Below are 55,490 nucleotides of genomic sequence, written 5' to 3'. Positions count from 1 at the left end.
ACGCGCGCAAGATCGCCGCGGTACTGCAGCAGGTGCGCCCGGACCTAGTGCTGCTGAACGAGTTCGACTTCGACGACGCCCATCGCGCCGCCGACCTGTTCCAGAAGCGCTACCTGGAAGTCGCCCAGCCCGGCGGCGGCAAGCCGCTGCACTTCGCCTACCGCTATCTGGCCCCGGTCAATACCGGCGTGCCCAGCGGCCTGGACCTGGACAACAACGGCGTGGTCGGCGGCGAAGGCCGCAGCCGCGGCAACGATGCGTGGGGCTACGGCCTGCACCCGGGCCAGTACGGCATGCTGGTGCTGTCGCGCTACCCGATCGATGAAGCCAAGGTGCGCAGCTTCCAGCTGTTGAAGTGGAGCGCGATGCCCGGCGCGATCCGTCCGGTTGACCCGCGCACCGGCAAGAGCTTCTACAACGACCACGTGTGGTCGCAGCTGCGGCTGTCGTCGAAGTCGCATTGGGACGTGCCGGTGAAGACCCCGGCCGGCGTGGTCCACGCGCTGGTTTCGCACCCGACCCCGCCGGTGTTCGACGGCCCGGAAAAGCGCAACGCCGCGCGCAACCACGACGAGCTGCGCCTGTGGCAGGAATACCTGTCCAAGGGTGACAAGCCGTGGCTGTGCGACGACAAGGGCCAGTGCGGCGGCCTGGCGCAGGACGCGCGCTTCGTGATCCTCGGCGACCTCAACAACGACCCGGTCGATGGCGATGGCCGCCATGAGGCGATCGTCGAGCTGATCGAGAATGCCCGCGTGCTGCGCTACCCCACCCCGCGCAGCATCGGCGGCGAGCAGACCAGCCTGGCCTATGCGGCCAAGGGCATCGAGCGCAAGGGCGCGCCGTTCCACGCCACCGGCGATTTCGGCCCGAAGTCCGGCACCATGCGCCTGGACTACGTACTGCCCTCGACCGGTTTCGAGTACATCGGCAGCGGCATCTTCTGGCCGGCCAATGAAAGCCCGGAGGCGAAGATCGCCGACGGCAGCGACCACCACCTGGTGTGGGTGGATGTGAAGTAATAAAAAGGGGACGGAGGGGATTAAGTCGTTTGTGCCACAAACGACTTAATCCCCTCCGTCCCCTTTTTTGCTTTACGGGCGCAGTTCGACGCCGATGGCGTCGGCGGCATCACGCGAGATGGCGCGTGCTTCGTCGATCGTTTCAGCGCGCGCCAGGGTCACGCCCACGCGGCGATGGCCGTGCACGCTCGGCTTGCCGAACAGGCGCACGGCGGTGTCCGGCACCTGCAGGGCGGCGGCGACGTTGTTGAAGTACGGCACGCCCTCGCCGTGCGCCAGCAGCGCGCACGAGGCCGACGGGCCGCTCTGGCGGATCACCGGAATCGGCAGGCCGAGGATGGCGCGCGCGTGCAGCGCGAACTCGCTCAGCTCCTGCGATACCAGCGTCACCAGGCCAGTGTCGTGCGGGCGCGGCGACACTTCGCTGAACCACACTTCGTCGCCCTTCACGAACAGCTCGACACCGAACAGGCCCCAGCCACCGAGGTCGTCGGTGATCGCGCGCGAGATCTCTTCCGCGCGCGCCAGTGCCGCGCTCGACATCGGCTGCGGCTGCCAGCTTTCGCGATAGTCGCCGTCCTTCTGCAGGTGGCCGATCGGTGCGCAGAACGAGGTGCCGCCGGCGTGGCGCACGGTCAGCAGGGTGATCTCGTAATCAAAATCGATGAAACCTTCGACGATGCAGCGGCCCGCACCGGCGCGGCCACCGGTCTGCGCGTAGTCCCACGCCGGGGCGATGTCCGCCTCGCTGCGCAGGGTGCTCTGGCCCTTGCCCGAGGAGGACATCACCGGCTTGACCACGCACGGCAGGCCGATGGCGGCCACGGCGGCGCGGTACTCGGCCTCGGTATCGACGAAGCGGTACGGCGAGGTCGGCAGGCCCAGGGTTTCGGCGGCCAGGCGGCGGATGCCTTCGCGGTCCATGGTCAGGCGTGCAGCACGCGCGGTCGGGATCACCCGCAGGCCCTGCTCCTGTTCCAGCTGGACCAGGGTTTCGGTGTGGATGGCCTCGATCTCCGGCACTACCAGGTGCGGCTGCTCCTGGGCGATCAGCGCGCGCAGGGCCATCGCGTCCAGCATGTCGATCACGTGCGAGCGGTGTGCGACCTGCATCGCCGGGGCGTCGGCGTAACGGTCGGCGGCGATCACCTCCACGCCCAGCCGCTGCAGCTCGATGGCCACCTCCTTGCCGAGTTCGCCCGAGCCCAGCAGCAGCACGCGGGTGGCGGAGGGGGACAACGGAGTTCCAAGCTTGGCCATGGCGGTTCCAGCAGCGATGTGAAGGCGGGTGGGCATTCTAGCTGGCCGGGCACCCGGGCCATGGCATCCGACGAACGGTAGTCGACAAGTGATATCACTTTGATATCTTCACATTGAACCCTCAAGGACGTACCGCCATGAAAGAGAAGTCGCTTGCCTCCCTCAACGGCCTCGGCACCCTGGCCGGATCCCTGCTGGCCGCGCTGGCCGGCGGCGCGCTGTTCGTGCTGGGGGTGGCGGCCAAGGCCAGCACCGGCTCGCCCAACCTGCTGCTGATGCTGGCCGGCGTGCTGGTGGTCGCTGCCGCGGTCTTCATCCTGGCCGGCCTGTACACCATCCAGCCCAATCAGGCGGCCGTGCTGAGCCTGTTCGGCAAGTACGTCGGCACCGTCAAGGACAACGGCCTGCGCTGGAACAACCCCTTCTACGCCAAGCGCCGGGTCAGCCAGCGCGTGCGCAACTTCGAGAGCGGCAAGCTGAAGGTCAACGAGCTGGACGGCAGCCCGATCGAGATCGCCGCGGTAATCGTCTGGCAGGTGATCGACGCCTCCGAAGCGGTCTACAACGTGGACGACTACGAGAGCTTCGTGCACATCCAGTCCGAATCGGCGCTGCGCGCGATGGCCACCAGTTACCCCTATGACCAGCACGAGGACGGCCAGCTGGCGCTGCGCAGCCATGCCAGCGAGATCTCCCAGCACCTGAAGAACGAGCTGGCCGAGCGCCTGGCCGATGCCGGCGTGCAGGTGATCGACGCGCGCATCAGCCACCTGGCCTACGCCGCTGAAATCGCCCAGGCGATGCTGCAGCGGCAGCAGGCCAACGCCGTGATCGCTGCACGCACGCGCATCGTGGCCGGTGCGGTCGGCATGGTCGAAATGGCCCTGGCCGAACTGCAGAAGAACGGCGTGGTTGAGCTGGACGAGGAACGCAAGGCGCACATGGTCAGCAACCTGCTGACCGTGCTGTGCTCGGACCGCGGCACCCAGCCGATCGTCAACGCCGGTTCGCTGTACTGAACCACCCTCGCAACGGGGCGCCCCACCGCCCCGCCAGGAGTTTTCATGAGTGAGAAGAAAGCCTATCCGCTGCGCATCAACGCCGAGGTCCTGGCCGCGGCGCAGCGCTGGGCCGACGACGAGCTGCGCAGCCTCAACGCGCAGATCGAATACGTGCTGCGCGACGCCCTGCGCAGGGCAGGACGCCTGCCGAAACCCACGCCATCGCCGGAGGACAAGGAATGAGCACGCGCTGGAGTTACCAGACGATCGAAGTGAAGACCACGATGATGGGCACCCTGAAGGCCGAGGACATCCAGAGTGAACTGACCCGCCAGGGCCAGCTTGGCTGGGAACTGGTCAACGTCATCATCCCGGCCCCGATGCGCCCGGCGATGCTGGTGTTCAAGAAGGAGGCCTGATCCATGGGCGGCAGCGACCCCAAACCCTTTGACGTGGCCGAGAGCTCGCCGCTGCGCGTGCTCTGGATCGTGCTGCCGCTGCTGGCTGCCTTCGTGGCCTGCCTGTACGCGCAGCTGTACAAGGCACCGGCAAGCGCACCCTGGATCGAAGTAACGCTGTCGCCGCCCTGGTTCCGGATGGGCGGCAGTGCGGCATGGAGCCTGATCGTCATCGCTGTACTCGCTGTCGGGCTGGGAGCCGCATTCTTCCGCCGCCGCGTGGCGCTGGCCGGCAACGTGCTGGACGTGCGCTCGACGATGTATCGGCGGCGCGTGCCAGTGGCGCAGCTGCGGCTGGACCAGGCCGAGGTGGTCGACCTGCAGCGTGACCGCCGCTACGGCATCCGTGTCAAAACCAATGGCTATTCAATGCCGGGCTTCTACTCGGGCCACTTCCGCCTGCAGGGCGGCGGCAAGGGCTTCGCCCTGGTCACCGACCGTGCGCGCGTCCTCGCCCTGCCGGTCAGTGATGGCAGCACGCTGCTGCTCAGCGTGGACCGGCCGCAGGCGCTGCTCGATGCACTGCGCAAGGTGGCCGCGTCGGCGCCACGGCAGTAAGCTGCGGCGATGCAACGACGCGCCCCCCTGCTGATCAATACCGAGGCCATCGAGCTGTGGCCCGCCCACCTGCTGCGTGCACGCAGCAACCTGGATGCACGCCTGCTGTCGCAGGCGCACTGGGTGCTCCGGCGCAAGCGCGATGGCCGCTACCTGGCGGCGGTACTGGCGCAGGGTGTGCACGCCATGGTGCCGCGCCTGCCACGCGAGCCCGGGGTCGAGGAAGCACTGGCGCTGCTGGATGCCGCGGCAGCGCGGCCGTTCGGCGCCGGACTGGAAGATCAATGGCTGCCGCTGGCCGGGTTGCAGCAGCGCCTGCAGCAGCTTGGCCTGGATGCACAGCGCTACGCAGACGGCAGCGGCTTGCCGCTGGAATCCGAACCGTGCCTGCTGCACTTCGCCGGTCGCGACCGCTTCGCCCGCCCGTTGTGGCTGCGCCGTGGCGCCGCGCAGGGCTGGCGGCGGATGCGACTGCACGCGGCACAGGACGGAATTGCGCTGGACGCGATCTCCGGCTTCCGCAGTCATGCCTACCAGCTGGGCATATTCGAACGGAAACTGGCGCGCGGCTTGAGCGTGGTAGAGATCCTGAAGGTGAATGCCGCACCGGGGTTCAGCGAACACCACAGCGGCCACGCGCTGGACATTGGTACGCCCGGCGATGCTCCCGCCGAAGAGACCTTCGAAACCACCGACGCGTTCGCGTGGCTGCAGGCACATGCGGGCGGGCATGGCTTCCAGCTGAGCTACCCGCGCGACAACCCGCACGGCATCGTCTACGAACCCTGGCACTGGTGCTGGAAACCGGCCAACGGCTGAGCCCCTCGTGGCGAAAGCCTGGAGCGGTCAGCGCATGGCCGCGGGCGGGATGGAATTATTCCGCGTGCGTCCGCCACGGAATGGAACAAGAGAGCAAAAGCAGGAGCGGATCGCTTCGCTCGAAGCCGAGCATGGCTCGGCTCTACAGAAGCTGACGGCGCAGCGGTGTCGTGCTTGGTCGCTCTCCGCTACCGTTACCGCCTCAACGCATTGATCGCCAGCAACACCCATCCGGCCATCATGCTGGTGCCACCAATCGGCGCCATCCGCGTCGGCCACTGCCACAACGCACCGCCCACCAGGCTGCCGGAAAACAGCAGCACTCCCAGCAGCAGCACGTACAGCGCCAGGTGCGCGATCGCTCCCTGCGCGCGCGGTCCGAGCGCCACCAGTACCGCACCATGCGCGAACGCATACAGCGCCGCCATGTTCAGATGCTGCTGCGCCAGCGGGTCGGCCACACCGTGCGAGGCATAGGCCGACAGGCCGATCGAGGCCGCGGCCAGCAGCGCACCCAGGCAGGCCAGCAGCGAAGGCTTACGTGCGCGACGTTCGAGATTGAACATGTGGGCTCCTTGCGCAGCGCCCTTGCCGGGCGCCAGATGAAAAAAAACGCGCCGCAATGAGCGGCGCGTTTTCGTATCCAACACTACATGGGTCAGCCGAGGCTTACTTGACGGCCCAGTAGATGTCGTAGGTCGCTTCCGGGGTGAACGACTTGTCCAGGCCGTCCTTCCAGGTTTCATACGGGCGATCGATCACTTCCGAACCGTTGGTCACAGCCCATGCACGCAGGCCGTTGCGGGCCACGTCCAGACCCGCCATGTGGCCGGTGTAGGCCGCATGCGCCGAACGGTGCGGAGCCACGTGCACGTACTTGACCGGAGCGCCACCGTCGATCTTGACGGTCAGCTCTTCAGCGGTGGCACCTTCAGCACCCTTCTTCTTCACCGGCTGGGCGATGTCGAAGGCGTACTTCTCCTGACCGAAATCGGTGGTGATGATGCGGAACGGACCGGCGGCTTCAAGGCCATTGGCCTCCATCACGCGCTTGATCCACTCCTGGTTGTCCTTGATGGACTTGGTGATCGTGTCCTGACCGCGGTCCACGTTACCGGCATTGACGACCAGCAGGTCTTCAGCCGGCACATCGACGATGGCCAGATCGGTCAGCGGGGCTTCCGGGGTGCGGTAGTCCACGTTCGGGACGCTGGCCAGCATGTTGGCCATACGCGACAGACCCATCTTGATGTCGTCGCCGATCTGGCGGCTGACATACAGGCCTGCGTAACGGCCGAACAGGTCGAAGCCGTACTTCACCGAGTAGTCCTGGGTGATCTTGACGTTGCGGCCACCCTTGCCGGTCGGCTCCAGCGTGAAGGTGGTGATCTTGTCGTGACCCTTGGTGGCGTCATCGATGGCGATCGCAACACGCTTGTTCTCTTCGGCTTCGGTGATCTTCCAGGAACCGGTGCCCAGGTCCTTGGAGGTGAAGTCGAGAGTGGCACCGACGCCGGAGGCCGGGCCGGACAGCTTCAGTTCAACGGCGGGATCGCGCAGTACCAGCGGGTTCCAGTCCTTGAAGCGGCGCAGGCTGCTGACCGTGTCGTACACGATCGTCATCTTGCGGTTGGTCTCGATGCTTTCGGTGATGTGACGCTCGCCCGGCAGACATACGCCAATGATGACGAACAGGCCAGCCACGATCCCCAAGGCGATCAGGAACTCGATAATACGGGTCATTCAGAGAGTCTCCGGGGCCGATCCCACGGCCGGGTTGATTGAAGCGAAGCGCCAATCCTAGCAGGCTTCGCGGGCATTGTTTATCGGGATTGGCGCACCGGTTTCCCTGCCGGCTGCGTATTTGTATGGACAAAGAATTCGAAGGGTACCGCATACCGATACCCGTGAAGTAGGGGGCAACCCCACCCGAGGGCCATGCCTGGGCCTCAAGTCATTGTCCTGAAAAGGTTTTCCTCAGACCAGCTGAAGCTCGAACGCCTTCAGTACGGCACGCGTACGGTCGCGCACGCCCAGCTTGGACAGGATGTTGGACACGTGGTTCTTGATGGTGCCTTCGGCCACACCCAGCGAATTGGCGATCTCCTTGTTGGAGAAGCCACTGGCCATCAGGCGCAGGATCTCGGTCTCGCGGTCGGTCAACGGGTCCGGCCGGTCAAGGCTGACGAACTCGTTGCGCATGTGCTCCAGGCCGGACAGCAGGCGCTGGGTCACGGCCGGCTGCACCAGCGAACCGCCTTCGGCCACGGTGCGGATGGCACCGACCAGCTGCGCCAGGGTCACGTCCTTGAGCAGGTAGCCCTTGGCACCGGCCTTGAGCCCGGCCAGCACCAGCTGGTCGTCGTCGAAGGTGGTGAGGATGATGGTCGGCGGCAGCTGCTCCTGGCGCGACAGCACCTGCAGCGCCTCCAGCCCGGACATCACCGGCATGCGCATGTCCATCAGCACCACGTCGGGACGCACCTGCGGTATCAGCTCGACCGCCTGCCGGCCATCGCCGGCCTCGGCCACCACCTCGATACCGTCGTCGAGCGCCAGCAGGGAGCGGATTCCCTGCCGCACCAGGGTTTGGTCGTCGACCAGGCAGACGCGAATCATCAACGCACTCCTTCAGGAACCTTGGTAAGGGCGGCCACCAGCACCGTTGCCGGCACCGTCGCCCGCAACCGGAAGCCTTCACCGGGCCGGGTCTCGACCTGCAGCTGGCCACCACATTGTTGCAGGCGCTCGCGCATGCCGCGCAAGCCATTGCCCACATTGAGCATTTCCGCACCGACGCCATCGTCGCGGGCCTCCACCACCACCCGATCGGGGGCTTCACGGTACACCCGTATCCACAGATGGCGTGCACCGGCGTGGCGCACCGTGTTGGTGATGATCTCCTGGGTGCAGCGCAGCAATACGTGGGCCCGCTGCGGGTCTTCCACGTTCAGCGGATCCTCGATCTCCAGCTGGATGTCCAGCGAGGGCACGTTCTCGGTCAGCGGCCGCAGTGCGGCAGCCAGGTCGATGGCGCCGGTCTCGCGCAGCTGGCTGACCACCTCGCGCACGTTGCCCAGCAGCAGCTTGGCCAGTGCGTGGGAACGCTTCACGTGCTCCAGCGCCTTGCCCTCGGCCAGGTGACCGGCCACTTCCAGGTTCAGGGTCAGCGCAGTCAGCTGATGCCCCAGGAGGTCGTGCAGCTCACGCGAAATGCGCGTGCGCTCGTTGACCCGGGCACTTTCGGCCAGCAGGGCGCGGGTCGCACGCAGCTCGGCATTCAGGCGGCGCTGCTCCTCGCGCGCCTCGGCCTGGCGGCGGGCCACCAGCGCGATCACGAACACGAAGCTGGAGAACCCCATGTATCCCACCGCCTGCAGCACAGCGATGGCCGGCGGAAAGCCCAGTGGCTGGATGTAGACCGGCAGCACGGCAAGGTTGCTGGCAACCAGCCAGACCACGCCGATACGCGGCCCCAGCAACCAGGGCAGCAGGCCGGCCACCACCATCAACAGGATGCTGCCCAGTGCGGTGCCGGAGAAATAGCTCACGCCGATCGCACAGGCAGTCAGCAGGATCAACGCGGCATGGTCGAAGATGCCGGGACGGCTCTCGCCCAGCGAACGGGTCAGTACCCAGTAGACAACGCCGAAGGCGAGGTAGGCCGAGGCCCAGGGGATGATCCGGAAACCAACGTCGCCATCCAGGTTCTCCAGGGTCAGCGAGGCCGGGTCGATCAGGTAGATCGCAAGCCATAGGCCGACGGTGCCCCAGGTGAACAACCCGGAGTAGCGCAGCATCGCATTGTGGTTCAGTCGGGCCAGCATGACCCATCGTAGCCCGTGCGCGCCCGCTCCCAAGCGCCGAAAGTCATGCCCGGGCATATCCCCTGTTCATGCCGCAGCCCACCCCGGGCATGCAATAATCGTGCGCAGGGTCCAATTTGACGGACCAACCGCGTTACCCCACGGAGTCACAATGTCGATTGTCATCCGCGACGTGCGCGAGCACGAGCTCGATTCCGTCCTGGCTTTGAACAACAACGCTGGCCTGGCCATCCTTCCCCTGGATGCGGCCCGCCTGCGCCTGTTCTACGAAACCGCTGAGTATTTCCGCGTCGCCGAGCGCGACGGCAACCTGGCCGGTTTCCTGATCGGCTTCGGCAGCGACAGCCAGCACGACAGCAGCAACTTCGCCTGGTTCAAGCAGCAGCTGGACACCCCGTTCTTCTATATCGACCGCATCGTGGTCGCCAGCCGCCGTCGTGGCGGTGGCGTCGGCCGTGCGTTCTATGCCGACGCGCAGAGCTTCGCCGAGCTGCGCTACCCGCAGATGACCTGCGAAGTCTTCCTCGACCATGGCGCCGATGCCGCCCTGCTCTTCCACGGCAGCTTCGGCTTCCGCGAGCTGGGCCAGAACACCATGCCGCAGGTCGATGTGCGCGCCAGCATGCTGGCCAAGGAACTGTGCAGCTACCCGTGGGTCCAGGAGACCTACGGCGGCAAGCTGCCGGATGTGGCATGGACACGTGCCCGGCAGCTGCCGGCGCAGGCACAGCGGCCGACGGGGACCTGAGCGTGGCGGTGAATTTCGATTACGAACAGGCCGGTGAACTGAAGATCGGCCAGGTGGGCATCGCCAACCTGCGCATCCGTACCCTTGATGTCGAACGCCTCGTGCAGGAAATGCGCGAACGCGTCACCCGTGCGCCGAAACTGTTCGGCCGCGCCGCGGTGATCCTCGACTTCGGCGGCCTGAGCCAGGTGCCGGACGTGGCCACCGCGCAGGCGCTGGTCGATGGCCTGCGCAGTGCCGGCGTGCTGCCGGTGGCGCTGGCCTATGGCACCAGCGCGGTCGACCTGCTCTCGCAACAGCTCGGGCTGCCCCTGCTGGCCAAATTCCGCGCCCAGTACGAGCGTGCCGAGGCCGAGCCGGCTCCGCCGCCGCCCGCGCCGGAACCGCGTCGCGCGGCCCGTGCCGAACCGAAGCCGGCGCCGGCCACGCCGGTGGCCAAGGTCGCCGACGCCGCCGCACCGCAGCCGGGCCGCATGCAGCTGGGCAACGTGCGTTCGGGCCAGCAGCTGTACGCTGAGAACTGCGACCTGACCGTGATGGCCACCGTCGGTGCCGGCGCCGAAGTCATCGCCGACGGCAGCATCCATATCTACGGCACCCTGCGCGGCCGCGCGCTGGCAGGGGCCCAGGGCAACACCGCGGCACGCATTTTCTGCCGTGATTTCCATGCGGAACTGGTGGCCATTGCAGGCCACTACAAGGTACTGGACGATGTCCCGGACAACCTGCGCGGCAAAGCCGTGCAGGTGTGGCTGGAACAGGACCAGATCAAGATCGCTGCGCTGGACTGACGCAGCTCCAAACTCATGCAGAACCAGGAGAAGTCCTTTGGCTGAAATCATCGTAGTCACCTCCGGCAAGGGCGGCGTCGGCAAGACCACTTCCAGCGCGAGCCTGGCCTGCGGCCTGGCACGGCGCGGCAAGAAGGTGGCGGTGATCGACTTCGACGTCGGCCTGCGCAACCTCGACCTGATCATGGGCTGCGAACGCCGCGTGGTGTACGACTTCGTCAACGTCGTGCACGGCGAAGCGACCCTCAAGCAGGCCCTGATCAAGGACAAGCGCTTCGAGAACCTGTACGTGCTGGCCGCCTCGCAGACCCGCGACAAGGACGCACTGACCCAGGAAGGCGTGGGCAAGGTCCTGAAGGACCTGGCCGCCGACGGCTTCGATTACATCATCTGCGACTCCCCGGCCGGCATCGAGAAGGGCGCCTTCCTGGCGATGTACTTCGCCGACCGCGCCGTGGTGGTGGTAAACCCGGAAGTGTCGTCGGTGCGCGACTCGGACCGCATCATCGGCCTGCTCGATTCGAAGACCCACAAGGCCGAGTCCGGCCAGGACGTGCCGGCCTTCCTGCTGCTGACCCGCTACACGCCGCTGCGCGTGGAAAGTGGCGAGATGCTCAGCATCGCCGACGTCGAGGAAGTGCTAGGCCTGAAGGCGATTGGCGTGATCCCCGAGTCGGGTGACGTGCTCAACGCCTCCAACAAGGGCGAGCCGGTCATCCTGGATGTCGAGTCCGCTGCCGGCCAGGCCTACGACGACGCCGTCGCGCGCATCCTCGGCGAAGAACGCCCGATGCGCTTCACCAACGTCGAGAAGAAGGGCTTCTTCAGCAAGCTGTTCGGAGGGTAAGCATGGGCCTGTTTGATTTCCTCAAAGCGAAGAAGACCACCGCCGAAACCGCCAAGAACCGCCTGCAGATCATCATCGCGCAGGAACGCAGCAACCGTGGCGGCCCCGATTACCTGCCGCTGCTGCAGCGTGAGCTGCTGGAAGTGATCAAGAAGTACGTGAACATCGACGTCGATGCGGTGAAGGTCGACCTGGTGAAGGATGGCCAGCACGACGTGCTGGACATCTCCGTGGCGCTGCCTGAAGGCCCGGACAAACCCTGATCCCCCGCCCCGCCCGTGCCTGCATGGGCGGGGCTGCCCGACCCGCATGACCGATACGACAACCGCCGTGGACATCACCTGCGTGGGCGACATCGCCTTCGCCGATGCGCAGCGCCTGCTCGCCGCGCATGGGCTGCGGCTGCACCACGTCGCGGCTGGTGAACCCATTCCCGGCAGCTACTGGGGCGAGCCCGAGGCCGGCATCATCGCCAGCAACGTGTACGTGCGCGACGACACGCCCGTACATTCGATGCTGCACGAAGCCTGCCACCTGATCGTGCTGCCGCCGGAGCGGCGTGCGCAGGTGCATACCGACGCCACCGACTCGGTGGCCGAGGAAGATGCCACTTGCTACCTGCAGATCGTGCTGGCCGGGCAGCTGCCGGGTGTTGGCAGTGCGCGGCTGATGGCCGACATGGATGCCTGGGGGTATACGTATCGGCTGGGGTCTACCAAGGCGTGGTTTGAACAGGACGCCGAGGATGCGCGGGCGTGGTTGATCGAACGCGGGTTGCTGCAGGCGGCGTAACCGCCATCCACGCATGGCGTGGATCTACTGTAGAGCCGAGCCCATGCTCGGCTGCTCTTCGCTGTTACGAGCGCGAATGCAAAGCCAAAAGCAGCCGAGCATGGGCTCGGCTCTACAGGATCACCCCTGCCCGGCCAGCGCGCGCAGGGTAATGCCGACGATGTAGGCCAGGTACGTGCCGGTGGCATAGCCCATCGTGCCCAGCAGCACGCCCACCGGCGCCAGCGCCGGATGGAACGCGGCCGCCACTACCGGCGCCGAGGCCGGGCCGCCGATGTTCGATTGCGAACCGATCGCGAAATAGAAGAACGGCACCTTCAGCAGCTTGCCCAGGCACCACAGCAGCACGATGTGCACGGCAATCCAGATCAGGCCGAGCAGGAACAGCCACGGGCGATCCAGCAGCGCCAGCAGATCCATCTGCATGCCGATGCAGGCGATCAGGAAATACAGCAGCAGCGAGCCCAGCCGCGAGGCGCCCGCCCCTTCCAGGGTACGTGCACGGGTGAAGCTCAGGCTCAGGCCCAGCGAGGTCGACAGCACCACCACCCAAACGAACGGCGCATCCAGGCTGAACTGCGAAGCCCAGCTGACGTTGGCCTTGAACCACGCCGCCAGCGGCGCGCCGATGGCGTGCGACAGGCCCACGCCACCGAAGGCCACCGCCACGATCAGCATCAGGTCGGTGAGGCTGGGAATGCGCTCGTGCTCGGCCTGGAAGCGCGCGATACGCTCCTTCAGTTCATCGATGGCCGACGTATCGGCGCCGCTGCGCGCATCGATCTTCGCTGCGCGCCCGGCCAGGAAGATCAGTGCCGCCATCCATACATAACCCACGCCGACATCGACCACCGCGAACTGGCCGAAGGTGGTTGCATTGACGTCGAACACTTCGCGCATCGCCAGCATGTTGGCACCGCCGCCGATCCAGCTGCCCGCCAGGGCGGCCATGCCGGCCCAGGTGTCACCGGCCACGGTTTCCGGATGCACCGCGCGCATCAACAGGAAGGCCACCACCGCACCCAGCATGATGCTGGCCGAGGCGCCCAGGTACATCAGCACCAGCTTCGGGCCCAGCCGCAGGATGCCCTTGATGTCCACCGCCAGGGTCAGCAGGATCAGCGCTGCCGGCAGCAGGATGTCGCGTGCGATCGGGTTGTAGAGCTTGGTGTTCTGGCCATCGATGAGGCCGACGGTGTTGTAGATGCCGGGAATCAGGTAGCACAGCAGCAGCGCTGGCACGAACGTGTAGAAGCGCTTCCACAGGCCCTGCTCGCGCGAGGCGGTCCAGAACACGGCGCCGAGGGTGGCGGCGATCAAACCGAAGACGACGATGTCGTTCTGGATCATGCAAGTCCTCGTGTAGAGCCGAGCCATGCTCGGCTGCTGTTGGCGAAGGTGTGCCGACCAACGGTCGGCACCCACCGGCGGGAACATCGGCACCCACCGGCGAAAACAAAAGCGCCGCCCCGGAGGGCGGCGCTGCAGCCATCAGTTGCCGATGTGCTGCTTCAGCCAGGCATTGACGGTGTCATGCCACAGGATGCTGTTGTTCGGCTTCAGCACCCAGTGGTTCTCATCCGGGAAGTACAGGAACTTCGATTCGATGCCCTGGCGCTGGGCGGCGGTGAACGCGGCCAGACCCTGCTCGACCGGAATGCGGAAGTCCTGTTGGCCGTGGATGACCAGGATCGGCTTCTTCCAGTCCGCCACGTGGTTGACAGGGTTGAACTTCTCGTAGTTCGCGGCCTTCTGATACGGCGTACCGCCCTGCTCCCACTCGGTGAACCACAGCTCTTCGGTGGCGTAGCCCATCATGCGCTGGTCGAACACGCCGTCATGGTTGACCAGGCACTTGAAGGGGCTGTTCCAGTTGCCGGCAATCCAGTTGACCATGAAGCCGCCGTAGCTGGCGCCCAGCGCACAGGCCTTGTCACCGTTGAGGAAGGAATACTTCTTCAGCGCCGCGTCCCAGCCCTTCTGCAGGTCTTCCAGCGGGCGGTCGCCCCAGTGCTGGCTGATCGCATCGGTGAAGGCCTGGCCATAGCCGGTGGAACCATGGAAATCGATCATCACCACCGCGTAGCCCTGGCCCGCGTAGGTCTGCGGGTTCCAGCGGTAGCTCCAGCCGTTGCCGAAGCTGCCCTGCGGGCCGCCGTGGATCAGGAACGCGACCGGGTAGGACTTGCCTTCCTGGTAGTTGTGCGGCTTGACCACGTAGCCGTGCACGGTGTCGTTGTTCCAGCCCTTGAACTCGAACTGCTCGTAGTCGCCGAAGGACACGTCCTTCAGCACGTCGCCAGCGGCCGGGGTCAGCGCGCGCAGTTCGCCGATGGCTTCGCCCGCGGCCGGCAGCAGGCCGACCAGCACCTGGTCGTTGCTCTTCAGGCTGTTGCGGGTGATGGCCACGCTGTTGCCGGCCACGTCGACAGCAGTAACGCTGCCATCGCCAATCAGCTTGGTGGCCTTGCCGCTGGCCACGTCGATCTGGAACAGCGGGTGTTCGCCGAGGTCATCGGCGGTGGTGTAGATGCTGGCGCCGTCGGCGGACAGGGCGATGCCGCCAGCCGAACGATCCCACTGCGGGGCGATCTCGCGCGTCTTGCCGCTGGCAACGTCCATCGCCATCAGGCCGAAGCGATCGGCTTCGAAGCCCGGGCGCTTCATCGCACGGTAGAACAGGGTCTTGCCGTCGGCGCTGAACACCGGGCCGGCATCCCAGGCCGGGTTGGACGCGGTCAGGTTGACCGGTGCCTGCTTGCCCGCAGCGTCGAAGCGGTACAGGTCGAAGTTGGTCGACCACGGCTCCTGCTTGCCGGCCACGCGGATGCTGGCCACCACGCTGGCACCATCCGGCGACCACGCGAAATCGTCATTGCCACCGAACGGCTTGGACGGCGCGTCGCCATCGATGGTCGCGCTCAGCGCCGAAGCGCCCTTGACCGCGCCGGCTTTGGCTGCCGGCAGCGGCGCCACGAACAGGGTGTTGCGGCGGCCGTCGTTCCAGGTATCCCAGTGGCGCACGAACAGCGAATCGAAGACCTTGCCGCTGGCCTTGGCGCCGGCTACATCCTTCAGCTTCTTTTCGGTGCAGGCTAGGTCCGAGGCGCAGGCCTGGAACACGCCGGCGCTGAACAGCACGCGGTCGTCCTGCGGCGACACGTGGTAGCTGTCCACGTCCACCGGGAAGTCGGTCAGCTGGCGCGGAGCACCGCCGCTGATCGGCTGCGCGTACAGCTGCTGGCTGCCGTTCTTGGCGCTGAGGAAGTACACGGTCTGGCCATCGGCCGACAGCGAAGCGGAATTGACACTCCAGCCAGCCGGGGTGATCTGCTTCGGCGGCGCCGCATCGCGGGTGCGCAGGTTGCGTGCGAACAGCGCGGTGGAGGCCTTCAGGTTGGCGTCCACGCTGCGCTTGGCGAACACCACGGTGCCGCCGTCAGCGGTCAGTACCGGCGCGGAGACGCGGTCCATGGCCACCATGTCGCGGACTTCCAGGCCACGGGCAGCGGCAACGCTGGGCAGGGCGGCCAGCAGGCTCAGTGGCAGCAGGGCATGACGCAGTTTCATCGGGGTCTCCGCAGGACGGCAAAAAACCGATGTTAGGCCCGTGCGGCCGGGGCTGCCAAGGCCATCGGTCATGCCTGCGGGCGGACAATCGCCAGAAACAGCAAACCGCGCCGTAGCGCGGTTTGCGGTAGTGCCGGCCGCGGGCCGGCAACCAGGGGTATCACGGGATTCCGGTATTGCCGGCCAGCGGCCGGCACACCCCGTCCCTTACGCCTTGGTGTACTTGCCCGTGCGGTAGATCAGCCAGCCGACCAGGAACAGCACGGCCAGGCCGATCCACTGTGCGCCCGGCAGGTGGAACGGCACGGCCAGCACGTCGGCACGGCTGCTGACCACGATCGGAATCGCGATGGCGATGCCCATCAGCGCCTCGCCGGTGATCAGGCCGGCAGCGAACAGCACGCCCGGCTTGTGCACGCGGTCGCGGCCTTCTTCGTCATCGGCGCGCACCTTGTGGAAGCGCTCCACCAGGTGGGCAATCAGGCCACCGAGGAAGATCGGCACCATCAGTTCCAGCGGCAGGTAGATACCGATGGCGGCGGCCAGCACCGGCACGCGGAAGCGTGCGTTGCGCGACTTCAACCAGCTGTCGAAGGCGATGATGGCGGCGCCGACCACGGCACCGATGCCGATGAAGGTCCACGGCAGTTCGCCACCGAACAGGCCCTTGGCCACCGAGGCCATCAGGTTGGCCTGCGGTGCAGCCAGCGCGTTCGGGTGCAGCTCGGACTTCACGCCGATGCCGTAGGCGGTAGCCAGCAGGTTCAGCACCGGGGCCATGATCAGTGCGCACGAGAACGCACCGATGCCCAGCATCAGCTGCTGCTTCCACGGGGTGGCGCCGACGATGTAGCCGGCCTTGAGGTCCTGCAGGTTGTCACCGCCGACCGCCGCAGCACAGCACACCACCGCGCCGATCATGATCGCAGCCACCGCACCCAGCGGCGCACCGCCGGCACCGACCGGCTTGAGGCCATCGGCGCCCAGCAGCACCACCAGCACGGCCGAGGCGAACAGGATGGTGGAGATGGTGATGCCCGAGACCGGGTTGTTGGACGAACCGATCAGGCCGGCCAAGTAGGCCGAGACCGACACGAACAGGAAGCCGGCGACGATCATGATGATGGTCATCGGGATCGACACGTGCCACTGGCCGACGATGGCCTGGTACAGGGCCAGCAGCGGCAGCACGAAGACCACCAGGGCCACCAGCATCCACTTCATCGGCAGGTCGCGCTCGGTGTGCGCCAGCACCGGGCCGCCGCTCTTGCGGGCGGCGGCAAAGCCGCTCTTGACGCCGTTGAGCAGCGACTTGCGCAGCGAGATCAGGGTCCAGATACCACCGATCAGCATCGCGCCGACACCCAGGTAGCGCATCTTCGCGCCCCAGATGGCAAATGCGGCTTCGGTGGACGAAGCGGTGGCGACCGACGCGGCCAGTGCCGGATCGGTGTTCATGAAGAACGCTTGGTAGATCGGAATGGCGATGTGCCAGGTCAGGATCGAGCCGGACACCACCACGATGCCGACATTGAGGCCGACGATGTAGCCCACGCCCAGCAGTGCCGGCGACAGGTTGGTGCCGATGAAGGCGGTGACCTTGGAGCTGCCGACGTAGGCCGAAGTGGCCCAGGCATCGGGAATCAGGCGCATGCCGCTTTCCGCGGCCAGCTTGACGAAGGCACCGATCACCGCCGACAGGCCGAGGATCTTCAGGCCCGGGCCCGGGTTCTCACCGGCCTTGAGCACTTCTGCCGCCGCCTTGCCTTCCGGGAACGGAAGCGGGTCTTCGACGATCATCGAACGGCGCAGCGGCACCGAGAACAGCACGCCCAGCAGGCCGCCGAGACCGGCGATGCCCAGCACCCACCAGTACTTGAAGTCCGGCCAGTAGCCCATGATCACCAGCGCCGGGATGGTGAAGATCACACCGGCGGCGATTGACGAGCCGGCCGAGGCGCCGGTCTGCACGATGTTGTTCTCGAGGATGGAGCCACCGCCCAGCAGGCGCAGCACGCCCATGGAAATCACCGCGGCGGGAATGGCGGTGGCGATGGTCAGGCCTGCGAACAGACCGAGGTAGGCGTTTGCGGCCGACAGCACCACCGCCAGCACGATGGCCAGGGCCACTGCGCGGAAGGTGAGCTGCTTGGGCGCAGCGTCGTGGTTCATGGAAGCCCCTGCTGGCAAAAAATCCCTGCCACGCTAGCGTTCAGGACAGATCAAGTCCAGCGTGCCAAAGGATGGGGGCGTGTGCTGCAGCGCAATGGGCCAGTACGTGGACCGGCAATCGACCGACCCGGCAAAGTCCGGTTGGGCACACAGCAAATGATATGTTATATCTTAATGCTACCTTGTTGTTACTGCATCGCATGCCCCCTTCCCTCTCCCCTCGCCTGGCCTCCATCGACCAGCTGCGCGGCACCGTGATGCTGTTGATGTTGCTGGACCACGTGCGCGAGACCTTCTTCCTGCAGCACCAGGTGAGCGACCCGATGGACGCGGCGACGGTCTCCCCTGCGCTGTTCGCCTGCCGTCTGCTGGCCCACCTGTGCGCGCCCGTGTTCGTCCTGTTGACCGGTCTTTCGGCCTGGCTGTACGGCCAGCGCCAGGCGGATCCGCGCCGGGCCACGTCCGCCTTCCTGCTCAAGCGCGGCCTGTTCCTGGTCGTGCTGGAACTGACCCTGGTGAACTTCGCCTGGACCTTCCAGCTGCCACCGGACACGCTGTACCTGCAGGTGATCTGGGCCATCGGCCTGAGCATGATCGCGCTGGGCGGCCTGTTGTGGCTGCCCCGTCCCGTCCTGCTGGTGGCCGCGGTCGCGGTGGTGGCCGGGCACAACGTGTTGGATGGTGTGCGGACGGAAGGCAACGGGCCGCTGCCGGTGCTGTGGAAAGTGCTGCACCAGCGCGACTGGATGGAGGCCGGTGCGCTGCGCCTGCGTACGTCCTATCCGGTGCTGCCGTGGATCGGGGTGATCGCACTGGGCTATCTGATGGGGCCCTGGTTCGCCCGCGAACGCGCGCCGGAGCAGCGCCAGCACTGGCTGCTGTGGGCAGGCGTCGGTGCGCTGGCCCTGTTCGCGCTGCTGCGGTTCGCCAACCAGTACGGGGATGCACCGTGGCAGTACCAAAGCAGCACGCTGCGCACATGGATGAGCGTGTTCAACATCACCAAGTACCCGCCGTCGCTGCAGTTCCTGCTGTTGACACTGGGCGTGGGGCTGTTGCTGCTGCGCCTGTACGAATGGCCGCCACTGGCGCGCGCACTGCGCCCGCTGGCCGATATCGGCGCCGCGCCGATGTTCTTCTACCTGCTGCATCTGTATGTGCTGAAGGGGTTGTACCTGGGCGCGCTGGCGATCTGGGGGCCGACACACGGTGACCTGTACGCCCTGGATTCGGTGGCCGGCCTGCTGCTGGTGGCCTGTGCGCTGGCGGTGGTGCTGTACCCGCCGACGCAGGCATTCGCGCGATTCAAGGCGCGAAGGCGCGATCTGGCGTGGTTGCGGTACCTGTGATCTCCCAGGCCAATCCGGCAATCCACGCATGGCGTGGATCTACTGAAAGCGGATCGGGCCACAGGCCTATAATTCCGCGATGAATTCCACTGCTATCGCTTCCGACGATTTCCTGGGCCACCCCAAGGGCGTCTACGTCTGCTTCTTCACTGAAATGTGGGAGCGCTTCTCCTTCTACGGCATGAAGGCGCTGCTGCTGCTGTACCTGACCAAATACCACCTGTTCGGCGACAAGGCCGGCCTGGACCTGCTCGGTGCCTACGGCGGCCTGGTGTACTGCATCCCGGTATTCGGCGGCATGCTGGCCGACCGCTGGCTGGGCATGCGCCGGGCGGTGCTGTTCGGCGGTATCCTGCTGGTGCTCGGCCACCTTGGCATGGCCTTCGAAGGCCACGCCGCGTACCGGGTGAACGGCGAAGTGGTGCGCGACACCTCGGCACTGGCGGTGACCTACCTGTCGCTGGCGCTGATCATCATGGGCGTCGGCTTCCTCAAGCCGAACATCTCCACCATCGTCGGCAAGCTGTACGCTAGGGACGATCCGCGCCGCGATTCGGGCTTCTCGCTGTTCTACGCCGGCATCAACCTCGGCGCGCTGTTCTCCTCGCTGGTGTGCGGCTTCCTCGGCGAGGCCTACGGCTGGAAGTACGGTTTCGGTGCAGCCGGTATCGGCATGCTGGCCGGCCTGGCGATGTTCCTGTGGGGCCAGAAATACCTGCAGGGCCACGCCGAGCCGCCGCAACCGGCGGCGCTGAAGCAGAAGGTGCTGGGCCTGCCGCGCGAATGGCTCATTTATCTGTGCGCGGTGCTCGGTGTGCTGCCGGTCGCGTGGCTGATGTGGGCCGCCGGCAATGGCGCGTTCGCGCTGGGCGGTGAAATCAGCCTGGCGCTGATGCTGATGCTGGTGGTGCTGGGCGGCGTGCTGGTCTGGTTCGCCTGGTTCACCGGCAGCAAGTGCACACCGGTGCAGCGCCAGCAGATGATCGCGCTGATGGTGCTGATCTTCATGGCGCTGGTGTTCTTCACCATGTACGAGCAGTCCTACGGCTCGTGGGTGACCTTCACCGACCGCCTGCTGACCAAGGACATCGTGCCCTCGCTGGTGATCACCGGCGGTACGCCGCTGCCATGGTCGATCATCTCGCTGCTGCTGGCACCGCTCGGCTTCGTAGTCAGCACGCGGTTGTCTGAGCGCCGTCCGGGCTCATCTGCGCCGCGCACCTTCTTTGCCGCCATCGTCGTGCTGATGCTGGTGCTGCTGGTACGCGACTGCCTGGTGATTCCGCAAACCGCCGGCTCGCTCACCTATCTGGGCGGCCTGTTCCTGGTGCTGCTGGCACCGGCCTTCGCCGCACTGTGGACGTGGATGGACCGCCGCGGCTGGGAACCGGGCAAGCCGGTCAAATCGGCCTGGGGTCTGGTGATCGGCGCGCTGTCGTTCGTGCCGCTGGCACTGGCCGCACAGCAGGTCGGCGCTACCGGCGAGATGGCCAGTGTGTGGTGGCTGGTGCTGGCCTACTTCCTGCTGGCCAGTGGCGAGATGTGCCTGTCGCCGGTCGGCCTGTCGGCGGTCACCCAGTTGGCCGTGCCGCGGGTGATGAGCCTGATGATGGGCACCTGGTTCCTGGCCACCGCCTTCTCGGAGACGCTGGCCGCGCTGTTCGGCAAGCTGGCCGCGATCGAGGTGCCAGAAGGCGAATCGCTGGACATGGTGGCCGCCGCCGGTGCCTATGCGCACCTGTTCTGGCTGCTGATGTGGATCGGCCTGGGCTGTGCGCTGGCCGCCTTCATTGCCGCGCCGCTGCTGAAGAAGATGATGCACGGGGTCAAGTAAGCCCGGTGCAGGCAAAATCCGGGGCGGCGGATCGATCATCCGCCGCCCCCAGCTTGTTCAGGGCGCGCTGCTCTTTTCCGCAGGCGCGGCCTGCGCGGCCACCTGTCCCCCCAGGCTGCGCGAGAGGAAGGCCAGCAACCTGCTGTAGTACGTGCGTTGATTGGCAGGAGAATAGAAACCATGCCCTTCGTTCTTGACGAACAGGGTTTCCACCGGCGAGCCGGCCTTCTTCAACGCAGCTTCCATGCGTTCACTGTGCACGATCGGCGCACGCTGGTCCTGGCCCCCCGCGGCCAGGAATACCGGCACCCGCACCTGCGCGGCCAGATTCACCGGGGAACGCTCTGCCAGATCCTTGGGCGACCCCAGCCAGTTGCGCAGATAGGCCAGGCCTGACTCATCACTCTGGATGTCTCCACGGGCGTACATCAACGGCAGGTCGTAGATGCCGACGTAGCCCGCCGCGCACTGGTAGAGGCCCGGTTCGCGCACCGCCCCCATCATTGCCGCATAGGCACCGTAACTGGCCCCGTAGATGCAGATGCGGTTCTTGTCGGCCACGCCCTGTTCGATCGCCCAGCGCGTGGCATCGGTGACGTCATCCTGCATCGACAGTCCCCATTGCTTGCGCGCGGCCTGCATGTGGGCCCGGCCATAACCGGAAGATCCGCGGAAATTTACCTGCAATACCGCGTAACCTGCCGCCGCCAGCATCTGCGCCTCGGTGTCATAGGCGCCGTCGTCGGCAACACCGATCGGACCTCCGTGCGGCACCACCACCATCGGCAGCGCACGGGCCTCGCGGCCGTGCGGGACGGTAAGGAAGCCATGCAGCGGACGCCCATCACGCGCCTTCAGGCTGATCGGACGCACCTCCGCCGCCAGCGCGGGGTCGATCCAGTCGCTCCGGCTGATCAGGTGCCGTGCACTCTTGCCAACCGTGTCATAGAGATAGAAATCGCCTGGATTGCTGCCTGACCAGGTTTCCACCAGCACCGTCCTGCCATCGCGCGTGCTGGAGGTGATGTAGGCCGCTCCGCCCAGGCCCGCTTCGAGGCTGCGGTAAAGGCGGGCTTCGTTCGAGGCGTCATCGAAGAATGCCGTTCGCGGCGCACTGCCAAGGAACAGTGCCCCGACCGGCACGCGGCTGCCGGGGCGCCGGATGATGCGCGCCGGGTCGGCGCTCTCATCGCGCAGCACGGTGCGTCGTTCATTGCTCTGGGGGTCCCAGCTGACAATGGCATCGGGTCCGTCTGCCTGCTCGACCTGCAGGTACGCCAGGCGACCGTCGGCCGAGAAGCCAAGGGGCAGCTCGATGTGCTTGCTCAGGGATTCATCGTTGAGCAGGATCCAGTCGCTGTTGCTGCCTGTGCGGTAGTAGAGCTTCTGCGTGCCATCGGTAACAACAGCGCGCGCGAAACGCACCTCGCCCTGCTCATCGATCGTGAAGTCCGCATCGGGGATGGGAGCCCGTGCCACCGCGTTGCGGCGACCGGTGATCACATCCATGCGCTCGACCTGGGCATGCGAACTGCCGACCAGCGGGATCACCGTCACCAGTGCGTTGCGATCGTCATCCTTGAGTTCATCGCTGAGGTACGCGGCCACCAGGCCTGCCGGTTTGACCTTGATGTTGGTGCCCAGGCTCTGGTCGGCAACCCGGTAACCCACCAGCAACTCGCCGCCCTTGCCGTTGGCATTGATACCGAACAGTTCGCCGGTCGGCGTCGGCCGGTCCAGCACGCCGAACTTCTGTGCCATGCCCACCAGCAGCCGCTCGTTGCTGACCCAGTCGAAGGTGTGGGCGTGATCGTTGCGGGGCGGGCGGAAGCTGCCGACCATCTTCATGTCGGCAATGCGATAGATCGCCAAGGCGGTTCCCGCCTCCAGCGGAACCGTCGCGGCGATGTACTCGCCCCCCGGCGAAATCTTGATGTCGGTAAACGACTCCTGACGCAGATAGCGATCCAGGTCCAGCGCTGCGGCCGATGCCCCACCCACAACCGCTCCCAACAGTACAGCCAGCACAATCCTGCGCATCCTTCCCCCATGGAAAACCGGACACCCTGTCCGGATGCACGATTCTAGGCACGTGACCGATTGCCGCGCCACATCGGCACAAAAAACGACGGCACCGTTGCCGGTGCCGTCGTTACCACTACCTTGGAGAGAGAGTCAGGACGTGGGTTCGGGGGGCGTGCGCCGGGTCAGTGGACCCCGCGCACCGCCAACGTAAGGGCCAGGATGCTGAGGATCACGGCAATGGTGCCGTCGAGCACGCGCCAGGTACTGGGCTTGGTGAACAGCGGCGCCAGCAGGCGTGCACCCAGGCCCTGCGCGGTCAGCCACAGGCAGCTGGCGGTGACCACGCCGGCGGCGAAGGCCATGCGGGCGTTGCCGAAGTTCTCGGCAATCGAACCGATCACCATCATGTCCAGCCAGAAGTGCGGGTTGATCAGCGAGAAGCCGACCGCGGCCATCAGCACCGCGCGGCGGCTGCCGTCGTCACTGTCAGCCTCGCCCATGCCACCGCCACCGGCGATCGCACGGCGTGCCGACTTCATTGCGTACCAGGCCAGGAACGCGACGCCGGCCCACAGCACGGCGGTGGTCAGCCACGGCAGTGCCGACGTGAGCGTGCGCAGGCCGGCCACGCTGGCGAAGATGAAGATCGCATCGATGGCCGCACAGGTGGCAACCACCGGCACGATGTGCTTGCGCAGGATGCCCTGGCGCAGGATGAAGGCGCTCTGGGCCCCGACCACGGCGAACAGGCCGATGCCGGTAGCTGCACCAGAGAACCAGGCACCGAGGCCGGTGCTGGCGGAGATGACCGAGAACATGGGATTCACTGCCTTTACTTGCTTGGGGGGACGGTGCCTCGCGAAGGCGGACAGCACCGGAACGGGCGCCATTGTCGCGCCGCAACATGGAAAAGACGAGCTAAACTTCCTAAACCAACATTAGCGGAACTTAATTCGATGCGTATCGACCATGCCCAGCTGCGCGCCCTGGCCGCGGTGATCCGCGAAGGCAGCTTCGACCGCGCCGCACAGTCGTTGAATGTCACGCCCTCGGCCATCTCGCAGCGGGTCAAGGCGCTGGAGGACCGGGTCGGCCGCCTGCTGGTCAAGCGCGGCACTCCGGCCACCGCCACCGCCGAGGGCCAGGTGCTGGTGCAGCTGGCCGAGCAGACCGCCCTGCTCGAACACGATGCCCTGCACCGTATGGGCCTGGCCGACGAGGACCTGCCCCAGGCAAGCATCCCGGTGGCGGTGAACCACGACAGCCTGGAGACCTGGTTCCCGCAGGCCGCCTCACAGTTCGCGCAAAGCACCGGCACCACGCTGGACCTGCGCGTGGAAGACCAGGACCACACCGTGGAGCTGCTGCGCCAGGGCACGGTGCTGGGCGCGGTGACCACGCTGGACGAGCCGGTGCAGGGCTGCCAGATCCACGCGCTGGGCAGCATCCGCTACGCAGCGACCTGTACCCCCGAGTTCCGCGAGCGCCATTTCGCCAAGGGCGTAACCGCGCAGGCGCTGGCGCAGGCCCCGGTGCTGGTATTCAACCGCAAGGACGAAATGCAGTCGCGCTTCGCCCGGCGCATGGCCGGCGACGACCTGCCCAGCACCGCGCCGACCTGGTGGATTCCGTCCACCCGCGCCTTCGTGCAGGCCAACCTGGGCGGCATGGGCTGGACCATGAACCCCCTGCCCTTGGTCAAGCGGCATCTGGACGCCGGGCGACTGGTCTACGTGCGCCAGCGCGCATGGGAAGACGTGCCGCTGTACTGGCAGCACTGGAAGGGCGACGTGCAGACCATGGCGCTGCTGACCCGCGCGGTGCTGGATGCCTCCTCGGCGCTGATCCGGCGCAAGCGCTGAAAAGGGGACGGAGGGGATTAAGTCGTTTAAGACCCAGACGACATATCGGGCAAAGACGACTTAATCCCCTCCGTCCCCTTTTTGCTCCATCCAACCTCCACGAAACCTCCACACCGGGTCCATGCGTGATGCGGATACTGGTCGGCCGATCACTGCAAGGATGCCCTGCATGCCTGTATTCGTCCGCGATGCGCGCCCCGAAGATGCCGCCGCCTGCATCGACCTGCGCGGGCGCACCCGCGAGAACGCCTTCAGTGCCACCCAGCTGGCGGAACTGGGCATCACCGAGGACAGCTGGGCGGCCGGCATCGCCCAAGGCGATTCGATCGGCCGCATCGCCTGGGAGGGCGAGCGCATGGCCGGTTACTGCTTCGCCGACCGCGACAGCGGCGAGGTGCTGGTGCTGGCCCTGCTGCCGGACTACGAAGGCCGCGGCATCGGCCGCCAGCTGCTGCAGGACGTGGTGAGCCTGACCCGCGATGCCGGTCACCAGCGGCTGTTCCTGGCCTGCTCGGCCGACCCGCGATCGCGCTCGCACGGCTTCTACCGCCGCCTGGGGTGGCGCCCGACCGGTGAGATCGACGACGCCGGAGACGAGATTCTGGAGCTGGTCTGATTGAAGGCGTCGCCAGGCAAGGCCTGGCGCTACCGGGTGAGGATGGTGCGAAGCGCCGGATGCTGCGTTGCATCAAAAAAGGATCGGATCCGGTTAGAATCGCACCTGGATGCTGCAAGGCGTTGTTTCTTCACGCCCTTTCCCTGCTCCATGCGCATCCTGACCTCCTCCCCTCCGCCAACGATCCCGCCCCCATGAAGAAATTTGGCAAGGCCCTGCTCGCCCTGCTCGTGCTGCTGTTGCTGGCCGCCGCGCTGTTCCTGTACTGGCCGCTGACCCAGCGCTCGGTGCCCGCCGCCAGCAACGACAAGCCCGTCGACGTTGTGCTGGTCGGCGCCGGCATCATGAGCATCACCCTGGCCACCTACCTGCAGGAACTGCAGCCGGACTGGAACATCCAGGTCTACGAACGCCTCGACGGCGTCGCCGGTGAAAGCTCCGACGGCTGGAACAACGCTGGCACCGGCCACTCGGCCTTCGCCGAACTGAACTACACCCCGGAACTGCCCGACGGCAGCATCGAGACCAAGCGCGCGGTCGGCATCGCCGAATCGTTCGAGGTCTCGCGCCAGTTCTGGTCGCACCAGGTCAAGGAAGGCCGGCTGAGCCAGCCCAGCGACTTCATCAACCCGACCCCGCACATGAGCTTCGTCTGGGGCGATGACAACATCGCCTACCTGCACAAGCGCCAGCAGGCCCTGGTGAAGAACCCGCTGTTCTACGGCATGCAGTACTCCGAGGATCCGGCCCAGATCAAGCAATGGGCACCGCTGCTGATGGAAGGCCGTGACCCGAAGCAGAAGGTCGCCGCGACCTGGATGCCGCTGGGCACCGACGTCAACTTCGGCGTGATCACCCGCCAGCTGACCACCGGCCTGCAGCGCAGCCCGAACTTCAGCCTGCACCTCAACCACGAAGTGAGCGCGCTGCGGCAGAACACCGACAAGAGCTGGAACGTGACGGTGAAGGACCTCAAGGCCGGCACCGAATCCACCACCCACGCCCGCTTCGTGTTCATCGGTGCCGGTGGCGCCGCGCTCAAGCTGCTGCAGATGTCGGGCATTCCGGAGTCGAAGGACTACGCCGGCTTCCCGGTCGGTGGCCAGTTCCTCGCCTTCCAGGGCCAGGACGTGACCTCGCGCCATGGCGTGAAGGCCTACGGCATGGCCGAGACCGGTTCGCCGCCAATGTCGGTGCCGCACCTGGATGCGCGCAAGCTGGACGGCAAGCCGGTGGTGCTGTTCGGGCCGTTCGCGCTGTACAGCACCAAGTTCCTCAAGCACGGCTCGTGGTGGGACCTGTATTCCTCGGTCACCCACAACAACGTCGGCCCGATGCTGGAAGTGGGCAAGGACAACCTGGACCTGGTGCAGTACCTGATGGGCCAGGCACGCCTGAACGATGCCGACCGCCAGGCCGAGCTGGTCAAGTACTTCCCCAATGCCAAGCCGGGTGACTGGAAGCTGATCACCGCCGGCCAGCGCGTGCAGATTATCAAGCGCGATCCGCTGAAGGGCCCGGTGCTGCAGTTCGGTACCGAGATCGTGACCGACAAGGACCACACCATCGCGGCCCTGCTCGGCGCCTCGCCGGGTGCGTCGACCTCGCCGCCGATCATGCTGGACCTGATGGCCAAGGCCTTCCCGGACCAGATGAAGGCCGGTTGGGAAGCGCGCCTGCGCGAGATCGTGCCGTCGTACGGGCGCAAGCTCAACGACAGCGCCGCGCTGGTCAACGAGATCCGCACGCTGACCAGCCAGACCCTGCACCTTCCCTACCTGGAAGTGCCGGTGGATGCCAACGCGGCAGCACCTGCACCGGCCGCAATTCCGGCTCCGGCTCCGGTCAAGGAAAAGCGCAACGCCAACGAGGAACTGCAGGCGCTGTAAGCCTGCGCGTTCCTTGCGATGCAGACGGACGGCCACCTTCGGGTGGCCGTTCGTTTTTGGGGCGGCTCCCTGCTGTAGAGCCGAGCCCATGCTCGGCTCCAGCAAAAAGCAGCCGAGCATGGGCTCGGCTCTACAGAAGGCGATGCCTGGTGCCGGAAAGCCGATGCACGATGACGCGAATTGTAATGTTGTTAAGAATTATTTACATTTGCGTCCTACGCAGTGACCGCGCCCCTCCCAGATGGACCTGATGTGCCCGAAGCCGCCGCCCCGGGTGCTGGACGACTGTTGCCGCCCTTCCCCGCTTCCAAGCCTCGAGCCCACCATGTCCCTGACCCTGCGTAACCGCCTGCCCCGCCGCGCGCTGCTGCCGGCTGCCCTGCTTTCGTCGCTGTCCCTGCTGGCCGCGCCCAGCGCGTTTGCTTCCGCCGATGGCGCCGCCGATGCCAAGACCCTGGACCGGGTCAGCGTGCGTGCCGAGCAGTCCGCTCCGCCATCCAGCACCACCCGCCTGCCGATCACCCTGCAGGAAACCCCGCAGTCGGCCACTGCGATCAGCCTGAAGCGCCTGCAGGACGAATCGCTGTTCAGCATCAACGACGTGATGCGCAACGTCACCGGCGTCAGCGTGTCCTTCTATGACACCCAGCGTCCGCTGTACTACGCACGCGGCTTCGCCATCACTGACTTCCAGGTCGACGGCATCCCGACCTACAGCGGTTCGACCAACCAGGAATACGACACCGCCTTCTACGACCGCATCGAAGTGATCCGCGGCGCCAACGGCCTGCTCAGTGGCGCCGGCGTGCCGTCGGCCACGGTCAACCTGCTGCGCAAGCGCCCGGGCAAGGAGTTCGATGCCTCGTTCGCGGTCAGCGCCGGCAGCTGGGACTATCGGCGCATGGAGGCGGACGTGACCGCGCCGCTGACCAATGACGGCCGTTTCCGCAGTCGCGTGGTCGCCGCCTATACCGATCGTGGCCTGTACTACGACCGCTACGACGAGAACAAGATGGCCGGCATGGCAGTGCTGGAAGGCGACGTCACCGACAGCACCACCATCACCCTCGGTTACCAGAGCCAGGACAACAACCCGACCGGCTCGACCTGGGGCACCGTGCCGTTCTTCGACAACCAGGGCAACTTCGCCCACCTGCCGCGTTCGACCAACCTGTCGCCGAAGTGGAGCTACTGGAAGCGCGAGAGCAACACCGCGTTCGCCAACCTTGAACAGCACTTCGGTGACAACTGGCTGTTGAAGATCAACACCGCCTACACCCGCGGCAACGTGCAGAACGTGCGCCTGTACGGCACCGGCAACCCGGACCCGGTGACCGGCTCGGGCATCTACCTGCGTGCCGCCGCCGGTGATTCCAAGGACACCCGCCGCAATGTCGATGCCTACCTGTCCGGCAGCTTCGACCTGTTCGGCCGCGAGCACGACCTCACCGTTGGCGCACAGTGGTCGGACCTGGAAGGCACCACCAACACCCTCGCACTGAACTACCCGACCGACTGGGCGCGCTGTGGCAGCGAGCGCTGCTACTACATCCCCAATGTGTACAGCTGGAACGGCGACATCTCCGAAGTGACCTACCGTCGCACCGGCGCACGCCGCGTGGCCAAGACCACGCAGAGTGGCGTCTACCTGGCCACCCGCCTGCGCCTGGCCGATCCGCTGTCGCTGATTGCCGGTGCGCGCCTGAGTCGCTGGGAAACCCTCAGCCGCTCGTACAATGCCGCAGGCGCCTACACCGGCACCAGCGGTGCGTACAAGGTGAGCGATGAAGTCACCCCCTACGTGGGCCTGGTCTACGACATCACGCCGAACGTGTCGGCCTATGCCAGCTACACCGAGATCTTCAACCCGCAGAACTTCAAGGACCGCAACGAGAACCTGCTGGCACCGGTGCAGGGCTCGAACCTGGAAGCAGGCATCAAGACCCAGTGGCTGGATGGCCGCCTGACCGCCAATGCCGCCGTGTTCGAGGCCAAGCAGGACAACTACGCGGTGCGCGACATGGGCGTGCCGGAGGGTTCGCTCAGCGATGGCACCTCCGCCTACGTCGGCGTCAACGGCACCAAGGCGCGCGGCTGGGAGATGGACGTCAACGGCGAGATCCTGCCGGGCTGGACGGTCAATGCCGGCTACACCCACGTCAAGGTCACCCGCGCGGCTACCGACCTGCTGTACGCCAATCCGCCGAAGGATCTGTTGCAGCTCAACACCCAGCTGCAGCTGCGCGGCGCCCTGGAACGCCTGAGCGTTGGCGGCGGCCTGCAGTGGCAGAGCAAGGTGCAGGGCTACAACATCGCCTACCCGCTGGGCGGCACGGTCACGGTGAACCAGCCGGCCTACATGCTGGTGCAGTTCAATGCCAACTACCGCATCAGCGACAGCTGGACCGCAACGCTGAGCGTGCGCAACGCACTGGACAAGACCTACTGGGCGAATCTGGACTACAACAACTACGGCGAACCGCGCTTCGTGTCGGCCAGCCTGCGCTGGAAGTTCTGAGCCACCCGCAAACCGGTGGGTGCCTGGTGGGTGCCGACCGTTGGTCGGCACGCCCTCCGCCACGACCCACCGTCGTGGCCTACCTGAATGGGCCCGCCTTCGCGCGGGCCCTTCTTTTTGCTGCACTGCAGGTTGCACCCCTCGTCGTAATTATGCCGTAATTACATCGACACCAATCGGAAGCCGGTCGATGAACCCGAGCTGGGATACGTTGGAACGCAGCCGCCAGGCCCGCCTGGAACGTGCCGCGCCGTGGGCCCGGGGACGCGAGGTCGCCGCCACCGATGTGGGCGAGCTGCTGCACGCACTGCTGGAGCCAGGCGACAAAGTCTGCCTGGAGGGCAACAACCAGAAGCAGGCCGACTTCCTCGCCCAGGCCCTGGCCGACCTCGACCCGGCACGGGTGCACGACCTGCACATGGTGCAGTCGGTGCTGTCGCTGCCCTCGCACCTGGATGTATTCGAGCGTGGTATCGCTTCGAAACTGGACTTCTCGTTCTCTGGCCCGCAGTCGGTGCGGTTGGCCAACCTGGTGGCTGAAGGGCGCATCCAGATCGGTGCCATCCACACCTACCTGGAACTGTTCGGCCGCTACTTCATCGACCTGACCCCGCGCGTGGCCCTGGTCGCCGCGCAGGCCGCAGACCGCCACGGCAACCTCTACACCGGCCCGAACACCGAAGACACGCCGGTGATCGTCGAAGCCACCGCCTTCGGTGGCGGCATCGTCATTGCCCAGGTCAACGAAATCGTCGACACCCTCCCCCGCGTCGACATTCCCGCTGACTGGGTCAACTTCGTGGTGCAGGCACCGAAGCCGAACCATATCGAACCGCTGTTCACCCGCGACCCGGCGCAGATCTCCGAGATCCAGGTGTTGATGGCGATGATGGCCATCAAGGGCATCTACGCCGAGTACGGCGTGAACCGCCTCAACCATGGCATCGGCTTCGATACGGCGGCCATCGAACTGCTGCTCCCCACCTACGCCGAATCGCTCGGCCTGAAGGGAAAGATCTGCCAGCACTGGGCACTGAACCCACACCCGGCACTGATTCCTGCCATTGAATCGGGCTTCGTGAAGTCAGTGCACTCGTTCGGTTCGGAACTGGGCATGGAGAAGTACATCGCCGCGCGAGGCGATGTGTTCTTCACCGGTGCCGATGGCTCGATGCGCTCGAATCGTGCGTTCTCGCAGACCGCCGGCCTGTATGCCTGCGACATGTTCATCGGTTCCACATTGCAGATCGACCTGCAGGGCAACAGCTCCACCGCCACCCGCGACCGCATCGCCGGCTTCGGTGGCGCACCAAACATGGGCTCGGATGCGCGCGGTCGCCGCCACGCCAGCGATGCCTGGATCAAGGCCGGCCAGCAGGCAGCACGCCCGGGCGAAATGCCGCGCGGGCGCAAGCTGGTGGTGCAGATGGTGGAAACCTTCCGCGAGCACATGGCGCCGGCCTTCGTCGAACGCCTCGATGCGTGGGAACTGGCCGAACGTGCGGACATGCCGCTGCCGCCGGTGATGATCTATGGCGACGACGTCAGCCATGTGCTGACCGAGGAAGGCATCGCCAACCTGCTGTTGTGCCGCACCCCTGAGGAGCGCGAACAGGCGATCCGTGGCGTGGCCGGCTATACCGCCGTGGGCATGGGCCGCGACCGCGCGATGGTGGAAAACCTGCGCGACCGCGGCGTGATCCGCCGTCCCGACGACCTGGGCATCTCTGTGCGCGATGCCAGCCGTGACCTGCTGGCGGCGCGTTCGGTGAAGGACCTGGTGCGCTGGTCCGGCGGACTGTACGACCCGCCCAAGCGCTTCCGCAACTGGTAAGGGGCTGAGCATGGAAACCCTCGACTATCGATTCGAAGGACACACTGCGGTGCAGTTTCCGCGCGATGCGGTGCTGGTCGGCGTGCTGGCCTCGGGCAACCTGGAAATCCTGCTGGAGCCGGCCGCACTGGACGGCGCGATGACGGTGCGCATCATTACCGCCGCGCAGGGCTTCGGCAACGTGTGGCAAGCGGTGATCAGCGACTTCGCACAGCGTCATCCGCTGCGCGATGTACGCATCTCGATCAACGATGCGGGTGCGACTCCAGCGGTGGTCAGCCTGCGACTGGACCAGGCCGTGGAAACCCTGCTTGCTGGAGATGCACGATGAACCGGACGCAGCGCCACAGTTACTACGAAGCCGATGCGCGCGAGCGCATCGCCGGGTTGATCGACGCGGGTTCGTTCCGCGAATTCCTCGGCCCGGCACGGCGGATGATGAGCCCGCATCTGGCACAGCTCGACCAGCCCGCGGCGTTCGACGACGGCATCGTTGTTGGCGAAGCCGCACTGCGCGGCCGACGCGTGCTGCTGGCCGCACAGCAGGGTGAATTCATGGGCGGCGGCGTGGGCGAAGTGCATGGCGCCAAGTTGACCGGGCTGCTGCGCCGTGCGGCGGCAACCCGCCCTGACGGGGTGCTGCTCCTGCTCGACACCGGCGGCGTGCGCCTGCACGAAGCCAATGCAGGGCTCATCGCCATTTCCGAGATCATGCGCGCCACCCTGGACGCGCGTGCAGCGGGCGTGCCGGTGATCGCGCTGATCGGCAGCGGCAACGGCGCCTTCGGCGGCATGGGCATCGTGGCCCGCTGCTGCAGCACGGTCATCATGTCCGAAGAGGGACGCCTGTCGCTGTCCGGGCCGGAAGTGATCGAGACAGTACGCGGTGTGGAAGAGTTTGATTCCCGCGATCGTGCGCTGGTCTGGCGTGTAACCGGTGGCAAGCACCGCTACCTGATCGACCAGGCGCAGGTGCTGGTTCCCGATGCCATCGAGGCGTTCGCGCAGGCGGCATTCGATGCGCTGCAGCCCGATACCTGCAGCACCGATTCAGATACTGCACTGGCCGCGCTGCAGGAACGTCATGTGGCATTGAAGGCGCGCGTGCAGGCCTGGAGCGATTGCCGCGATGGCCTGGAGATCTGGGCGCGGCTGGGCATTCCCCACCCCGAACGCCTGCCACTGCTCGACACCGATGAGTTCCTCATCGCCACCGCCGACCGGAGCCTGCCATGAGCATGCAACTGCAGAGCCTGCTCGATGCCCTGTTCCCGCAGGGGCATGCCATTGCGGTGAACGATTCGGTGCTGACCGGCAGCGCTACCACCGAGGACGGCGAGGTGACCGTGATCGGTACCGCCGACAAACTCGAAGTCGGCGTGGACCACGCACTGGCACTGGCCGGGACGGTGCTGGCCAGCACCCGCGCACATCCTCAGCGGCCGATTGTGATGCTGGTGGATACCGCCGGCCAGCGCCTGGCGCGGCGCGACGAACTGCTTGGCATCAATGGCTGTTTCGCGCATCTGGCACAGACGCTGGATCTCGCGCGTCGACGCGGCTCGCGGCTTGTAACGCTGGTCTATGGTGAATCCGTCAGTGGCGGCTTCCTCTCATTCGGCCTGATGGCCGACTACATCCACGCCCTGCCCGATGCACAGGTGCGGGTGATGGACCTGCGCGCGATGGCACGGGTGACCAAGCAGCCGCTGGAGAAACTGCAGTCGCTCAGCCAGACCTCACCGGTGTTCGCGCCGGGCGTGGAAAACTACGTAGCGATGGGTGCGGTGGACTCGATCTGGAACGGCAACCTGGCCGTCCACCTGCTGCAGGCACTGCGCACGCCCGCCGATGGCGACCGCCGCGCCGTGCGCGGAGCCGAACGTGGCGGGCGCATGCTGGCCGCACGCGTGGCTGCTGCCGTGAGCCAGGGCGATGCCTGAGCGGCTGCCCCGCCATACGCTGGTCTGGCTGTCAGCGCACGCCGGCTGGCAGGCGGACATTGCCGCGCATGAGTCGCGCTTGGCCGATTGGTTTGCGCAGGGCCGGCCGGCCATCGTCGCGCGACGTGCCGCCGATGATGCGGACCCGCGCCTGCGTCTGGGCGTGCCGCTACCGCCCGTCGAGGGCAAACTGCGCCTGGCCCTGCGCGTACCAGCACACGATGTGCTGCGCACCGCGCCGCCGCCGACACTTCAGACGGTGCTGGAAGGCGACGTTCCACAGGACTGGCAGCGGCCCCTTGAAGTGCTGCAGAACATCGCTGGGGCGCGCGTAATCGGTGCCTTCGCGTGGCAGCACCTCACTGGCCTGCGCTATGTGCACGCGCGCTCGGACGTCGATCTGCTGTGGCCGATCGACACCACCGCGCAGGCCGATGCCCTGGCTGCACGGCTACAGGCATGGGAAGCCGAACACGACCGGCGGGTCGATGGCGAGCTGTGCCTGGGCGGCGACGCCGCCGTGAACTGGCGCGAGTACGCCGGACGCAGCCGCGAGGTACTGGTCAAGCGCCTCGATGGTGCCGCTCTGGAACTGCGCGAGGCGTTGTTCGCCTCCACCGGGGTGAGCGCATGAACGCCGTCGTGCAACCTGCACTCAGGCCAGTCGCTGCCGTGAACAGCGCGCGACTGGGGCGCCTCGCCATCGCCAGCCTGCACGCGGAGCTGGCACTGGCGCCCAAGCCCGGGCTGGTCACACCCTTCGACACCGGCAGCCATCGCGACATGGACGCCGGCACGTTCCTGCGAAGTCTGTTCGCGCTGCGCCACTACTTCATCGCCGTGGCCGACGCCGGTGCCAGCGCGGCGCCGTTCCAGACACTGCGGGCGCATGGCATCGCCGCTGAGATATCGATGCTGCACGCCACCGCGGGCATCAACACCCATCGCGGTGCGATCTTCAGCCTTGGGCTGCTGGTGGCCGCGTCCGCTGTCTGCCAGGGCCGCGCGGGCCATGCCATCGCAGCCGAACAGGTCTGCCAGGAAGTGCGCCGTTGGGCTGCCGAGCTCGCCGGCGCACCTCTGGATGCGAACAGCCCTGGCCAGCGCGCGCGCGCGCGGCACGGCGTGCAAGGTGTGCGCGAACAAGCGGCCACCGGCTACCCGCTGCTGCGCGACGTGGCACTGCCTACCCTGCGCCACGCACTGGCCAGCGGCCTGCCACGCGAGGCCGCGATGTGCCAGACCCTGATGCAGCTGATCGCGTGCGTGGATGACCTCAACCTGCTGCACCGTGGCGGCGCCGACGGCCTGCGCTGGTCCCAGCGGCAGGCGCGCCGTTTTCTGCAGGGCGGCGGTACCTTCGTACCCGGCTGGCAGGCACGCCTGCACGGCATCGGTGAGCGCTTCGTCGCACGCCGCCTGAGCCCTGGTGGCAGTGCTGATCTGCTTGCCTGCAGCTGGTTCCTGCTGCAGCAGGAGGGCGTATGAGCCTTGCCCTGCTCTGCCCCGGGCAAGGCGCGCAGCACGCCGCGATGTTCGAGCACGTGCGCGATCTGCCTGCCGCGCGCAACGTACTGGAGGCTGCCAGCGCAGTGCTTGGACGCGATGTGTTCGCGGCGGCCGCTGACGAATCGCGCTTCGGCAATGCACTCGCGCAGCCCCTGCTGTGTGCAGCCAGCCTCGCGCACTGGCAGGGACTTCGCGAAGCGGTGCAAGCACCGGTGCTGGTGGCCGGCTACAGCATCGGTGAACTGGCCGCGCATGCGATCGCCGGCAGCGTTGATGCCGCCACCTGCCTGGCTCTCGCCGCTCGGCGCGCGTGGTTGATGGACAGCGCCAGCCCCGCCGACGCAGGTCTGCAGGCGGTGCTTGGCCTGGAACGCCACGTACTGCAGCCGCTGTGCGATCTGCACGGTGCGTACGTGGCCATCGCCAACGGGCACGACCATTTCATCGTGGGCGGCACGCACGCCTCGCTGCAGGGCCTGGCCGATGCAGCGCGTGCACGCGGTGCAGGCATCCGGCCGCTGCCGGTGCACGTTCCGGCGCACACACCGCTGCTGGCAGCGGCGGTCGCACCGTTCGCTGCGGCCCTCGATGCCTCCGCGCTACAGGCCCCGCGCCTGCCGCTGCTGGCCGGCATCGATGCGCGTCCGGTGCGGGATCGCACAACGGCGGTCCACACGCTGTCGTTGCAGCTGGCGCAGACCATCGAGTGGGCGCAGGTGATGCGCCAGGCCTTCGAGCGCGGCGCGCGGGTATTCCTGCAGCTGGGCCCGGGCAACGCGTTGGCGCGCATGGTCGCGCCGGCCTATCCGTGCTGCGAAGTGCGCGCGGTGGAAGAGTTCCAGAGCCTTGAAGGCGCCGCGGCCTGGGTCCGCAGCGCGCTGGAACGGCTGCAGTAACGGGTTCGAGCAGTACGTATCACGCAACACGCAGTACGTCGCCTTACCCCGGGATGGCGGGTCTCCATCCGCGCTGTACGTGAGTCACGTGTCTGGGAGGGCGCATGAGTCCACAAATCGCAACGATCATCGGTCTGGTGATCATGTTCATCGTCGCCACGGCGATGCCGATCAACATGGGCGCCGTCGCCTTCGCGCTGGCCTTCATCATCGGTGGGCTGTGGGTCGACATGGGCGGCAAGGAGGTCCTGGCCGGCTTTCCCGGCGATCTGTTCCTGACCCTGGTCGGCATCACCTACCTGTTCGCCATCGCGCAGAAGAACGGCACCATCGACCTGCTGGTGCACTGGGCGGTGAAAGCGGTACGCGGCCATATCGTGGCCATTCCGTGGGTGATGTTCGTCATCACCGCGGTCCTCACCGCCTTCGGCGCACTCGGCCCCGCCGCGGTGGCGATCATCGGGCCGGTCGCGCTGCGCTTTGCCAAGCAATACAACATCAACCCGCTGATGATGGGCCTGCTGGTCATCCACGGTGCGCAGGCCGGCGGCTTCTCGCCCATCAGCGTGTACGGCAGCATCACCAACGGCGTGGTGCAGAAGGCCGGGCTTGAAGTGACCGAGATGGCGGTGTTCCTGACCAGCCTGGGCTTCAACTTCATGATGGCGACGATCTGCTTCTTCGCCTTCGGTGGCATCGCCCTGCTGCGTCGCGGCTCGATCACCGCAGCAGGAACGATCGGCACTGCCGAACTGGCGATGGCCGGTGGCCCGCAGGCGTCGTCGCGCCAGTTCGCGATCGAAGGCCATGGCGCGCTGGTCGCGGCAGGCGGCGGCACGCTCAGCAATGATCCGGCGGCATTGGATGCGGTGAGCCTGACCCGCGAGCGGTTGTTCACCCTGATCGGCCTGCTCGGCCTGGGCGTTGCCGCGTTGATCTACAACCTCAACGTCGGCCTGGTCTCGATCACCGTGGCGGTGGCGCTGGCGCTGTTGTCGCCACAAAGCCAGAAGGGTGCGGTCGATGGCATCAGCTGGTCCACCGTGCTGCTGATCTGCGGCGTGGTGACCTACATCGGCGTGCTGGAACATGCCGGCGCGGTGGACTTCATCGGCAATGGTGTGTCCGACATCGGCATCCCGCTGCTCGGTGCACTGCTGGTCTGCTATGTCGGTGGCATCGTCTCTGCATTCGCTTCGTCGGCCGCAGTGCTGGGCGCCACGATTCCGCTGGCGGTGCCGTTCCTGATGCAGGGCCACCTCAGCGCCGCCGGCGTGATCTGCGCGCTGGCGGTGTCGTCCACCATCGTCGATGTCAGCCCGTTCTCCACCAATGGCGCACTGGTGGTGGCCTCGGCCGCGAAGGAAGAGCGCGAGACCCTGTTCCGCCGCTTCCTGGTGTACAGCGGTCTGGTGGTCGCGCTGGGGCCGCTGCTGGCCTGGCTGGTGTTCGTGGTGCCGGGCTGGATGTAACCGTCGAACGGTCGTGCCGGCCACTGGTCGGCACGACCTGGCGTTACACTCTGCGCATGGCTATTGCCCCTGCCCCGCGGTCACCGAAGAAGCGCGCACCTCTGTACGAAGAGGTGGCCGAACACGTGCGCGAACGCATCTATGACTATCGCCTGCCGCCGGGCGAGTGGATCGACGAGCCCGCGCTGTGCGAAGAACTGGGCATCAGCCGCACGCCGCTGCGCGAGGCGCTGAAGCTGCTTGCTGCCGAAGGCCTGGTGCAGATCGATGCGGGTCGTGGCAGCAGGGTCACGCGACTGACGCTGGAAGACCTCAACCAGCTGTTTCCGGTGATGGCTATGCTGGAAGGCCGCTGCGCGCACGAGGCGGTGAAGCACATCGACGATGCCGGTGTGCAGCAGCTGGAAGACCTGCATGCAGCAATGGAGACGGCAGCGGCCGAAGGCAACATCGCCGAGTACTACCGCAACAACTACCTCATTCACGAGACCGTGCAACATTACGCCGGCAACCCGTGGCTGATCCGGATCACCCACGACCTGCACCGCATCCTGAAGATGCACCGTGGCCGCCAGCTGCTGACTCCGGGCCGTACCGCGCAGTCGCTGGCCGAGCACCGCGAACTGATGGAGTGTTTCCGCAGGCGCGATGCCGCCGCCGCCGAACGCACCATGGAGCGCCACCTGCTCAGCCAGGGCCAGGCGCTGGCCGCCTATGTCGCGGCAGGCGGGTTGTTGAATGTGCCGGCGCCGCTGCCGACCGAAGGCGGCGGCTGAGCGGGCCGTCGTCGCTTTTGTAGAGTCGAGCCATGCTGGACTGCTTTTCGACCAGGCACCGCGGCGTTGGAGCGAAGTGCAGTCGAGCATGGCTCGACTCTACAGAGACCTCAATCGCTGCAGCTGCCACCACCACCGTCACTGCTGCCGCCGTCGCTTCCACAGTCGGAGCTGCTGTGGTTGTGCTGGCTGTAGTTGTCGCCGGAATACCCGCCCGAGTAATCGTAGGCACCGCCGAGACCGTTGTCCCCCCGGCTTCCCGAGCCATCGGCCGTGGCCACCGCCATGCACAGTATTGCGCCCACCAGCGGCAGCAGCCAGATCAGCAGCAACTGCACCGTCCGGCCGCCCGCCGACAGGCCATCACGCCTGACGATCACCACGGTAGCCACCACGTTCAGGCTCAGCACCAGCAGGACCAGCAGAAGGGCAACGATCAGCATGCGGCGACTCCGTGCCTGGACTGGGGGCATTATGGCCCGCCGCGCCGGCATTGGCCCTGCCTGTCATGAAGATGGGACAATGTAGGGCGCGCCGGTCTGTCTCCGGGCCGCCGGCGCCCCCCGCACCACACGGAAGAAGAAGAACAACAACATGCTGAAAGTCATTTTCGATACCGACCCGGGCGTCGACGACGCCCTGGCCCTGCTGTACCTGCACAAGCACGCCCAGATCGACCTGATCGGCGTCACCACCACCTTCGGCAATGCCTCGGTGGAGTCGACCACGCACAATGCGCTGTACCTGAAGCAGGCCTGGGGCTTTGCCGCCCCGGTCGCGCGCGGTGCCGGTGGCCCGCTGCAGCCGGAAGCCACCCCGGAAGCCTGGCCGGTGCACATCCACGGCCACAACGGCCTGGGCAACCACCCGGTGCCGGCCGAACTGGACGTGACCGCCGACGCGCGCCCCGCCCACCAGCTGATCATCGACCTGGTCCGCGCCCATCCGGGCGAGGTGACCCTGGTCGCCGTGGGCCGCATGACCAACCTGGCCCTGGCCCTGCAGCAGGCCCCGGACATCGCCGGCCTGGTGCGCGGCGTGGTGCTGATGGGCGGCGCCTTCCATGTCAACGGCAACATCACCCCAGCCGCCGAGGCCAACATCTGGGGCGATGCCGAAGCAGCCGATGTGGTGTTCACCACCGATTGGCCGGTCACCGCGATCGGCCTGGACGTGACCACCCGCGTGGAAATGGACCGTGACGGCCTGGATAAGCTGGCCGCCCTCGGCGGTGCCGACGCCGAGCTGGTCCGTGCACTGTCACAGGACTACGTGGACTTCTACCTGCAGGCCGGCCACAAGGGCATGGTCGTGCACGACTGCTGCGCCTGCATCGCGCTGACCCGTCCGGAGCTGTTCCAGTTCGAGCGTGCCAGCGTGCGCGTGGCCACCGACGGCGTTGCCCGTGGCATGACCATTCCGAAGCCGGAAGGCATGGGCTTCGGCCCCAGCGTGTGGGATGACCACGTGTTGCAGTCCGTCGCCATCGGCGTGGATGCGGCCGCGGTACTGGCCGACATCGAGCAGACCCTGAAGGTCTGATCGGCTAGCGTCTGGCCCTGCCCGGGACCGTCTCGGGCAGGGTCCACAGCACCGGCAGCACCAGTACCGCCACCAGCGCGATCATCGCGCCCGGTGCCGCCGCCCAGCCGCTGCGTTCCACCCACCATTGCGCCAGCCAAGGCGTCGCGCCGCCGAACACCGCGGTGGCCATGGTCACACCCAGTGCCAACCCGCTGACCCGGCCTTCGCCCGGGAACTGCTCGGCCGTGGCCGGGGCCGCGACCGCACTGACACCACCGGCCACGCAGGCCAGCAGCACCGCCGCCAGCGCGATGCCCAGCGGCGGCGCCTGTGCCATCCAGGCGAACAGGGACAGCGGCAGCAGCGCCGCCAGCAACGTCAGGCCCAGCAACATCGGCCGGCGCCCCACACGGTCGGACAACGCACCGCACAGCGGGGTGATCGCAATCACCGCCACCGCCGCAATCGTCGACAACCACAGCGCGTCGCCTTCGTCGTGGCCCTGCGCATGCAGGAACGCCGGCACGTAGGTGATGCCCACATAGTAGGTGATCGAGCCCAGCGCCGAGATCGCGAAGGTGCGCGCCACTGCTGCGGGATGGTGGCGCAACACATGCCGCAGCGGCGTGGCGGGAATGCTGCCCTCGCGCCGCTGACGCTCGAACTCCGGCGACTCGTGCATGCCCGAGCGTGCAACCAGGATCACCAGTGCCAGCGCGGCACCGAAGAAGAACGGAATGCGCCAGCCCCAGCTGTCCAGCTGCGCGGTGGGCAGCAGCGCGACAGTGAGCGCGGAAATCGCCACCGCCAGCAGCGCCCCCACTTCACTGGCTGCCGACGCCAGCGAGGTCACCAGGCCTCGTCGCCGCACGGGTGCGCTTTCCAGCAGGTACGCCACCACGCCGGTGTATTCACCGCCGACCGAAAACGCCATCACGCAGCGCAGTACCAGCAGCAGCACGCCTGCTGTAGTACCTGCCGTGGCCGCTGTCGGCAGCAGGGCAGTGGCCAGCATTGCCGCTGCCATCAACGCCATCGAAGCCAGCAGCATCCAGCGCCGGCCTAGCCGATCGCCCAGATGGCCAAAACACAGCGCGCCCAGCGGGCGCATCAGGTAGGACACCGCAAAGCCGGCCAGCGTGACCAGCAGCGCCTGCTCGCCACCACCGAAGAACACCCGCGACAGCACCGTGGCGAAGTACAGGTACAGGGTGAAGTCGTACCACTCCACTACCGTGGACAGGCCGGCCACCCACATCGAGCGCTGCCGCGCTACCGTCATTGCGTGTTCGCCTTCAACAGCCTCGATCCCGATTGTGCAGGTTCCAGGGAGGGTGGCATGTCCGGGGTGAAACGCGGGTCAGTACCTGGCCTACATGGCGCGGAACGCACCGAGATAGCGTCGGCTGACCGGCAACACCTCATCGCGACCGCGCAGGTGCAGCTGGGCGGTCTCGTTGTCGCCGCGCACCAGCAGCTTCACCGCGTGCCGGTTGACCACCGCCGAGCGGTGCACCTGCACGAAGCTGTCCGGGTCGAGCTGCTGCACCAGGTCCTTCAGCGGAAGCGCGATCACGGCCTCGCCCGGGCGGCCATCGTCCTCGCGCCAACCGACCTGCGTGTACTTGCTGTCGGCGCGCAGGAAGTCCACGGCGCTGCAGGGAATCACCCGCAGCACGTTGCCGACCTGCGCATGCAGCCAACGCAGCGGCGTCGGCGCCGGCAGCGACAGGCGCTCGGCCAGCTGCTGCAGCTGCCGTTGCAGGTCCTGCAACGGCGGTGGCTGCTGGAGGCGCTGCTGCAGCCGCTGCACCGTATCGTGCAGGCGCTGCGCGTCCACCGGCTTGACCAGGTAATCCAGCGCGCCCTGTGCGAACGCCTGCACCGCATAGGCATCATAGGCCGTGACGAACACCACCTGCGCACGCCGCGCGACGCGCGCGGCGACATCGATACCGGACAGGCCCGGCATGTGGATGTCGAGGAAACAGACCTGCGGCCGCAGGGTCTCGAACGCCTGGAGCGCTTCGCGGCCGTTGCGCGCCTGCGCCACCACCTGCAGCTGCGGCCACGCCTGCGCCAGCTGCGCTGCCAGCGCCTGCCGCAGCAGCGGTTCGTCATCGGCAATGAGCGCGGTGGCGATCACGCCACACACTCCCGGGCCGGGAGCCGAAGACGCGCGATCGCACCGCGTTGCGGACCCGCCTGCAACTGCAGCGAAGCGGCATCGCCATACAACAGCTGCAGCCGCTGGCGCAGCGCCTGCAGGCCCGTGCCAAGACCCGGCGCGGCATCGGCCAGGCCCAGGCCGTCGTCACTCACACTCACTTCATAGCGGGCATCTTCGCGCCAGGCCCGTACCACCACCTCGCCACCGTCTTCGCAGGGGTCAATGCCATGGCGGATCGCATTCTCCACTAGGGTCAGCACGGACAAGCCCGGGCACGCCAGCGCCAGCGCCTCCTCTGCGATCTCCAGCCGGAAGCGCAGCCGATCCGGCATGCGCATGTGCATCAGTTCCAGGTAGGCAGCCACCAGCGCGATCTCTTCCTCCATCCGTACCATCGGCTGCTGCAGGCGCGGCACGCTGCCACGCAGGTAGGCCACCAGATGGCGCATCACCACCGATGCCTGCGGAGATCCGCTGTCCACCAGCGCCTGCAGGTTGGCCAGGGTGTTGAACAGGAAATGGGGGGCGACCTGGCGTTGCAGCAACTGCACGCGTGCCTCCAGCGCCTGTCGCTCCAGTTCGCTGCGCTCGAGCGCGAAAGCCAGCGCCTGGTGCCGGGCCAGCGCATCCTTGTGCCGCACCAGCGCGGCGAGCGCCACCCATGGCGCCACCAGCAGGCCAACCACGGTGAGGGTCAGGAAGCCGGTCCAGCGATCGGGGTCCTGCCAGAACGGCGGTGCTGCCGCGTCGGTGCCTGCCAGATAGATTGCCAGCGTCCCCAGCGGAATCACCGCCGCCACTGCGAGGATCTGCAGTACCCAGCGCGACAGCCAACCCGGCAATGACCGCGGCCAGCGCTCCAGCGCGGTGAACACCAGCATCGCCGCCACGCCCAGCGCCAGCGCGCGCGGCAGTACCGACCACCACGGATGCCAGTCGATGACCAGCAGCGCACCGAGCGCCAGCGAGATGCCTGCACACCACAGGGTCCGGTGCAGCAGCGAAACCGGCGGTGGCGGCAGTACGTCGGACATGACAGGCAGCATAGCGCTTCGCCACTGCGGCACGTCAGCCGGCCGCGAGCGGCGGCCACCACATCAACGCCGCCGCTGCCAGGCTGCCGGCCAGGGTCGCCAGCGCCGCAACCAGCAGCGTCGCGCAGGCCAGCCAGGCACGAAGGCCCCCCGCCTGCCGCTGGGCGCGCAGGTACAGTTCCAGCACCGCCAGGGGCAGCAGGGTCTGCGCGAAGGCCAAAGCGGTCAGCGCCGGCCCAGTGAACGTATCCGCATCGAAGCCGGCCGGGCCCTGGTTGAGCAGCAGCCACAGCATCAGGCCGATGCGGAAGAACCACACCCCGCCCACCGCCAGGAACAGGCGCAGTGCCCAGACGCGGTGCTCGGTGATGCGTCGCTGTCGCGCGTGCCACCACGCTGCTGCCGCAAACCACAGGATCAATACGGCGTTGAGCGAGGTACCGAGGTGCTGGGCAGTGTCACCGGCGGCACCACCGCGTATCCACACCATCGCCAGGCCGCCCAGCGCCAGCAACGCGGCAGCCGCCATGTAGAACCGGCCATTCCAGCGGTGTACGGCCGGCGCCCAGCGCCGCAACGCAGGCCACAGCTGCAGCCAACCACCCAGCACGATGCCGGCCGCGAGCAGCAGGTGCATCGCCAGCACTGCATTGAAGGCCGTCGCACCGGCCGCATAGCCATGTGGCATCACCTCGTTCCAGCGCTGCGGCTGGCCGGCCAGCGTGCTGCTTCCGTAGAACCCCACGATGTAGATGGCAAACAGCAGCTGGCCAAGCGCGGCAGCGCCCAGCCAGGCAAGGGCTCCGATCCGCAACAGGCGCTGGTGGCGCCGCAGGGGATCCCCGTTGGCGCGCGCCGGGCGACCTTCGGTGATGGCAAGGGCAGGCAGGGACATGGCACGGCTTCCTTCGGGGAGGGCGCCATTGTTCGCCCCCGCCACGCCCATGGAAGTGCTGACCACGATCAATGACGGCCTGCGCCGACGGGAGACGCGCGGCGGCGACCGCTGGCGTACTGGAATCCTTGGCTACGGAGTGCCCGCTGCCTGCATGTATTGCGTCTCATGCCCGGTGAAGCGCTCACCGTCAAAGCCGAAGCAGAAGCGCCCTTGTTCGAACACGCGGTAGACCAGCAGCGCACCATCCAGGCAGAACTGCTGCTGGTCGACGCCCGTTTCGAGGGTTCCGTAGCGGATGGCGTCTCCCCCCTTCTCCGCCGGACCGGTAAACGCATCGACCGGCAATGGCGTGACGCGACCCGTGCGGGTGTCGACCAGCACCACCGAGCGCTGGAAAAACTCGGGGCGATCATCGACCTGGACCAGCAGGTAGTGCTGGTTGAAGTTGGGCTTCTCGTTCCTGAGCGCTTCCTCGACGCGCACCACGTGCTGCGCATCGCAGAAATCGACCGGGCTGTAGCGATAGCTGCACCCGTCGTGGTCGTAGGGCAGGTTCATGCCGGAATAGCTCACGCCTGCCTGGTTGTCCAGGTCGTCTCCCGGTTCCGGCGTGCTGCACAGCAGCCACGAGCGCTGTGCATCCTCGGGATCGGCCATCAATTTCGGCTCGCGTCCCGCCTCGTAGGCCGGACCGCCCGGGAAATCCTGCCCGAACTGATGGCGGACAATCGAGCGTGCCCTCTCCAGCGGCAGGCCGATCTTCGCACCACGGAATGAAACGAACGTCATCGTCGGCAGGATCACCTCCTCCACCGGCAATCCTTTCCATTGCCCCTGCACGCAGAACGTGGCGATCTCGTTCTCCTCGTCCTCCTTGCAAGGCTTCGGCGCGTTCGCAGCCAACCAGGGATGAGCCGGACGCCCAGTCTGCTGATCGATGTACCAGCCGTCCAGCGCGCAGGTTGGCAGGACATCGAGTAGCGGAGAGAGGTCTGTTGCCGTGGCCGGGGCGGCAAGCGGTGTGCCCTTTGGGGGGGCCCCGGCCGGCGCATCCGGTGTGCGCTGGCATGCCGCCAGCACGAGTAGACCTGCCAGCAGCGCGACGTGGCGCGGATGCCGGATTGAATGATGCGTTCCCTGCATTGCGTGTTCCCTGGTTTCAGAACCCGGTGCAGATGATCGCCGATCCGGGGCCGGCTGGGATGCTGGCTGCGGCACGATCTCCACGCATGGCGTGGAGCTACCGGTTGTGCCGGCTTCCCGCCCGGTACGCTGCGTAGGCACCGAGGATCTTCTGCAGCCGCGCGCGCTGCTTCGTTCCCATGGATACCCGCTGCACGCGCTTCAACAGCGTCTTCCACATGTATCCGGAACGGAAAAAATAGGGTCGCACTTCAAGGAAGGTCAGCGCGACATCCAGCGTATTCGGGTCGTGCTCGGCCAGCCGTGTCAACGCGTTGGCATAGCCTCCCGGAAACGCCAGCTGCTCGTAGTGCTGGTGGAACTCGGCACAGGCCGCAGCGTGCCGTTCCCGTTCTTCCGGCCCACGCCAGCGTGCACCTGCGGTATCGCGGATCACCTGGCGGAGCCGGTTGATCTCGTCGGCATTGGCGCGGATAAGGCGCTCCATCGGTGCGCGGGAATGGGCCATGGGTCTTTCCAGCTCTGACCCCATCTCCGGTCAAGGCGCGCGGCGCAGCGTCACCAGGGTGATCTCCGACGGCACGCCAATGCGCGCGGGGAATCCGGCCCACAAGCCAGCGCCATTGCTCACGTACAGGGTCATCCCGTCCACCTCGTAGCGGCCGGAAACATAGCCGCCATTGGCCCGCTTCACCAGCTGGTCCATGCCGATGATCTGCCCGCCGTGGGTATGCCCGGACAACTGCAGCTTCACACCGCGCGCAGCGGCCTCACGTGCATTGCGCGGGCGATGGTCGAGCAGGATCACCGGCGCGGAGGGATCGGCACCGGCCAATGCGGCGTCCAGATCCGGCAGCGGCAGGCCATAGCGTGTAGCCACCGGGTCGGTGACACCGGCGATGGTCAGCGCCGCATCGCCGCGCCGCACCTGCAGGTGACTGTTCTCCAGCACCTGCATGTGCAGCGCGCGGAACGCCTGCATCCAGTCCTGGTACTGAGCGTAGTACTCGTGGTTGCCGGTGATGGCGATGACGCCATCCGGCGCCTGCAGATCGGCCAACGGTCGCGCGTCGTCGCGACGGGCCTCGACACTGCCGTCGATCAGGTCGCCAGTGATCACGATCAGGTCCGGTTTCAACGCGTTGCTCTGGTCCACCACCCTGCGCACCCAGTTACCGGTCAGCAGGCGGCTGGCGTGGATGTCGGTCAGCTGCAGCACGCGATAGCCGTCGAATGCGGCCGGCAGATCTTTGATCGCCACGTCGATCTGCCGGGGCTTGGGTACGGCCATGCCCTGGCTGACGCCGTAGCCACTGACCAGCAAGGCCAGCATGCCGGCCGCCGGTCGCAGACTCCGCGTACGCAATGCGGCTACCGCACGTGGCCAGCGCAGCAGGCGGGAAGCGACCAGGCCCACATCAAGCGCCAGCATCAGCAACGCCAGCAGCAACACCGCCGTGGAGCCGGTGGCCAGCGTGGCGATGGCCAGTTTCGGAATCTCGGGCGAGGCCATCGTGCCCCAGAAGGTGGCGACGATGCGCAGCTGCACGCCCACGCCCACCAGCAGCAGCGACAGCACGACCTTCAACCCGATGGGCATTCGCAGTGGCCAGAACAGGCGCCAGGCCACATACAGGCCCATCAACAAACCGATCGTACTCAGCACTGCAACCATCCGGGAAGGAAAGCGGGCACGCAATGGTGACGGCTGCGGGCCGTATTGTGTAGAGCCGAGCCCATGCTCGGCTGCTCAGGAAGCAGTCGAGCATGGCTCGACGCTACAGAACCCCAATCGCGCAGGGCTCGACGCTACAGATGGCCGAGGCGTTCAATCCGCAGGCGGGCAATGCGACGCTTCTCCATCGCCAGTACGGTAATGCGTACATCCGCAATCTCCACTGCGTCACCGATGTCCGGCAGGCGTCCCAACTGCTCCAGCACCAGGCCGGAGATGGTCATGTAGTCGGCACTGCGCGGCAGCGATACGCCAGCCAGGCGCTGCAGATCGTCCAAGGTCAGCGCGCCATCGGCCTCCCAGCAATCTTCACCCAGCGCGACCACGCCATAGCGCTCGTCCTGGGTGTCGACCAGGTCACCGGCAATGGCCGCCAACAGGTCGTTGGCGGTCACCAGGCCTTCCACGCTGCCGTACTCGTCCACCGCCACCGCCAACGGCACCGGGTGCTGGCGGATCAGTTCCAGCGCCTGCAGCGCACTGGCGCTGGACAGCACGTACTGCGGCTCACGCAGGTTGCCTTCCAGCTGCAGCGGCTTGCCCTGCAGCAGGTCGGCCAGCAGGTCGCGGCTCTGCACCACGCCTCGCAGGCTGTCCAGGTCGCCGTCGCCGACCAGCAGGCGGGTGTGCGGCGATGCCACCAGGCGTGCCACCACGTCGTCCTGTCCACGCGCCAGGTCGATCCACTGCACGTCGGCGCGCACAGTCATCACGCTCGACACCGGGCGATCCGCCAGCCCCAGCACGCTGCGGATCATCTCGTGCTCGGCCGGCTGCAGGCGCTCTTCGGCATCGACGTGTTCGTCAGCACTTTCGTCGTCGTGGCCATTGGTCGGGCGCGCGCCCAGCATGCGCAGCACCGCATCCGCAGTACGTTGGCGGAACGGCTGGCGGCGCTCGTTGCGCTCGCGGTTGAAACGTACCCACTGGTTGAATGCCTCGACCAGGATCGAGAAAGCGATGGCCGCGTACAGGTAGCCCTTCGGGATCTTGTAGCCCAGGCCCTCGGCCACCAGGCTGAAACCGATCATCAGCAGGAAGCCCAGGCACAGCACCACCACCGTGGGATGCTTGTTGACGAAGCGGGTCAGCGGCTTGCTGGCCACCAGCATCAATGCCATCGCGATGGTCACCGCGGCGTACATCACGCCCAGGTTGTCGACCATGCCGACCGCAGTGATCACCGAGTCCAGCGAGAACACCGCGTCGAGTACCACGATCTGTGCCACGACCATCGCGAAGCTGGCGTAGACCTTCTTGCCATCCTCGTGGTGCTCGCGGCCTTCCAGCCGTTCGTGCAGCTCCATGGTGCCCTTGAACAGCAGGAACAGGCCGCCACCCAGCAGGATCAGGTCGCGTCCGGAGAAACTGTGGTCGAACAGCGTCAACAGCGGCTCGGTCAGCTTCATGATCCAGGCCAGCGCGGCCAGCAGCACCAGCCGCATCAGCAGGGCCAGCGCCAGGCCGATCACCCGCGCGCGGTCACGCTGGTGCGGCGGAAGCTTGTCGGCAAGGATCGCGATGAACACCAGGTTGTCGATGCCGAGAACGATCTCCAGCACGACCAGGGTTGCAAGGCCCATCCATATCGAGGGGTCAGCCAACCATTCCATTTCAGGTCCGTTTCGTCAGTAGGGAGGGAAAAAGGGAAAGCACTCAGTCAGCGTCCTGCGCCTGCGTCGGGTCATGCCCGAGCAGATCACCGGGCGTGCACTGCAGCTCACGGCAGATCGCATCCAGGGTGGAAAAGCGGATGGCACGCGCCTTGCCGGTTTTCAGGATCGACAGGTTGGCCAGGGTGATGTCGATGCGCCCGGCCAGCTCGGACAGGGTCATGCCCCGTTCCTGCAGCATGCGGTCCAGGGTGATGACAATCGCCATCAGATGACACCATCGAGGTCATCGCGCATCGCTGCGCCCACGGCGAACACGCGCGCCAGCACGAACAGCATCAGCACCGCCACCAGGCCGGTGATCGACATGCCGCCGCCCACCTCCATCCAGGTGAAGTCGGGCCCCATCCAGGCCGCGTAAGCGCCGATCAGGATCGACAGCAGCTCCATCGCCAGCATCAGCCAGGCCATGCGTTGCAGGCGCTGCGCGTTGGCGTGGGTGAACGGCCGCTCGCGCGCCGCCGACTTCAGCAGCCGCAGCAGATGGCGCAGGAACAGCAGGCACAGCACCAGCAGCGCGACGATCGCGCCCAGGCCGAGGCAGAAGTGCAGGAACAGGTCGTTGCCGTGTGCGGCAACAGCACCGGCATCATGGACGCTGTCGAGTAGCCAGCGGCGGTCATGGGCGACCAGCGGCACGGCCAGCAGTGCGGCCAGGATGCCCAGCCAGCACATCGCCCGGACGGCCTGTACGGCGGACTGGGCCAGGGTGAACAGACCTCGCGCGGAACTGGCGCGGGCGGGACGAGCGGTCAAGCGGCCTCCGGCATTGGGGTGGCCTCGCCGCCCCGGGGTGGATTTATCGATAAACGATATACCACACGCCGCGTGAAAGGCTGAATCGCGGGCGTGGCCCCTGTCAGGGCCCAGGCGCGCCCTGCTCCAGCATCGCTTCGCCCGGGGCCGCCGAGGCCATCGCCTGCACGCCTGCATCGGCCGCCTGCCGCGTGACCAGGCGGAAGCGCACCTGCAGCTTGCCCTGCCCCGGCGTGGCCCAGCCGTACTGGATGGCCACCTGATCGGCCGACAGTGGCCCACGCCCTGGCAGCGATCGCACCTGCAACGGCTTGGGTGCGGCCTGCACCAACCGGGCGAATCCCTTCTGCACGACCGCCGCGTCGGCCTTTTCGGCGTAGACCGTACACGTGCCATCGTCAGCCCAGCTCACCGCATAGCGGCCACTGGCCAGAGGCACCATCCAGGCCACGCCCGATTGCCCCTGCAACAGCGTCGCGGCTTCGGCGGGCTGCAGCGGCGACAGCCCATTGGATTCCATCAGCGACTGCAACCGCGCCGGGGCACCGATGTGCTGCATGCAGGCGGTGTCGAACAGCTCGCTGAAGGGATCCTGCGCCGGGGCCTTGGCCTTGGGAGTACGCGCGGGTTGCGCCACCGCCAGAGTGGGCAGCAGAGCCAAAGCCAGCCAGAACGCAGGACGCATCGGGATTCCACGCTACGGAAAACAGCAGGGAGGATGGCAAAGCCCGGGCGTGCCGCGCAATGGGTCATTGCTTGACATACGTGGATGACGCGCCCGGTGCACCGGTGATGCCGGCCAGCAGCCGGCACTACCTGGTGCTGTAGCGGTAGACCAGATCATCGGCATCACTGCGCACCGCGCGCGCGTCGAGCACACCGCCCAGGCGCCGCGCGACGGCCTGCGATGCCAGGTTGTCCGGCGCCATGTAACTGACCAGCGTCGGCAGCTTCGCCACCTCGAACGCCCAGTCGCGTAGTGCACCGGCCGCTTCAGTGGCAAAGCCCCACCCTTCATGGCCGTCGTACAGCAACCAGCCCAGCTCCTTTTCAGGAAACAACGGGCCATGATTGATCCCCACCTGGCCGATGCAGGCACCGGTATCACTGCGCTCGATCATCAACGCGCCATGACCGAACAGATGCCAGCTGGCCAGGTCGTGGCAGAACTGGCCCCACGCCGCCACCTCACCGAACGGCCCCCCCATGCCGCGCGCACGCGGCGAGGCCAGGAACGCGGCATAGACACCGAAGTCATCCAGCTGCTGTGGACGCAGCCACAGACGCACGGTGTGCAGGGTTGGAATCTCAAGCACGACGGCGCACAGGATCAGTACACGGCCAGATGACCGCAACCACGTCGTTGTGGTTGCCCTTCCATCGTCACCTGCACGCTGGCCAGCGTGTCCACGCCTTCGGTGTTGCGGCACGACTCTTGCTTGATCTCGACGATGGCCGGCTGCTTGTCCAGCTCACCGTTGAGCACGATCAGCGAACCGGGTGCATCGGCCGGCTGGCCGAGGTAGCGCAGCACGCCCTTGTGGGTGCGTCCATCGGCACTGAGGCTGGCGTCGTGGTTGCCCTTCCCTGTGGAGGCGATCTCGATGCTCCAGCCAGTGCCACCCCCGGTAAAGGCCGGTACCGGGCTCAGATCGGCAGCGATGGAAGGATGGCGAGGCGCGTCGGCGCTGGTCTGGGAAGCGGTGGAAGCACAGCCGGCCAACAACCCGGCCAGCAGTGCCGTGGCAACAACAGGGCGAAAGATCATGGAGGGCTCCTGCGGCGATCGGAGGGCCAGTCTAGGCAGGACCACGTGCGCCGGCGATGAATGCCACGATCAGCGGGTGCCTCGACCGCCCCCTGCCACCCGTACCCGATCACGCCCCTGCGCCTTGGCCCGGTACATGGCCGCATCGGCGGCACGCAGCAGAGTGCGCCAGCCCAGCGCGTCGGTGCCGCCCTCGGCCACGCCGAAACTGGCGGTCACCCGCAGCACGGTGCCGCCGGCCAGCGCGATGTCCATCTGCTGCAGGGCCAATCGCAATGACTCGGCCAGCTGGCGACCACCGGCCAGATCACCGTCGGCCAGCAGCACCAGGAACTCCTCGCCGCCATAGCGGGCAATGCTGTCGCTGCGGCGCAGGTGGTGCTGCAGCAACTGCGCCACCTGCACCAGCACTTCGTCGCCGGCTTCATGGCCATGGCCATCGTTGATCGCCTTGAAGCGATCCACGTCCAGCAGGATCACCACGGCGCTTGCATCGCCCCCGGCGTGTCTCTGCTGCACCACCTCATCCAGCGCGCGCCGGTTCAACAATCCGGTCAGCTCGTCGGTGCCAGCGAGCTGGCGCAGCTCGCTGGTCAGTGCCGAGCGCTCGCGCGATTTCTCACGTAGTACTTCGATGGCGTCGAACAGGCGCTGCATCTCGGCCAGCGGATGGGTGACATGCTGCTCCGGGCCGGGTGCATCCGTGGCGAGCTGGATCACCTGCTTCTGCGCCTGCAGCAATGGCTGCAGGATCTGCAGGTGAGCAATGCGCAGGGCCACGCCCAGCACCACCAGCGTGCCCAGCGCGGTCGCCACCAGCACAGCCAGGCGCATGGCCTCGCGGTTGCGGGTGCGTTCGTAGCGGGCGATGGACACGCTCAGGTAGCCATCACGCAAGGCTTCCAGCGACTGCAGGGTAGGCACGTAGCGCGCGGTGAATTCGGCAGCGGTCCACGGCGGTGGTACGCCACGGCGGCCATCCTCGATCAACTGCTCGATCATCGGCAGCGATTCGCCGAAGAACTGCCGTCGTGCCATGTCCCAGTGCCATGACAGTTCCGGGTCACTGCGGAACACCGACTCATGGCTGCCCGCCAACCGCCACAGCTCCAGCAGGCGGCCCTCGGTCTGCAGTGCAGCGCGTACCTGTTCCTCGCGCCATGCCCCCGGTACCGCCACCGGGGCCATCACGTTCGAGGCCAGGCGGCCGCCATGTTCGCGAAGATCGATCAGCACCTGGCCCTGCATCGCCGGAATCGCCGCTTCACGGTCGGCGCTGACCAGCACGTTGATCTGTGCCGAGGTCAGCAGGTGCAGGCGATCAACCACGGCGAACATGCCGCTGATTGCACGCTCAACCTCCTCCACCCGGCGCGCATCGTGCGGTTGCGCCACCACCCGGTCCACCGCAGCCCGCGCCGACTGCAGGCGACGTTGCGCGTCGGCCAGCAGGCCACGCTCATCCGGCACGCCCGGGTCGTTCTTGAACACGGTCTCCAGCTGCAGCATGGCGGTGTCGACCCGCTTGCGCGCGGCCGCCAGCTGCGCGGTCAGCCGCGCCTGTTCGGTGGCGTCGGCCGGATCAGCCCCAAGCAGGCTGTTGGCCGGGCCGCGCTCGGCCGAAGCGAGGTTAGCGAGATCGAAGGTCTGCCGCAGCTGGCGCAGGCTGGCCAGGTTGTCTTCCGCACCGGTGTAGCGCAGCGTGCCCTGGATCAGGGCGATGGCCATCAACGGCAGCGTGCACACCACGAACAGCCCAGCCAGGATCCAGACCCAGGTCCGCAACCTGATGGGCGATGCCTTGCGGGCCATGCAGAATTCCCCTGAAGTGCGGCTCACTGTAGCGAGCGGCTCCGGCGGCGCCAAGCCAGCGCCGTACGATCCGCAGGGAGGGATATAGCGCAGCGCGCGCGAACGCGCCGACAACGCCGGCGCCCCCGTCCAGCCGGTCAGATGCGACAGGTCACGCCGGGTCAGATCCAGCGCTGGTCGACCAGTTCGCGCTTCACGTAAGCGTAGAACACCGGCGCTGCCACCAGGCCAGGCAGGCCGAATGCTGCTTCCATCACCAGCATGGCCAGCAGCAGCTCCCAGGCACGGGCCTGGATCTCGCCGCCGACGATGCGTGCGTTGAGGAAGTATTCCAGCTTGTGGATCACGATCAGGTACAGCAGCGCGGCCACGGCCACGTAGAACGAGACCGACAGCGCGACGATGGTGATGATGGTGTTGGAGATGATGTTGCCCACCACCGGCAGCAGGCCGGCGATGAAGGTGATCAGTACCAGCGTCTTGGACAGCGGCAGATGCACGCCGAACAGCGGCAGCACGCCCAGCAGGAAGATGGCGGTGAACACGGTGTTGAGCAGCGAGATCTTCACCTGTGCGAACACCACCTGGCGGAACGCTGTGGCCAGGCGGCTGGTGCGGCCGATCAGCTCCTGCGCCAGCGGCCCCATCTTCGGCAGCGGAAGTTCGTCGTACAGCGCGATCATCGCCCCCAGCACCATGCCGATCAGTACGCGCACGCCCACCTGCACCACCGACGTGCCGGCCACGCCCAACTGGCGCTGGTGTTCGGCGGCCCAGTCATTCAGCGCCGCACGCAGCGCCGGCATGTCTTCGGGGATATACGGCTGCAGCAGCGCCGGTACCTGGTGGCGCGACGAATTGAGGATGTCCATCAGCCGCGCCAGCAGCGCGTCCGGCCCGCCGGTCTCGTTGCGGAAGAACGACGCCACGCCGATGCCGGCCAGCACCAGTCCGCTGATGATGATCGCCGACAGCACGATCACCGCGATTGCCCGCGCCCGTCCCGGCGGCAGCCTGCCTTCCACGGTCGACGCCAGCACGTGGGTCAGCTGGAACACCAGCAGCCCCGACAGCAGGGTTACCACCAGGCCCAGCTTCAACGCCAGCCACATGCCCAGCAGCATCATCAGCCAGGCCGCGATCCTCGGGACAGGGGGCTTGGGCTGGGCAACGAGGGCGTCTTGCATGGGCGGCGCGTCCGGGCGGGGTGGCCCATGGTAGAGGATTGGCGGCGACGATTCCGGGTGCAGGATGAACGGGCATCAGGCCTCGTGCTGCGACAGCACTGCTGCAGCCCGCGCCGACTCATTCGCCATAGCTGGCGTTGTTCTTGCCCTGGCGCTTGGCGTGGTAGAGCGCGCGGTCGGCCAATGCCAGCCAGTCCTCGACGCTGCCGCCCCGCGGCGTGGCAGCAATGCCGATGCTGACGCTGAACTCGATGCCCGGCGTTGCCTGCCGTGCTGCTTCCAGAAGGTGCAGACGAACCCGCTCTGCCACATGCATCGCATCGATGGGCGCACAGTCCTGCAGCAGCACGACGAACTCGTCGCCTCCCAGCCGCGCAGGGGTATCGCCGGGCCGGGCGAAGGCGCGCAAGGTGGAGGCGATATGGCGCAGCACTTCGTCCCCGGCACGATGACCATGCGAGTCATTGATGCGCTTGAAGTCATCCACATCAAGCATCAGCAGGCAGGCGAAACCACCCTGCCCCTGCGCCTTGTCCAGGGCCTGCTGTGCGCGGACGATCAGGAAGCCGCGGTTGGCCAGCTCCACCAGCGGGTCCATCCGGCTCAGCCGCTTCAACTGGCGGTTCTGCGATTTCACCCGCCGCGCCAGCTGCCAGCTGAGGATGCTGAGGCCGATGCCGTAGACGAACAGGAACGGCACACTGAGTACGATCGTGCGCTGCGATGACACCGGCTGATAGGGAAACCCGAGTACCCACCAGGTGAGCGCGAACCCAATTGCCAGTGCCAGTGTGGCCCGTACCGCCAGCTTCACCCTGCCGGCGGCGATCTTGTCGGCGACCAGCAGCGCGGCGAACAACGCACTGGGCACCACGCTGAGCCCCATGAAGGCGATCCAGCCACCGCCAAAGAAGGAATCGATCACCATGCAGCGGAACTGGACCACCGCGGGCTGCCGTGAGCGATGGGTCAGCACGAGGGCGAGCGCCGGCCAGGCCAGTGCATTGAGCAGCAGCAGGACCCACGCCAGCGCACCGTCCTGGCGTTCGAGCATGATCGAAGCAATGGGGATCGCCCCCAACCCGTTGCCCACGAAACGCATCCAGCCGATGCGCCGTGCCGCGCCGATGCCTTCGACCGAGACCTCGGTCGAGTCCGTCAAGAACGGCATTGCCGACCCCCTTGAGCGATCGCAGCTGCCACCAAGGCCCTTGCCGGGCTGCCTGCGGTGAGTCTGACAGCTCTGCGTCAATTCGGGATCAAGGTTGCAGAAGCCATCTGGCGACACTCATGAGGCAGCGCGCTCTGCCCTGCCCTCACCCGGCCCTGGGTGCAGCCGTCGAGCCCCGCAGCATCAGGGTGAAATCCAGCGTCTGCTGCAGCGGCACATCCACGTGTTCGA

Annotated in this window: 55 protein-coding genes (2 of these 55 only partly in view); 27 read left to right on the top strand and 28 right to left on the bottom strand. The window is 66.8% G+C overall.

The features are described from left to right. On the top strand, positions 1-1,022 hold the 3' portion of the coding sequence (locus ACW5IY_RS05845) for an endonuclease/exonuclease/phosphatase family protein (protein ID WP_049434611.1). The gene continues 193 nt to the left of window position 1, outside the view; only the last 1,022 of its 1,215 coding nucleotides appear in the window; its start codon lies beyond the left edge, outside the window; the stop codon is at positions 1,020-1,022. A gap of 72 nt (positions 1,023-1,094) precedes the next feature. Here ACW5IY_RS05845 and purT read toward each other — a convergent pair whose 3' ends face one another. Continuing rightward, positions 1,095-2,282: a formate-dependent phosphoribosylglycinamide formyltransferase gene (gene purT / locus ACW5IY_RS05840; protein WP_049434610.1), complete on the bottom strand. Its 1,188-nt coding sequence runs from the start codon at positions 2,280-2,282 to the stop codon at positions 1,095-1,097. Between the two features lie 137 nt (positions 2,283-2,419). Between purT and ACW5IY_RS05835 the strand changes: the two genes are divergently transcribed. From ACW5IY_RS05835 to ACW5IY_RS05815, 5 genes are read left to right on the top strand one after another with little or no spacing between them, the layout of a single operon-like run. Next, entirely contained in the window at positions 2,420-3,301 is an 882-nt protein-coding gene (locus ACW5IY_RS05835) for an SPFH domain-containing protein (protein WP_049434609.1), read from the top strand. A gap of 45 nt (positions 3,302-3,346) precedes the next feature. Continuing rightward, positions 3,347-3,526 carry a type II toxin-antitoxin system antitoxin gene (locus ACW5IY_RS05830; protein ID WP_010483358.1) on the top strand — a complete coding sequence of 60 codons (180 nt, stop codon included), beginning with the start codon at positions 3,347-3,349 and terminating at the stop codon, positions 3,524-3,526. Continuing rightward, entirely contained in the window at positions 3,523-3,702 is a 180-nt protein-coding gene (locus tag ACW5IY_RS05825) for a DUF4177 domain-containing protein (protein ID WP_010483360.1), read from the top strand. The genes ACW5IY_RS05830 and ACW5IY_RS05825 overlap by 4 nt, the downstream gene beginning before the upstream one ends. Before the next feature lie 3 nt (positions 3,703-3,705). Then, the gene (locus ACW5IY_RS05820) at positions 3,706-4,299 is read left to right on the top strand and encodes a PH domain-containing protein (protein WP_049434606.1); all 594 of its coding nucleotides are present in this window, start codon (positions 3,706-3,708) and stop codon (positions 4,297-4,299) included. A 9-nt stretch (positions 4,300-4,308) separates the two neighbouring features. Further along, positions 4,309-5,118 carry a M15 family metallopeptidase gene (locus tag ACW5IY_RS05815; protein WP_049434604.1) on the top strand — a complete coding sequence of 270 codons (810 nt, stop codon included), beginning with the start codon at positions 4,309-4,311 and terminating at the stop codon, positions 5,116-5,118. 194 nt (positions 5,119-5,312) lie between these two features. Here ACW5IY_RS05815 and ACW5IY_RS05810 read toward each other — a convergent pair whose 3' ends face one another. The 4 genes from ACW5IY_RS05810 to ACW5IY_RS05795 all read right to left on the bottom strand — a co-directional run bounded on the left by ACW5IY_RS05810 (position 5,313) and on the right by ACW5IY_RS05795 (position 8,945). Continuing rightward, complete coding sequence (locus ACW5IY_RS05810; RefSeq protein ID WP_019659313.1) at positions 5,313-5,684, bottom strand: DUF423 domain-containing protein; 372 nt, start codon at positions 5,682-5,684, stop codon at positions 5,313-5,315. Between the two features lie 103 nt (positions 5,685-5,787). Next, positions 5,788-6,861 carry a polyketide cyclase gene (locus tag ACW5IY_RS05805; RefSeq protein ID WP_049434602.1) on the bottom strand — a complete coding sequence of 358 codons (1,074 nt, stop codon included), beginning with the start codon at positions 6,859-6,861 and terminating at the stop codon, positions 5,788-5,790. Positions 6,862-7,095: 234 nt separating this feature from the next. Continuing rightward, positions 7,096-7,737, bottom strand: coding sequence for a response regulator (locus ACW5IY_RS05800; protein WP_005408537.1), 642 nt, complete (start codon positions 7,735-7,737; stop codon positions 7,096-7,098). Beyond that, positions 7,737-8,945, bottom strand: coding sequence for a sensor histidine kinase (locus ACW5IY_RS05795; RefSeq protein ID WP_049434600.1), 1,209 nt, complete (start codon positions 8,943-8,945; stop codon positions 7,737-7,739). The genes ACW5IY_RS05800 and ACW5IY_RS05795 overlap by 1 nt, the downstream gene beginning before the upstream one ends. 151 nt (positions 8,946-9,096) lie before the next feature. Here ACW5IY_RS05795 and ACW5IY_RS05790 point away from each other — a divergent pair, with 151 nt between their 5' ends. Genes ACW5IY_RS05790 through ACW5IY_RS05770 form a run of 5 tightly spaced genes read left to right on the top strand, consistent with a single transcriptional unit; the run spans position 9,097 to position 12,123 of the window. After that, positions 9,097-9,693, top strand: coding sequence for a GNAT family N-acetyltransferase (locus ACW5IY_RS05790; protein ID WP_010483371.1), 597 nt, complete (start codon positions 9,097-9,099; stop codon positions 9,691-9,693). Then, positions 9,639-10,484 (top strand): septum site-determining protein MinC, encoded by an 846-nt coding sequence (gene minC / locus ACW5IY_RS05785; protein ID WP_049434598.1) that lies wholly within the window; start codon positions 9,639-9,641, stop codon positions 10,482-10,484. Before ACW5IY_RS05790 ends, minC begins: the two co-directional genes overlap by 55 nt. Before the next feature lie 37 nt (positions 10,485-10,521). Next, positions 10,522-11,331: a septum site-determining protein MinD gene (gene minD, locus ACW5IY_RS05780; RefSeq protein ID WP_010483375.1), complete on the top strand. Its 810-nt coding sequence runs from the start codon at positions 10,522-10,524 to the stop codon at positions 11,329-11,331. Between the two features lie 2 nt (positions 11,332-11,333). Further along, positions 11,334-11,594: a cell division topological specificity factor MinE gene (gene minE, locus ACW5IY_RS05775; protein ID WP_004148073.1), complete on the top strand. Its 261-nt coding sequence runs from the start codon at positions 11,334-11,336 to the stop codon at positions 11,592-11,594. Between the two features lie 46 nt (positions 11,595-11,640). Further along, a complete protein-coding gene (locus ACW5IY_RS05770) occupies positions 11,641-12,123 on the top strand; it encodes a hypothetical protein (RefSeq protein ID WP_049434596.1) in 483 nt (160 codons plus the stop codon). 120 nt (positions 12,124-12,243) lie between these two features. Here ACW5IY_RS05770 and ACW5IY_RS05765 read toward each other — a convergent pair whose 3' ends face one another. The 3 genes from ACW5IY_RS05765 to ACW5IY_RS05755 form a co-directional block, all read right to left on the bottom strand. Next, positions 12,244-13,500, bottom strand: a complete 1,257-nt coding sequence (locus ACW5IY_RS05765; protein ID WP_049434683.1) for a DUF819 family protein — start codon at positions 13,498-13,500, stop codon at positions 12,244-12,246. 114 nt (positions 13,501-13,614) lie between these two features. Beyond that, entirely contained in the window at positions 13,615-15,693 is a 2,079-nt protein-coding gene (locus ACW5IY_RS05760) for an alpha/beta hydrolase family protein (protein ID WP_049434594.1), read from the bottom strand. 207 nt (positions 15,694-15,900) lie between these two features. Continuing rightward, positions 15,901-17,865: an OPT family oligopeptide transporter gene (locus ACW5IY_RS05755; RefSeq protein WP_032127608.1), complete on the bottom strand. Its 1,965-nt coding sequence runs from the start codon at positions 17,863-17,865 to the stop codon at positions 15,901-15,903. Between the two features lie 200 nt (positions 17,866-18,065). Here ACW5IY_RS05755 and ACW5IY_RS05750 point away from each other — a divergent pair, with 200 nt between their 5' ends. After that, a complete protein-coding gene (locus ACW5IY_RS05750) occupies positions 18,066-19,214 on the top strand; it encodes a DUF1624 domain-containing protein (protein ID WP_049434593.1) in 1,149 nt (382 codons plus the stop codon). Between the two features lie 79 nt (positions 19,215-19,293). After that, positions 19,294-21,048 (top strand): peptide MFS transporter, encoded by a 1,755-nt coding sequence (locus tag ACW5IY_RS05745; RefSeq protein ID WP_049434590.1) that lies wholly within the window; start codon positions 19,294-19,296, stop codon positions 21,046-21,048. Between the two features lie 57 nt (positions 21,049-21,105). Here the strand turns inward: ACW5IY_RS05745 and ACW5IY_RS05740 are convergent, their stop codons facing one another. After that, the gene (locus ACW5IY_RS05740) at positions 21,106-23,088 is read right to left on the bottom strand and encodes an alpha/beta hydrolase family protein (protein ID WP_049434588.1); all 1,983 of its coding nucleotides are present in this window, start codon (positions 23,086-23,088) and stop codon (positions 21,106-21,108) included. A 167-nt stretch (positions 23,089-23,255) separates the two neighbouring features. Beyond that, on the bottom strand, positions 23,256-23,891 hold the full coding sequence (locus ACW5IY_RS05735) for a LysE/ArgO family amino acid transporter (protein ID WP_049434586.1): 636 nt from the start codon (positions 23,889-23,891) through the stop codon (positions 23,256-23,258). A gap of 138 nt (positions 23,892-24,029) precedes the next feature. Between ACW5IY_RS05735 and ACW5IY_RS05730 the strand changes: the two genes are divergently transcribed. The 13 genes from ACW5IY_RS05730 to ACW5IY_RS05670 all read left to right on the top strand — a co-directional run bounded on the left by ACW5IY_RS05730 (position 24,030) and on the right by ACW5IY_RS05670 (position 38,388). Beyond that, positions 24,030-24,935: a LysR family transcriptional regulator ArgP gene (locus tag ACW5IY_RS05730; RefSeq protein ID WP_006424060.1), complete on the top strand. Its 906-nt coding sequence runs from the start codon at positions 24,030-24,032 to the stop codon at positions 24,933-24,935. Between the two features lie 169 nt (positions 24,936-25,104). Continuing rightward, the gene (locus tag ACW5IY_RS05725; protein ID WP_049434583.1) at positions 25,105-25,551 is read left to right on the top strand and encodes a GNAT family N-acetyltransferase; all 447 of its coding nucleotides are present in this window, start codon (positions 25,105-25,107) and stop codon (positions 25,549-25,551) included. A 194-nt stretch (positions 25,552-25,745) separates the two neighbouring features. Next, positions 25,746-27,440: a malate dehydrogenase (quinone) gene (mqo, locus tag ACW5IY_RS05720; protein WP_049434581.1), complete on the top strand. Its 1,695-nt coding sequence runs from the start codon at positions 25,746-25,748 to the stop codon at positions 27,438-27,440. Positions 27,441-27,765: 325 nt separating this feature from the next. Then, on the top strand, positions 27,766-29,958 hold the full coding sequence (locus ACW5IY_RS05715; RefSeq protein WP_049434579.1) for a TonB-dependent siderophore receptor: 2,193 nt from the start codon (positions 27,766-27,768) through the stop codon (positions 29,956-29,958). 190 nt (positions 29,959-30,148) lie between these two features. Then, positions 30,149-31,792, top strand: coding sequence for a malonate decarboxylase subunit alpha (gene mdcA, locus ACW5IY_RS05710; protein ID WP_049434577.1), 1,644 nt, complete (start codon positions 30,149-30,151; stop codon positions 31,790-31,792). 10 nt (positions 31,793-31,802) lie between these two features. Further along, a complete protein-coding gene (gene mdcC / locus ACW5IY_RS05705) occupies positions 31,803-32,123 on the top strand; it encodes a malonate decarboxylase acyl carrier protein (protein ID WP_049434575.1) in 321 nt (106 codons plus the stop codon). Beyond that, positions 32,120-33,028, top strand: coding sequence for a biotin-independent malonate decarboxylase subunit beta (locus ACW5IY_RS05700; RefSeq protein ID WP_049434573.1), 909 nt, complete (start codon positions 32,120-32,122; stop codon positions 33,026-33,028). Before mdcC ends, ACW5IY_RS05700 begins: the two co-directional genes overlap by 4 nt. 2 nt (positions 33,029-33,030) lie before the next feature. Further along, positions 33,031-33,735 (top strand): biotin-independent malonate decarboxylase subunit gamma, encoded by a 705-nt coding sequence (gene mdcE, locus ACW5IY_RS05695; RefSeq protein WP_049434681.1) that lies wholly within the window; start codon positions 33,031-33,033, stop codon positions 33,733-33,735. Next, on the top strand, positions 33,728-34,369 hold the full coding sequence (gene mdcG, locus ACW5IY_RS05690; RefSeq protein ID WP_049434571.1) for a malonate decarboxylase holo-[acyl-carrier-protein] synthase: 642 nt from the start codon (positions 33,728-33,730) through the stop codon (positions 34,367-34,369). The genes mdcE and mdcG overlap by 8 nt, the downstream gene beginning before the upstream one ends. Then, a complete protein-coding gene (mdcB, locus tag ACW5IY_RS05685) occupies positions 34,366-35,223 on the top strand; it encodes a triphosphoribosyl-dephospho-CoA synthase MdcB (protein WP_049434569.1) in 858 nt (285 codons plus the stop codon). Before mdcG ends, mdcB begins: the two co-directional genes overlap by 4 nt. Next, a complete protein-coding gene (gene mdcH, locus ACW5IY_RS05680; protein WP_049434568.1) occupies positions 35,220-36,140 on the top strand; it encodes a malonate decarboxylase subunit epsilon in 921 nt (306 codons plus the stop codon). Before mdcB ends, mdcH begins: the two co-directional genes overlap by 4 nt. Positions 36,141-36,244: 104 nt before the next feature. Continuing rightward, positions 36,245-37,612 (top strand): SLC13 family permease, encoded by a 1,368-nt coding sequence (locus ACW5IY_RS05675; protein WP_049434566.1) that lies wholly within the window; start codon positions 36,245-36,247, stop codon positions 37,610-37,612. Positions 37,613-37,668: 56 nt separating this feature from the next. Continuing rightward, positions 37,669-38,388 carry a GntR family transcriptional regulator gene (locus tag ACW5IY_RS05670; protein WP_019336976.1) on the top strand — a complete coding sequence of 240 codons (720 nt, stop codon included), beginning with the start codon at positions 37,669-37,671 and terminating at the stop codon, positions 38,386-38,388. Between the two features lie 110 nt (positions 38,389-38,498). On the opposite strand, the gene ACW5IY_RS05665 is transcribed toward ACW5IY_RS05670, so the two are convergent. Then, positions 38,499-38,831, bottom strand: a complete 333-nt coding sequence (locus tag ACW5IY_RS05665) for a hypothetical protein (protein WP_049434564.1) — start codon at positions 38,829-38,831, stop codon at positions 38,499-38,501. A gap of 151 nt (positions 38,832-38,982) precedes the next feature. On the opposite strand from ACW5IY_RS05665, the gene ACW5IY_RS05660 reads away from it, so the two are divergent. After that, positions 38,983-39,930: a nucleoside hydrolase gene (locus tag ACW5IY_RS05660; protein ID WP_049434562.1), complete on the top strand. Its 948-nt coding sequence runs from the start codon at positions 38,983-38,985 to the stop codon at positions 39,928-39,930. 4 nt (positions 39,931-39,934) lie between these two features. On the opposite strand, the gene ACW5IY_RS05655 is transcribed toward ACW5IY_RS05660, so the two are convergent. From ACW5IY_RS05655 to ACW5IY_RS05575, 17 genes are all read right to left on the bottom strand, one after another. Further along, positions 39,935-41,194, bottom strand: coding sequence for an MFS transporter (locus ACW5IY_RS05655; RefSeq protein WP_049434560.1), 1,260 nt, complete (start codon positions 41,192-41,194; stop codon positions 39,935-39,937). A 90-nt stretch (positions 41,195-41,284) separates the two neighbouring features. Continuing rightward, the gene (locus ACW5IY_RS05650) at positions 41,285-42,058 is read right to left on the bottom strand and encodes a LytR/AlgR family response regulator transcription factor (protein WP_049434558.1); all 774 of its coding nucleotides are present in this window, start codon (positions 42,056-42,058) and stop codon (positions 41,285-41,287) included. Further along, positions 42,055-43,116 carry a sensor histidine kinase gene (locus tag ACW5IY_RS05645; RefSeq protein WP_239682904.1) on the bottom strand — a complete coding sequence of 354 codons (1,062 nt, stop codon included), beginning with the start codon at positions 43,114-43,116 and terminating at the stop codon, positions 42,055-42,057. The genes ACW5IY_RS05650 and ACW5IY_RS05645 overlap by 4 nt, the downstream gene beginning before the upstream one ends. 34 nt (positions 43,117-43,150) lie before the next feature. Next, complete coding sequence (locus tag ACW5IY_RS05640) at positions 43,151-44,011, bottom strand: DUF2306 domain-containing protein (protein WP_053091865.1); 861 nt, start codon at positions 44,009-44,011, stop codon at positions 43,151-43,153. Positions 44,012-44,143: 132 nt separating this feature from the next. Beyond that, positions 44,144-45,157, bottom strand: a complete 1,014-nt coding sequence (locus ACW5IY_RS05635) for a hypothetical protein (protein WP_049434554.1) — start codon at positions 45,155-45,157, stop codon at positions 44,144-44,146. A 97-nt stretch (positions 45,158-45,254) separates the two neighbouring features. Beyond that, positions 45,255-45,665 carry a hypothetical protein gene (locus ACW5IY_RS05630; RefSeq protein ID WP_049434553.1) on the bottom strand — a complete coding sequence of 137 codons (411 nt, stop codon included), beginning with the start codon at positions 45,663-45,665 and terminating at the stop codon, positions 45,255-45,257. A 30-nt stretch (positions 45,666-45,695) separates the two neighbouring features. Beyond that, entirely contained in the window at positions 45,696-46,832 is a 1,137-nt protein-coding gene (locus ACW5IY_RS05625; RefSeq protein ID WP_049434552.1) for a metallophosphoesterase, read from the bottom strand. Between the two features lie 134 nt (positions 46,833-46,966). Further along, on the bottom strand, positions 46,967-48,505 hold the full coding sequence (locus tag ACW5IY_RS05620) for a TerC family protein (RefSeq protein ID WP_049434551.1): 1,539 nt from the start codon (positions 48,503-48,505) through the stop codon (positions 46,967-46,969). Positions 48,506-48,548: 43 nt separating this feature from the next. Continuing rightward, positions 48,549-48,773 (bottom strand): helix-turn-helix domain-containing protein, encoded by a 225-nt coding sequence (locus ACW5IY_RS05615; RefSeq protein WP_010483459.1) that lies wholly within the window; start codon positions 48,771-48,773, stop codon positions 48,549-48,551. Beyond that, entirely contained in the window at positions 48,773-49,240 is a 468-nt protein-coding gene (locus ACW5IY_RS05610) for a DUF2975 domain-containing protein (protein ID WP_010483460.1), read from the bottom strand. The genes ACW5IY_RS05615 and ACW5IY_RS05610 overlap by 1 nt, the downstream gene beginning before the upstream one ends. A 184-nt stretch (positions 49,241-49,424) precedes the next feature. Then, complete coding sequence (locus tag ACW5IY_RS05605) at positions 49,425-50,006, bottom strand: NMCC_0638 family (lipo)protein (protein WP_049434550.1); 582 nt, start codon at positions 50,004-50,006, stop codon at positions 49,425-49,427. Positions 50,007-50,133: 127 nt separating this feature from the next. Then, entirely contained in the window at positions 50,134-50,637 is a 504-nt protein-coding gene (locus ACW5IY_RS05600) for a GNAT family N-acetyltransferase (RefSeq protein ID WP_049434677.1), read from the bottom strand. 14 nt (positions 50,638-50,651) lie between these two features. Then, the gene (locus ACW5IY_RS05595; RefSeq protein ID WP_049434549.1) at positions 50,652-51,089 is read right to left on the bottom strand and encodes a hypothetical protein; all 438 of its coding nucleotides are present in this window, start codon (positions 51,087-51,089) and stop codon (positions 50,652-50,654) included. Between the two features lie 69 nt (positions 51,090-51,158). After that, entirely contained in the window at positions 51,159-52,901 is a 1,743-nt protein-coding gene (locus tag ACW5IY_RS05590) for a GGDEF domain-containing protein (protein ID WP_049434547.1), read from the bottom strand. A 161-nt stretch (positions 52,902-53,062) separates the two neighbouring features. Next, positions 53,063-54,088 carry an AI-2E family transporter gene (locus ACW5IY_RS05585; protein ID WP_019337057.1) on the bottom strand — a complete coding sequence of 342 codons (1,026 nt, stop codon included), beginning with the start codon at positions 54,086-54,088 and terminating at the stop codon, positions 53,063-53,065. 118 nt (positions 54,089-54,206) lie between these two features. Beyond that, the gene (locus tag ACW5IY_RS05580; protein WP_457327040.1) at positions 54,207-55,259 is read right to left on the bottom strand and encodes a sensor domain-containing diguanylate cyclase; all 1,053 of its coding nucleotides are present in this window, start codon (positions 55,257-55,259) and stop codon (positions 54,207-54,209) included. Positions 55,260-55,404: 145 nt separating this feature from the next. Then, positions 55,405-55,490, bottom strand: the final stretch of a protein-coding gene (locus tag ACW5IY_RS05575) for a LacI family DNA-binding transcriptional regulator (protein ID WP_457327039.1). Its footprint extends 922 nt past the window's final position; only the last 86 of its 1,008 coding nucleotides appear in the window; its start codon lies beyond the right edge, outside the window; it ends in the stop codon at positions 55,405-55,407.

The sequence above is a fragment of the Stenotrophomonas sp. C-A genome, from assembly GCF_054030835.1.
Note: the sequence above shows the minus strand (reverse complement) of the source record. Positions and strands in the feature narration are given on the sequence as shown.

Excerpts from the sequence above, each read along its gene's own strand:
- purT (WP_049434610.1), bottom strand. The coding sequence starts at position 2,282 with ATGGCCAAGCTTGGAACTCCGTTGTCCCCCTCCGCCACCCGCGTGCTG.
- ACW5IY_RS05835 (WP_049434609.1), top strand. The coding sequence starts at position 2,420 with ATGAAAGAGAAGTCGCTTGCCTCCCTCAACGGCCTCGGCACCCTGGCC.
- ACW5IY_RS05830 (WP_010483358.1), top strand. The coding sequence starts at position 3,347 with ATGAGTGAGAAGAAAGCCTATCCGCTGCGCATCAACGCCGAGGTCCTG.
- ACW5IY_RS05825 (WP_010483360.1), top strand. The coding sequence starts at position 3,523 with ATGAGCACGCGCTGGAGTTACCAGACGATCGAAGTGAAGACCACGATG.
- ACW5IY_RS05820 (WP_049434606.1), top strand. The coding sequence starts at position 3,706 with ATGGGCGGCAGCGACCCCAAACCCTTTGACGTGGCCGAGAGCTCGCCG.
- ACW5IY_RS05815 (WP_049434604.1), top strand. The coding sequence starts at position 4,309 with ATGCAACGACGCGCCCCCCTGCTGATCAATACCGAGGCCATCGAGCTG.
- ACW5IY_RS05810 (WP_019659313.1), bottom strand. The coding sequence starts at position 5,684 with ATGTTCAATCTCGAACGTCGCGCACGTAAGCCTTCGCTGCTGGCCTGC.
- ACW5IY_RS05805 (WP_049434602.1), bottom strand. The coding sequence starts at position 6,861 with ATGACCCGTATTATCGAGTTCCTGATCGCCTTGGGGATCGTGGCTGGC.
- ACW5IY_RS05800 (WP_005408537.1), bottom strand. The coding sequence starts at position 7,737 with ATGATTCGCGTCTGCCTGGTCGACGACCAAACCCTGGTGCGGCAGGGA.
- ACW5IY_RS05795 (WP_049434600.1), bottom strand. The coding sequence starts at position 8,945 with ATGCTGGCCCGACTGAACCACAATGCGATGCTGCGCTACTCCGGGTTG.
- ACW5IY_RS05790 (WP_010483371.1), top strand. The coding sequence starts at position 9,097 with ATGTCGATTGTCATCCGCGACGTGCGCGAGCACGAGCTCGATTCCGTC.
- minC (WP_049434598.1), top strand. The coding sequence starts at position 9,639 with ATGGACACGTGCCCGGCAGCTGCCGGCGCAGGCACAGCGGCCGACGGG.
- minE (WP_004148073.1), top strand. The coding sequence starts at position 11,334 with ATGGGCCTGTTTGATTTCCTCAAAGCGAAGAAGACCACCGCCGAAACC.
- ACW5IY_RS05770 (WP_049434596.1), top strand. The coding sequence starts at position 11,641 with ATGACCGATACGACAACCGCCGTGGACATCACCTGCGTGGGCGACATC.
- ACW5IY_RS05765 (WP_049434683.1), bottom strand. The coding sequence starts at position 13,500 with ATGGCTCGGCTCTACACGAGGACTTGCATGATCCAGAACGACATCGTC.
- ACW5IY_RS05760 (WP_049434594.1), bottom strand. The coding sequence starts at position 15,693 with ATGAAACTGCGTCATGCCCTGCTGCCACTGAGCCTGCTGGCCGCCCTG.
- ACW5IY_RS05755 (WP_032127608.1), bottom strand. The coding sequence starts at position 17,865 with ATGAACCACGACGCTGCGCCCAAGCAGCTCACCTTCCGCGCAGTGGCC.
- ACW5IY_RS05750 (WP_049434593.1), top strand. The coding sequence starts at position 18,066 with ATGCCCCCTTCCCTCTCCCCTCGCCTGGCCTCCATCGACCAGCTGCGC.
- ACW5IY_RS05745 (WP_049434590.1), top strand. The coding sequence starts at position 19,294 with ATGAATTCCACTGCTATCGCTTCCGACGATTTCCTGGGCCACCCCAAG.
- ACW5IY_RS05740 (WP_049434588.1), bottom strand. The coding sequence starts at position 23,088 with ATGCGCAGGATTGTGCTGGCTGTACTGTTGGGAGCGGTTGTGGGTGGG.
- ACW5IY_RS05735 (WP_049434586.1), bottom strand. The coding sequence starts at position 23,891 with ATGTTCTCGGTCATCTCCGCCAGCACCGGCCTCGGTGCCTGGTTCTCT.
- ACW5IY_RS05730 (WP_006424060.1), top strand. The coding sequence starts at position 24,030 with ATGCGTATCGACCATGCCCAGCTGCGCGCCCTGGCCGCGGTGATCCGC.
- ACW5IY_RS05725 (WP_049434583.1), top strand. The coding sequence starts at position 25,105 with ATGCCTGTATTCGTCCGCGATGCGCGCCCCGAAGATGCCGCCGCCTGC.
- mqo (WP_049434581.1), top strand. The coding sequence starts at position 25,746 with ATGAAGAAATTTGGCAAGGCCCTGCTCGCCCTGCTCGTGCTGCTGTTG.
- ACW5IY_RS05715 (WP_049434579.1), top strand. The coding sequence starts at position 27,766 with ATGTCCCTGACCCTGCGTAACCGCCTGCCCCGCCGCGCGCTGCTGCCG.
- mdcA (WP_049434577.1), top strand. The coding sequence starts at position 30,149 with ATGAACCCGAGCTGGGATACGTTGGAACGCAGCCGCCAGGCCCGCCTG.
- mdcC (WP_049434575.1), top strand. The coding sequence starts at position 31,803 with ATGGAAACCCTCGACTATCGATTCGAAGGACACACTGCGGTGCAGTTT.
- ACW5IY_RS05700 (WP_049434573.1), top strand. The coding sequence starts at position 32,120 with ATGAACCGGACGCAGCGCCACAGTTACTACGAAGCCGATGCGCGCGAG.
- mdcE (WP_049434681.1), top strand. The coding sequence starts at position 33,031 with ATGCAACTGCAGAGCCTGCTCGATGCCCTGTTCCCGCAGGGGCATGCC.
- mdcG (WP_049434571.1), top strand. The coding sequence starts at position 33,728 with ATGCCTGAGCGGCTGCCCCGCCATACGCTGGTCTGGCTGTCAGCGCAC.
- mdcB (WP_049434569.1), top strand. The coding sequence starts at position 34,366 with ATGAACGCCGTCGTGCAACCTGCACTCAGGCCAGTCGCTGCCGTGAAC.
- mdcH (WP_049434568.1), top strand. The coding sequence starts at position 35,220 with ATGAGCCTTGCCCTGCTCTGCCCCGGGCAAGGCGCGCAGCACGCCGCG.
- ACW5IY_RS05675 (WP_049434566.1), top strand. The coding sequence starts at position 36,245 with ATGAGTCCACAAATCGCAACGATCATCGGTCTGGTGATCATGTTCATC.
- ACW5IY_RS05670 (WP_019336976.1), top strand. The coding sequence starts at position 37,669 with ATGGCTATTGCCCCTGCCCCGCGGTCACCGAAGAAGCGCGCACCTCTG.
- ACW5IY_RS05665 (WP_049434564.1), bottom strand. The coding sequence starts at position 38,831 with ATGCTGATCGTTGCCCTTCTGCTGGTCCTGCTGGTGCTGAGCCTGAAC.
- ACW5IY_RS05660 (WP_049434562.1), top strand. The coding sequence starts at position 38,983 with ATGCTGAAAGTCATTTTCGATACCGACCCGGGCGTCGACGACGCCCTG.
- ACW5IY_RS05655 (WP_049434560.1), bottom strand. The coding sequence starts at position 41,194 with ATGACGGTAGCGCGGCAGCGCTCGATGTGGGTGGCCGGCCTGTCCACG.
- ACW5IY_RS05645 (WP_239682904.1), bottom strand. The coding sequence starts at position 43,116 with ATGTCCGACGTACTGCCGCCACCGCCGGTTTCGCTGCTGCACCGGACC.
- ACW5IY_RS05640 (WP_053091865.1), bottom strand. The coding sequence starts at position 44,011 with ATGTCCCTGCCTGCCCTTGCCATCACCGAAGGTCGCCCGGCGCGCGCC.
- ACW5IY_RS05635 (WP_049434554.1), bottom strand. The coding sequence starts at position 45,157 with ATGCAGGGAACGCATCATTCAATCCGGCATCCGCGCCACGTCGCGCTG.
- ACW5IY_RS05630 (WP_049434553.1), bottom strand. The coding sequence starts at position 45,665 with ATGGCCCATTCCCGCGCACCGATGGAGCGCCTTATCCGCGCCAATGCC.
- ACW5IY_RS05625 (WP_049434552.1), bottom strand. The coding sequence starts at position 46,832 with ATGGTTGCAGTGCTGAGTACGATCGGTTTGTTGATGGGCCTGTATGTG.
- ACW5IY_RS05620 (WP_049434551.1), bottom strand. The coding sequence starts at position 48,505 with ATGGAATGGTTGGCTGACCCCTCGATATGGATGGGCCTTGCAACCCTG.
- ACW5IY_RS05615 (WP_010483459.1), bottom strand. The coding sequence starts at position 48,773 with ATGGCGATTGTCATCACCCTGGACCGCATGCTGCAGGAACGGGGCATG.
- ACW5IY_RS05610 (WP_010483460.1), bottom strand. The coding sequence starts at position 49,240 with ATGTGCTGGCTGGGCATCCTGGCCGCACTGCTGGCCGTGCCGCTGGTC.
- ACW5IY_RS05605 (WP_049434550.1), bottom strand. The coding sequence starts at position 50,006 with ATGCGTCCTGCGTTCTGGCTGGCTTTGGCTCTGCTGCCCACTCTGGCG.
- ACW5IY_RS05595 (WP_049434549.1), bottom strand. The coding sequence starts at position 51,089 with ATGATCTTTCGCCCTGTTGTTGCCACGGCACTGCTGGCCGGGTTGTTG.
- ACW5IY_RS05590 (WP_049434547.1), bottom strand. The coding sequence starts at position 52,901 with ATGGCCCGCAAGGCATCGCCCATCAGGTTGCGGACCTGGGTCTGGATC.
- ACW5IY_RS05585 (WP_019337057.1), bottom strand. The coding sequence starts at position 54,088 with ATGCAAGACGCCCTCGTTGCCCAGCCCAAGCCCCCTGTCCCGAGGATC.
- ACW5IY_RS05580 (WP_457327040.1), bottom strand. The coding sequence starts at position 55,259 with ATGCCGTTCTTGACGGACTCGACCGAGGTCTCGGTCGAAGGCATCGGC.